Raw genomic sequence first — 57,671 nt, 5'->3', positions numbered from 1 at the left:
AGCTGCTACGATATTGTCGCCCGCATTAGCTACGTTCAAAATGGAATATGTAATCGCTGCGGAACCAGATGCGACTGCGATACCACCAGCACCACCTTCAAGTTGTGCCACACGAGCATCCAATACATCAGTAGTAGGATTGCCAAGGCGGGAATAAATGCCACCAGGATTAGTTAAGGCAAAACGACCTGCTGCTTCTTCTGCGTCTTTAAATACGAAAGATGTAGTTTGGTAAATAGGTACTGCACGCGCACCTGTTGGATCTATCGTTTGACCGGCATGTAATTGTAATGTTTCAAATCTGTATTGTTTACTCATTATGACAACTCCTTTATGTTAACTGTGAATTTAGTTCGTTGTTTATACCTAGTATAGTACTATGCTTTAAAAATTATGTCTACTATTTTTTATATGAACTTATCCATAACTTAAAACTATGGTGGGTTTTAAAAGTCACCAAGTAGTTTCAACCTACTCTAGCGAGCTAAGTAACTGTATAAATGAATGTACAGAAAAGCCCCTAGTAACTTCTAATTGAATAGTCCATATTAGAGATTATCAGAAGTAATTAGGGGCAATAGCTACATACGATAGTTTAGATATAGGCACCTAAATTTTTATCGCGTTCAAATTTCATTTTTTGAATTTGTTCAATGATGTACGGTGTTTCTTGGTAAACATAATAATTTAACCAATTTGTAAATAATAATGTACTTACTGAACGCCAGCGTACGATAGGACGTTGTTTTGGATCGTCGTTAGGAAAATAATTTTCAGGAACCGCAATATCCATACCTTTTTTGATATCCCGTTCATATTCACGATTGAGTGTGTCCCAATCGTATTCGGCATGACCAAAGACAAAGATATGTTTATTGTCTAAGCTACGAACAATAGCTGCACCTGTTGGGTCAGAACCCGCTAAGAGTTCCAAATCGCGATTTTCCTTAATTTGTTGCAAGGAAACTGTGGTATGGCGGGAGTGTGGCATCCAGAACTTTTCATCGAAGCCACGTAAGAGTAATGGTCGATCATTGTAGATATCATGTTCGTACACGCCAAATAATTTCTCATCCATAATGGATTTATTAATACCAAAATGATGATACAAACCAGCTTGAGCGCCCCAGCAGATATAGAACGTAGAGTATACATGCTCTTCGCCCCAATTCATAATTTCTACTAGCTCAGGCCAATAGTCTACCTCTTCGAAAGGCATTAACTCTACAGGAGCCCCTGTAATAATCATGCCGTCAAAGAACTCGTCTTTTACCTCCTCAAAGGTACGGTAAAAAGTTTCTAAATACTGCTCATCTGTATTTTTTGATTTTCGAGATGCAGTATGTATTAAGGTTAAATTAACTTGTAATGGGCTATTACTAAGAGCACGTAAAATTTGAGTCTCTGTAATCTCTTTAGTAGGCATCAAATTGATTAACAGAATATTCAAAGGTCGGATTTGTTGATTTTCCGCCCGTTCTGTATCCATTACGAAAATATTCTCTTGAGCTAATTTCGTTATGGCCGGTAAATTTTTTATTACTTTAATAGGCATATTATCACCTCTACACACTTAACAATTTGATAACCTAATCTAAATAATCTAACTAATCTAAATAATCTAACTAATCTGATTAAAAGCCTCTAGCCTCGTAGGCACGGCGCCAAGCTTCAAGACCTTCTTCCAATGTTTTACGAGGACACGCTACATTGATACGTTCAAAGTCTTCCCCATCAACGCCAAACATGGAACCAGTATCAAGCCACAATTTAGCTTCATTGATAATCCATTCATCACGCTCTTTTGGGGTTAATGGCAACTTGGAGCAATCTAGCCACATGAGATACGTCCCTTCTGGACGATATACATGAATTTTCGGCATATAGTTTGCTACATAGTCGATGGTGAATTGAATATTATCTTGAATATATTCTTTTAACTCATCGAGCCAAGGGGCACCCACTTTGTAGGCCCCTTCACAACCAACGATGCCCATTGTATTTAGCTGGCTATAACCAGCACGGTCGATTTCTTTAATAAAACGACGACGTAAGGAATCATTAGGAATGAAAATATTACTTACTTGTAAGCCGGCGATGTTGAAAGTCTTGCTCGGTGCAGTACATACGATGCAATGCTCTGCATAGCTTTCACCAAGGTCGGCAAAAACCTTATGAGTATGCCCTTTCCAAACAAAGTCAGCGTGGATTTCATCGCTTACGATGAGTACATTATGTTTAATACAAATATCGCCAAGTCGTTTTAACTCGTCCTCAGTCCACACGCGGCCTACTGGATTATGAGGATTACACAAGAGGAATAATGTTACATTTTCCTCAACGATAGCGCGTTCAATACCTTCAAAATCTATAGTATACGTCTCTTCGCCTTTGATTAATGGCACATTGATGAGACGACGGTCATTATCATCGATAACCATACTAAATGGGTAGTACACCGGTTGATTGATGAGTACCCCTTCCCCCTCCTTGGTGAAAGCGCGAACAGCCATAGCCAAAGCAAAGACGATACCTGGAGTTTTAACGAGCCATTTTCGGTCTGGCGTCCAGTTAAAGCGCGTAGTAAACCAATTTTGTAGCACTTCAAAGTATTCATCATCGGATTCGGTATAACCAAATACGCCATGGTTCACGCGGTCCAATAAGATTTGTTTCAACTCAGGCGGAATTTCAAAGTCCATATCCGCTACCCAGAACGGCAACACATCTGCTGGTTTACCGCGCTTTACAGCAAAATCGTATTTCAACGATTTTGTGTGGGTTCTATCTAAAATTTGATCAAAATTATATTGTCCCATAGGAACTCCTTTATTTATTGAAAGCTTGTTCCAAGTCTGCAATCAAATCATCTGTGTCTTCAATACCTACAGATAGACGCAATAAGCGACGTGTAATACCTTTACGTTCTGCATCTTCTGGCTTTAAATCTGGATGGGTTTGTGTTACAGGATAAGTCAATAAAGACTCTGTACCACCAAGACTTTCAGCAAATTGAATCAATTCAATGCCTTCCAATACTGTTTTAGCCGTTTCTTCGCTATCTACTTCGAAGGATAACATGCCACCAAAGCCAGTCGTTTGAGCTTTATTGATTTCATAGCCTGGATGTTCAGGAAGGCCTGGGAACAATACTTTTGTTACCTTAGGTTGTGTTTTGAGCCATTCAGCAAGGGCAATGGCATTCTTTTGGTGTTGCTCCATACGAAGGGCCAATGTTTTAACGCCGCGAATTACGAGCCAGCTATCCATTGCAGATAAGCAAGCACCTACGGTTTTGTAAATTAGACGCAATTTAGCAGCCAATTCATCGTCTTTCACAATAGTGAAACCAGAAATTACATCGTGATGACCACCGATGAATTTCGTACCGCTATGAACGACAATATCTGCACCCAACGTTAAAGGTTTTTGGAAATATGGGCTCAAGAATGTATTGTCGATGATTACAAGCGCATTACGCTCATGGGCTAACGCGCAGAGAGCGCGAATATCAGTAATCTCCATCATAGGATTTGTTGGCGTTTCAATATAAACAGCCTTTGTATTCGGTTTAAAAGCTGCTTTCACCGCATCAAGATCAGATGTACCTACATATGTAAATTCTATGCCGTTTTTCTCATAAATATTGGTGAACATACGGATAGAACCACCATATAAGTCATCACCTAAAATGATGTGGTCTCCAGGGGAGAATAAATGGAATACGGCGTCCACTGCGGCCATACCAGAAGAGAATGCCAACGCATCTAAACCTTCTTCAAGGCCTGCTATTAACTGTTCCAATCGGTCGCGCGTCGGATTAGACTCACGCGTATATTGGTAACCTGTTGTATCACCCAATTGTGGATGAGAAAATGTACTAGACATATAAATTGCAGGGGAAATTGCACCAGTATTATCTGGCTTGCCACTGCCGTGAACACATTTTGTATTAAATTTCATTCCAATCAACTCCTCATATTTGTATACAATATGTTAATTATAAAAGTAGACAATGATTAAGGTCAACAAAAATGGGCACTCATACAGCCTGAGTGCCCCTAAAAAGTCATATCTATTTTGAATGGGTTGTCATAACTCTAAGTTAAGTTAGACTAATTTTTAGTACGTTTTGTAATAAGTAGAGCCAAAATAATGCCCAAAGAGGATGTCACTAATTGTGGCCAACTAGATACAAATAACATAGTGTTTACAATCTTTGGTGGGAATTGAAACAATGAAAAGAACAAAGAATAACCACCAAAAAGAACGCCTGCTTTTACCAAGGCAGCAACAATAATAAGTAAAGCCTTTGGTTTATGTTGTAACCAGTGGGCTACGAATACATAGGCTGTCGTGCCAAGGGCGGTAATCAAAATAAACGGCGGCAACGGCAACATGCCTTGTAAATGTGCTACTACTGGTGCAATCCAAGCAATAACAAGACCATTTTTCCAACCATAGCGCCATGTGGCGAGTACAAACGTAGCAGACGTAATGGAACCGATGAGAAACATGCTCACCTGATTAGGAATAAATGGGAAAATGAGACGCAAGCTTTGCGCCAATAAGGCTACGGCCAACAATAGACCTGTGCCCGTAATAGACTTTGTGGACATAAGAACCTCCTACTATACGATATAGATTTTACAAGAGGTACCTACCTCATATTTCAAATTAAGCCTCTACAAAATATAGACGCGCCCGATCATATACCCAATTATACACATACGTATAACCTAAGATAACCAATGTCATCGTTATATCCGTCATAAAAGCCATCCAAAAGGTCATCTGCATCATGTACATAATAATTGGCACCGTTGCAATCATAAATAAGCCTTCAAATAACACAGCATGAACCGTACGAATGATTGGGCCTCGCGCTAATCGATCACCTGGTACTAGTTTATCAAAAATCCAATTAAACACAAAATTCCAAACCATCGCCAGCAAGGAAAAAATAACCATTAATACAAAAGGCTGTCCCTCATGCGGAACAAAGTGCATTACCAAACAACCAATTAAAATACAACCAAGCTCATATAAAATCGACTGCACCACACGCTCCGAAGTAGACATAATAATAAACACCTCCAGTAAAAACCCCAGACAAGTAATTTACCATCACACCACTATTATATTGATTTTTATAGATTTGTCGAATTTTGTGGAGTATTGCCATTTTAAGATAGAAAAAGCTGCCATATGTCTATCCAGCGACTTGCCCTCTTGAAGTGAGTTTTGCCATTTTAAGATAGAAGAAGCCGCCATATGTCTATCCAGCGACTTGCCCTCCCGAAGTGAGCTATGCCATTTTAGGATAAAAAGAAGCCGCATTGTATCTACTAAGCGACTTGCCCTCTTGAAGTGAGTTTTGCCATTTTAAGATAGAAGAAGCCGCCATATGTCTATCCAGCGACTTGCAGCAAATGGAGCGCAGAGAGACATATGGCGGCGGAAAGCCTATCCTAAAAGTGGCATTACGAACTGAATCCATGGAATCCCCACCACGATAAAGATAGCGAGGTAGATAATCCCAAAGATAGCACCTAATTTCCAGAATTCAGGACCTTTGTTATAGCCACTAGCAAACCAAATTGGGCTGTGACCAGTACCATATGGTGTAAGGATACCCATAATACCCATCGGTACTAACAGAATCAACATGACTTGCGCTGGATCAACGCCAGGAATTTGAAGAATTAAAGTAGCAAATAAACCTACCATAGCTGTTACATAAGCAGTACCAGATGCAAAGAAGTAACGAAGCAAGCAGAATGCTAATAGCAAACCAAGAACTGCCATTGTAGGATCTAAAGAAACCAAAGAACCACCAGCAGATTTAGCAAGCCAGTCTAAGAAGCCTACATTTTTAAGGCCCGAAGCCATAGGTACGAGTGTAGCAAACCAAGTCAAAACATTCCATGCTGGTTTGTTAGCAAGGAAGTCTTGCCATGTCATAATCTTAGTGAAAATCATCAAAATAATAACAATTAAAGCTGTTGTTGTAGGGTTTACTTTGAATGTAGAAGCACCAATCCACAACACAAGAGCCAATACAGAAATTAAGGCCATGAAGATTTCACTGCGTGTCATGGAGCCTAGTTTCTTATACTCATCCTTTGCCCAGGCTGCAATTTCAGGAGAACCTTTCACCTCTGGCTTGCAGAATACATAGGTCAACAATGGAGTGATGATGAACAAGATAAGGCCTACTGGCAAGAATGCGAGGAACCATGTGCCCCAGTTCGCCGCTACGATACCAGATTTAGCAGACAATTCTAGAGCCAATGGATTTGGCGCTGCACCAGTCAAGAAGATAGAGCTAGACACACATGTAGTTGCCAACGCGACCCAGTTCAAATAGGAACCAATTTTACGAGGGTTCTTATCTGGATAGGAATCAAACATCGGACAAATACTAGATACGATTGGATAAATCGTACCACCAGAACGAGCCGCATTACTTGGAATAAATGGAGCCAACACAAGGTCCGTAATAGCAATGGCATAACCAAGACCTAAGGAAGACTTACCAAGCTTTGCTACAAGGAACAAAGCAATACGACGACCAAGGCCAGAGTTTTCATAACCAATACCAATCATGAAAGCGGCAAAGATCAACCATACGATGGCATTAGAGAAACCACTAAGGCCCCAGCTGATAGCTTGCGCATCAGTAATCGCCTTAGCGACACCGGTTGCTTTATCTACCACAGGGGCAGGACCAACCTTAAACAACATAGACACGGTAACAGCAATGATACCGATGAAAGCTGGTGGCATTGGTTCTAAAATCAACCCTACCACGAGGCCAGCGAAAATACTTACATAAATCCAAGAATTTGCGCTAAGACCTTCAGGAGCACCGATGAGCCATACAATAATAGCTACTACAAGCGGTGCGAATAATTTCCAATTCAACTTCATTAGAAACTCTCCTTACTACTTCAAAACAAAAATTACAAAAAAATGCTTATTTAGTATATCAAAAATTTTAATAAGATGATATAAACTTAATCATAACACTTATTAATTGATAATAAACTTTTAGTAATAAATTTCATCCTACTAGATAATTTTAATTTTATGCAATATAATATAAATATCAAAAATTATTGATTTATCAAAAGGATTCACATGAAACCATTTATGCATTATATAAAACCCTTATGGTTTCCTGCTGCCATAGTATCGCTTCTTTCCTTACTCACCGTGGCAGGCACATTATATATACCAACATTAACGGCAACCATCATCAATGATGGTGTACTTCGTGGCGATTTAGACATGATCACGAACTCTAGCATGAACATGCTTGTTGTGGCACTACTAACCGTCCTATCCGCTATTCTAGGCGTTGCTATGAGTGCGCATATCTCAGCATCTTTAGGCAAGGTATTGCGTGACGATCTAGTAAAAGCATTACAATGCTTTTCACTCCGCGACTTTACCCACTTTGGTACCGGCACCATATTGATGCGCACAAGCAGGGACGTAGAAAAAATTCAATCTGTTCTCGGGGAAGGTTTAAATATGATCCTCCCTATGCCACTCATGATTTGCGTCGGTCTAGGACTTACCTTCTATAAGAGCTGGCAACTAGGTCTCGTCATCCTTGCCGTTATGGCTTGCATGATACTTACCATTATCTTTATTGAAAGTCGCGCCTTGCCAATTATCAAAGCTATACAATTAAAGCTAGATGATATCACCGATATGGTTCGAGATCATATCGTAGGTATGCCTGTTATCAGAGCTTTCAACAGGAGAACCTACGAAAACGACAAGGAAATTGTTATTTTCACAGAGTCCGCCCGACTGAACAAAAAACTGCGCCAAACCTTTGCTATCGGTTTACCGACCATACTCATTCTATTTAATATGAGTACCGTAGCTATTCTCTGGTTCGGCGGCTACAATGTCAGCATGGGCTCCCTACAAGTTGGTGATATCATGGCCGTTATCGAGTATGCAAACCTCATCCTATTGAGCATGCTCATGGCCATATTCGTAATCATCGACATCCCGGAAGCTATCGTGTGTTACGCTCGCATTCGTGAGTTGTTAGAACACGAAAATACAGATACATTCCCAGAACCATATGCTAGTAGTATTACAAATTCAATGTCTCAATCTACTAAGCATTCTACTAATCAAGGAAGCTACCAAACCTCTACAGGTACAGAAACCGTAACCGCAACGGCAACGGCAACTGCAACGGCAACGGCAACGGCAACGGCAACGGCAACGGCAACGGCAAACGATAATACACCACTTTTGGAATTCCGCAACGTTACCTTCCGTTACGATAATGCTGAGTCCCCTGCACTTGAAAATATCTCCTTTACGGTACATCACGGCAAAACCTTGGCGATTATGGGCGATATCGGTTCTGGTAAAAGTACAATCACTAACCTCATCCCCCGCCTCTTCGCCATCGAGTCTGGAGATATTCTCTTTAAAGGTAAATCCATCTATGAGTGGAATGTAGATGACTTGCGCGCTCATATTGGCTATGTACCACAAAAGGCTTATTTGTTTACCGGAACTATCGATATGAACGTTCGATATGGAGCCGCATCAGGACAAGTACTGTCAGTAGAAGATGTAGAAAATGCATGCCACTTGGCTAAGGCAGATGAGTTTATCAATCGTCTTGAAGGTAGTTACCAGTATATGGTTTCCCAAGGTGGTACCAATCTATCTGGTGGTCAACGACAGCGCCTCGCCATGGCTAGAGCCTTAGTGCGTAAACCTGATTTATTCATATTCGACGATAGCTTTTCCGCCCTAGACGGCACTACAGAGCGTGCTGTTCGTACAGCACTACATGAGGAGTTACAAAAGGACAATCGACCAGCCCTCATTTCTGTGGAGCAAAAGGTAAGCGCCGCAAAAAAAGCAGACCATATTCTAATCATTAACAGAGGTCAAGTTGCAGGATATGGCACACATGATGAGCTAGCGACTACCTCTACTGTATATCAACAGATTTTAGCATCTCAGGAGGTGACAGCATGAGCCCATTACGTCGTTTCCTAGTCGAATCTAAAAGCCAATGGGGCTGGCTTGCTCTCCTCATCTTAGCACTTATTACTGCAGCTATATTTGAGGTCTCCGCTCCAGTGTTACTTGGTAAAGTGGTAGATGCTATTGTTAGTGGATTACAAACAGATCAAGATATTAATACTATCTTTGCCTCTATTGATACAATCATCCTCTGGCTCATTGCCATCTATAGTGGGCATGCCTTATTCACCTACTTTGGGGAATACATGATGGCTTCTATCGGTTCAAAGACAGTACTCGCTTTACGTACACGCATGAGTACTCATTTATACTCATTGCCTATCGAGTACTTTCACGATCACCAGCGGGGCGATTTACTAAGCCGCCTTACGTCTGATTTAGATACTGTAGCAGAAACAATCGGTGAAGGTGTACCAGGCCTTGTCTCTGCCATTATCGGCATTATTGGTGCTACTGCTATGATGCTTTGGATTAGCCCTATATTAGGGGCCTCCATTATCGGTATTATACTAGTCGGCATCGTATGTTTAACGTGGCTATCTAAACGAGCACGCCGCGTGTACCTTAGAAATCAGAATGCCTTAGGCGCTTTCAATAGTGGCATTGAAGAAATTGTTGTAGGAAAACCAATCATTCAAACCTTTGGTCTGGAAGATACTACGACGAATCAAGTACAGGTGCTGAATGAAAATCTATTTAAAAGTATGCGAAGCGCTGCTTTTACGAGTCAGCTCGTAGAACCTCTTGTAAAATTTCTAAATCAATTCACCTATTGCCTCGTCGCTATTCAAGGGGGCCTCATGGTGTTGCGTGGTGCTATTTCTATTGGTGATATCCAGGCCTTCTTCCTCTATGTAGGCCAAGTATCGGATCCACTCTCTCGTAGTTCCTACATTATGACAAAATTTCAAGAAACTGCCGCCGCTTTAGGCCGTATTTATGAGATCATAGATACACCTTCTGAAATCGATAATGGAAAACTTGTGTTATCTAATAGTAAATCCCCTATTAACACAGATACGATTGGCTCAGATCCCTCTATAATGACTAATACCTCGAATCCTATAACGCATACAGGCACTATCGACTTTGAACATGTTGATTTTGGCTATACCCCCTCTAATGTATTTATGAAGGATATCAACATTCATATTCCTGGTGGATCCATGGTAGCCATTGTAGGCCCTACGGGAGCTGGTAAATCAACCTTAGTGAACCTCATCATGCGCTTTTACGATATTATGAAAGGCCGTATCACCATTGATGGCGTCGACATTCGTGACGTATCTCGTGAAAGCTTACATAATACGGTAGGCATGGTATTGCAAGATGCATGGATTTTCACAGGCACTATTGCTGATAACATCGGCTACGGTAAGCCAAATGCTAGTCGTCAGGAAATCGAATATGTAGCAAAGCTTGCCATGGCAGATCACTTTATCCGCACCTTGCCAAATGGTTATGATACAGTGCTCAAACAAGGTGGTGATGACCTATCTCAAGGTCAACGCCAATTAATTACCATCGCTCGTGCCTTCTTGGCAGACCCTAGCATTCTTATCCTCGACGAAGCAACGGCTAACGTAGATACCCGAACCGAGCTGGAGGTTCAAAAAGCCATGAACACCCTTCTCAAAGGTCGAACTAGTATCGTTATCGCCCATCGCTTATCAACAATAAAAAATGCCGATTTCCTACTAGTTGTAGAAAACGGCACCATCGTAGAACAAGGGACACACCACGAACTCATCAAACGCGGTGGTCACTATAAAGAACTATACGAAAACTATGCTGCGGGCATGAGCGTATAAATTATATCAATACGATCTTGAACCAACATACTTCAAGCTTGTTGACCTACAATAGTAAAACAAGAAAATACCCACTGCCTCATCTATAGGTAGTGGGTATTTTAATTAACTCTTTATATAGCAATCACTTTTTAATCAATTCTTAATTATTAATTAGATTATATTTAATTTTATTTTATTTTTATGTTATAATTTACTTGTAATTGTTTTGTATAACAAGGAGAGTATATTATGATAGTGAAGAACCTTGTGTTGGCGAGTATTGCTTGCACCCTCTTAGCCCCTCTTTGTCTAGCAAATGCTAGCACACCGAAAAATGCTGAATCTCATAAAAAAGAAATTCATGCAGTAGTAGAGATGGGAGCTGGAAAATCAAAAGTTACATATTATGATACGTTAGAAGAAGCTACGGTAGTTCGTGAAAAAGAGTTAGATGAGCAAAATAAAAGAACCATAGAAAATCGTAAAAAACGGGGCATTCAAAGAAAAGAACAAATTATAAGTTCTATGAAAAAGGAATCCCCTCGTCCACCAGTGGAGAAAACAGCAGAAATACAATCTGCCATGTATAGTAGTTTTCTAGGAACTACTTTTGATTTACATATGGTTGAAGTATATACTGCAGACTACGATACGATAAAATCCGGCCAACCTTATGTATATGCAGAGTATGTAGATACAAACTACGCACATATAGCTGCAGGAAAAGAAAAAGAACTAGTAATTTTTGCTCCTGCGGTTATTACTACATTTAGAAAGGATGAAAATAAATCCTTTGGTTTAGATGCCTATCTTTACTTTATTAACGAAGAAACTAAAGAGATATCACTTGCTAGGTCTGCTGATATGGTAGGCGTAAAAGATGTATCCGGTTTTGATAAAGATCGAACAAAACTATTTGAATTACCATCTCATAAATTAGAAATCTCTGATGATAACTATAAGATGGGTAAAATACTCTATGAAAAACTAACAAAAAAGAAATTATAATACAAAGAACCTCAGCAAAAATGTTGAGGTTCTTTTCGTATCTATATACTTTTATTTAAGATTAAAACAGGTCCTTTACATCAAACCCATCATCTATATCGATTAAACAAGAACAATGATCCTAATATGATTGGTGCCCCAATATAAAGCCCCATGTTTGGAAATTCTCCCAATAAGAATGCCGCTACTATAGCTGCCACGATTGGTGAAATATACATAAAGTTGGTTACATCAGATACCTTTTCAGCATGTTCAAAAGCATAACTCCAGAATACAAATCCTAAAGCACTGGAAAAGAAAGCCAAATACACCATGGCTAGTTGTGCACTAAGTGGTGCCTGTACAATCATTTCAATAGCATGATCTGCAAAAGGTAATGCCATAATGGCACCTGTAAACATTGACCACATAGCTATGGTAATGGAGTTATAACCTTTCAGGCTAAGGCCACGATTGAGGATATTATAAATCGCAAACAATATCATACCTAATAAAGTCCACAATGCACCCATAGGAATTGTAAGAGTAGAATTCCAAAGAATAATAATAGCTACACCTATAAATGCAGTGATAGTAAAGATCCATCCGACAGGACGTATTCTATCTTTATAGACCACTAATGCTAAAAGTGCTGTCGTCATAGGCGTCAAAGCCATAATAATACTTGAAGTAGCCGCTGGGATTGTGCGAAGTCCTTCATTAAAAACGATTTGATAAACGAAATTCCCTGTAGCACCTAATAAAATATATATGCCCCACTCGCGCCAAGATGTAGGGATGTGTAATCCTTTGAATACACCAATAATTAGCATGAGTATAGCACCACCTACCACTCTTGCTACAGAGAGTGTCAATGCATCTACTGACTGTAATGCCAGTTTACCAAACGGAAATGCTGTAGCCCATACGGCAATCGTGGCAGATGCACCCAAAATAGCTTTCATTCGATTTGTCATTAGCATCCACCTTTCACAGTATCTATATAGGATCTTTAAAGTTACATTACGCTAAATACACGTATTCACAAGTGATTGAGAACTAACTCATCCTATCTAAACTAAGTCCATCAAAACGCAGTATATATTACATAACATATTTTAATATTACCATAATACATTACTAATATTATAAAAATTTAGTTCCCTTATATCGAACTCTTTCTATTTATTGATATAAATTTTCATTATCTAACAATAATAGAGTTTCCCAAACGCCTAAGTATACATCGTTCAAACATTACAATCTGTTCCTATAGTTACAGACTTTATAAAGAACACAAACTACTGAATTTAAATATAAATAAATACTATACTTACGAAAACTGCATAGCATGTATTGAAAATCCATATCATTTAAAATTTGTTAAATCATGACAAACATTGTACACTATAGGCATAGAAATCTATAGTTATATCCTTTTATGGAGGTGCAAAATGCAACATACTGCATGGAAAGATTTTAACACAGGTGTGTGGGATAAAGCCGTTGACGTACGCGACTTTATTCAAAGAAACTATATCCCCTATGAAGGGGACGATTCCTTCCTTGCTGGTCCTACAGAAAGAACGACAAAATTATGGGACCAAGTAATGAAGCTTTATGAAGAAGAACGTGAAAAAGGCGGCATGATTGATGCCGATACTTCCGTGGCCACACACATTACTGCCCATGCGCCAGGATATATCGACAAAGACCTTGAAACGATCGTTGGTTTGCAAACTGACAAACCATTAAAACGCGCTATGTTCCCTTATGGTGGCTTGCGTACTGCGAAATCCGCTATTGAAGAATACGGCTTCAAAATGGATCCGCAAACAGAAGACTTCTTCAAAAAGCACCGTAAAACTCACAATAATGGCGTATTTGATGTATATACACCTGAAATGCGTGCCGCTCGTACGGCGCATATCGTAACTGGTTTACCAGATGCTTATAGCCGTGGCCGTATCATCGGTGACTATCGCCGTATCGCTTTGTATGGTGTAGATTATCTCATTGAAGAGAAAAAAGAACAATTCAGCATCACTATGGGCGATATGCTGGAAGAAGTAATTCGTGACCGCGAAGAAATTCAAGATCAAATCCGATCCTTAAAAGAATTGAAAGAAATGGCTGCGTCCTACGGTTACGATATTTCTGAACCAGCTAAAGACGTTAAAGAAGCTATGCAATGGATTTACTTCGGCTATCTTGGCGCTATTAAAGAGCAAAACGGTGCTGCTATGTCCATCGGCCGCAACTCTACATTCCTAGACATCTACGCAGAACGCGACCTTCGCAATGGTACATACACAGAAGAACAAATCCAAGAGTTCGTAGATCATTTCATCATGAAATTACGTATGGTTCGCTTCGCACGTATTCACGAATACAACAACTTGTTCACAGGCGATCCTGTGTGGACTACTGAGTCCATCGGTGGTATGGGCACTGACGGTCGTACATTGGTTTCAAAAATGTCCTTCCGTTACCTACATACATTAACTAACCTTGGTCCTGCTCCAGAACCAAACCTCACTGTATTGTGGTCCCCTCGCATGCCAATCGGCTTCCGACGCTTCTGTGCAAAACTATCTATTGAAACATCTTCCATCCAATACGAAAACGACGACTTAATGCGTCCTAATTCTGGTGATGACTACGCTATTGCATGCTGTGTATCTCCAATGCGTATTGGTAAAGAAATGCAATTCTTCGGCGCTCGTTCCAACTTGGCAAAATGCTTGCTTTATGCAATCAATGGCGGCGTTGACGAAAAATTGAAGAAACAAATTGGCCCTAAATACCGCCCTATTACTTCTGAATACTTAGAGTTCGACGAAGTATGGGAAAAATTCGACGACATGATGGAATGGTTAGCAGGTGTATATGTAAACGCATTGAACATCATTCACTACATGCACGACAAATATGCTTATGAAAAACTAGAAATGGCATTGCATGACCGCAAGGTAACTCGTTGGTTTGCAACTGGTATTGCTGGTTTATCCGTAGTAGCTGACTCCTTGTCTGCTATTAAATACGCTAAAGTAAAACCTATTCGCGACGAAAACGGCATCGCTGTTGATTTCGAAATCGAAGGTGACTTCCCTAAATATGGTAACGATGACGATCGTGTAGATAGCTTGGCAGCAAAAGTTGTTTCCACATTTATGAACAAGATTCGTAAACATCCTACATATCGTCAATCCGTTCCTACTATGAGCTTGTTAACAATTACTTCCAACGTAGTATATGGTACTGCAACAGGTTCCACACCAGATGGTCGTAAAGCTGGTGAAGCTTTCGCTCCTGGTGCTAACCCAATGCATGGTCGTGATACTCACGGTGCTATTTCTTCGTTGGCATCCGTAGCAAAAATGCCATGGCGTGATAGCTCCGATGGTATTTCCAATACCTTCTCTATCATTCCTGACGCATTAGGTAAATCTGGTGAAACATTTGTGTCCCTCAGCGATTTTGATATCGAGTTAGATCCATCTCAATTGCCTAACTCCAATACAAACTTCGCATGTAGTGAACCGAATGTTACTATAAAGGAAGATAAATAACGTCTTCCATAGTATCGGACTGCTTTCACCGGCACCGATACGAGTGTTAGTCTTGGTTGAAAGGAGGTAATACCCATGAGCAACCAACAACAAATTGATAACTTGGTAGAGTTATTGGATGGCTACTCCCAAAAAGGCGGTCATCATTTGAACGTTAACGTGTTCACTCGCGAAACATTGTTAGACGCTCAAAAGCATCCTGAGTTGTACCCTCAATTGACTGTTCGTGTGTCTGGTTACGCAGTGCACTTCAGCAAATTGACTAAAGCACAACAGGACGAAGTTATTTCCCGTACATTCCATCAACAAATCTAATCGAGGTTTTCTATGACAGGACGTATTCATTCGGTCGAAACAATGGGTACGGTTGATGGTCCAGGCATGCGCATGGTGGTTTTTCTCCAAGGATGCCCCATGCGTTGTGCTTATTGCCACAATCCTGACACATGGAATGAAATTAGTGATGATGCTAAATTCATGACTGTTGAGGAGTTGTGGGACCAGTACGAACGTAACCGCCAATTTTATACTAATGGTGGTATCACCGTCACAGGTGGGGAAGCTCTGATGCAAATCGACTTTGTTACTGAGCTTTTCACATATTTCCGTGAAAGAAACGTCCATACCTGTTTAGATACAAGTGGAATTTGTTTTGATCCCCACCAAGAGGTGGCCTACCGTAAGCTACTCAATGTCACTAGTCTCGTCATCCTAGACCTTAAAGAAATCGATCCTGATAAACATCTGTGGTTAACTGGCAAATCGTTAGAGCCTATTCTCGGCTTTGCTCGATTAACAGCAGACGTAGAAGTTCCCATTTGGGTTCGTCACGTTGTAGTTCCTACAGTTACAGATAATGCAGATCATCACTATCGTCTAGGCTTTTTCCTAGGATCCCTGAAAAACTTACAAGCCGTTGATTGCTTACCATATCACGTTATGGGTACTGCTAAATATAAGGAGTTAGGAATTACCTATCGCCTAGAGGGCATACCGGCCGCAACAAAAGATTTAGCAGCCAAAGCGACAAGAACCGTGGTAGAAGGCATCAAGGCCTATCGACGCCATTGGTGGAGTCCCATCAAAACACAACATCAATCATAATCAAGTTTGAGGATAACTACCTCCCTTGATATATATACATATATATACCAAGACTTGATCTATGATAGCCCTAAAAACAATAGAGCCGCCCCCACACAACCGGGGACGGCTCTTATTGCGTTTAAATAAACTTTCTATCATACAAACGGGCTGCAATGAGGACAACCAAACAGGACCCCACATTATGAACTAACGCACCAGTAGTAGGTGTCAAAACCTCAAGTAATGAGAGAATAATAGCGATACAGTTAATAGCCATTGATAAAGCAATACTAAATTTAATAGTTCTAATCATAGCATCTGATAGTCGCTTAATATAAGGAATTTTGCTAAGATCTTCACTCATCAACGCAATATCAGCTGTTTCTATGGCAATATCACTACCGATACTCCCCATTGCAATACTCACATCAGCAGTCTTCATAGCTGGTGCATCATTAATTCCATCACCAACCATACAAACCTTGTGGTGTTTTCCTTGCAACTCTTCAATAATTCTCATTTTTTCGCCAGGTAAAAGCTCCGCATGTATTTCAGAAATACCTGCTTTTTTGCCAATATATGTAGCCGTTTCTTTACTATCCCCCGTAAGAAGTACTGTTTTCATAGCTAGGCTAGAGACTGCAGACAACATATCTGCCGTATCTCGTCGCATTGTATCAGATAAAGCAATAATACCTATAATATGATCTTTATCTGCAATAATGATGGATACCTTTCCTTCACTTCGATATGTATTAACGTTTTGTTGAACCCTTTCATCAACAATAATATTATTTTCCTCAAGAAAACGTTCATGACCACAATATAATGTAACACCGTTTATTACGGCAATAATGCCCCTTCCTACGGACATTGTAAACGAAGTAGTAGTAAGTATTTGTAAATCTTGTTGTATGGCATGAGAAACGATAGCCTTGCCAATAGGATGCTCGCTCTTAGCCTCTGCAGATGCAGCTAATTGAAGAATATCGGCCTCACTATAATCTGTATCAACGACCAAAATAGATTGAACCGATAACTGACCACGTGTTAATGTGCCGGTTTTATCAAATGCCATGGTATCTACTTTTCCCATAGTTTCAAGAATTTCACCAGATTTAATAATAACGCCATGTTTAGTAGCTTGACCAATAGCGGCCATAACCGCAGTAGGTGTAGCAAGCACCAATGCACAAGGACAAAATACTACCAACACAGTAACACCGACGATGATATTTCCAGTTACTAGATAGCCTATACATGCAATCATCAATGCAATAGGAACCAATCGACTAGCAACAGTATCAGCTATGCGCTGAATCGGAGCCTGTTTCTGTTCCGCATTTCTAATAAGCTGAATCATTTTTTGAATAGAACTATCTTCGCCCACTTTAGTAGCTATAATATCTATGGCACCAAAACAGTTAATAGTTCCACCAAATACATCATCATCAATTGTTTTATCAACAGGTATAGATTCTCCTGTCATAATGGATTGATCTACTGTTGTTTCACCGTTAATGATTCGCCCATCTACAGGTATTGTTTCGCCCGGAAGGATTCGCAAGTAATCACCACTTTGTATAGACTCTACGGAAATCATTATTTCTTTGTTGTCTTGTATTTTACGACCCTTAACAGGTACTAACGAAATTAACTTTTTTAACCCCTTTTTTGCTCGCTCGGTAGTTGATTCTTCAAGGAGAGCGCCTAAAGCCATAATAAACGCTACCTCACCAGCCGCAAATATATCTCCGATGGCAATGGCTGCAAACATAGCCATGGAAATCAATAGAGCTGATGAGATTTTACTAATTCCCTTATTATATACAATCCTTCGAATAGATAAATACACAAGAGGAAAACCACAAATAATAACTGTAACCCAAGAAGGCTCAAAAGGGAATATATTTTGAAACGGACTCTGTCCACCAAACTCCTCTATCAAATGCGGAATTCCATCAAGCAGTAAAAATAGCCCCGCTAAAATCGTCATATATAAACCAGATAATATATCATGTATACGATGTACCATACAGCAATCCCCTTATAAAACTTTCACTATCAATATGAATTGAATTATGACTACACTTACAGTACAATAATTACGATAGCGAACACTTTGTTCACTTTAATTGTATCAACCTATGGTTTTAATACAATATATAAAACATCATATATGTTCATTACGGAACATATATGATGTTTTGTACTAAATGTATAACAGGAGTTAATATGGATCGTAGACAGAAAAGAACTCGCAAAGCCATATTTATAGCTTTTAACGAATTATTATCTAAAAAGGCGTATGACAAAATCACCGTTCAAGAAATCATTAGTGCCGCAGATATTGGCCGCACCACATTTTATGCTCATTTCGACACAAAAGAGGCATTGCTAGAAGCCCTCTGCGAAGACTTATTTTTACATATAAAAGATAGTATTAATCATTTACCTCATGCTCATGGGCTTTATCAACAAAGTATTTACCCAGTCTCAGTATTTGGTCATTTATTACAACATTTACAGCAAAATGAAAATAAAATCCTCGAACTACTAGCTAGTGATAATAACGAAATCTTTTTGCGGTATTTTAGAGATCATCTAAATGAGTTGGTGCAAGGATATTTCATCAATCAAGACCGTAAAGCAAATACAAATCTACCGGATGACTTTATCATCAATCATATTTCAGGTAGTTTTGTCGAAATGGTGTTATGGTGGGTAAAAAACGGCATGAAAGAATCGCCTACAAAATTAGACCATTACTTCCATGCCGTTATAGAACCTATTATATAATTATTTAAATTCTATCAAGATACAACATTAATTGGTTCCCCCTTAAAAAAGGCTTGTACATTGTCACGAATAATGCCTACCAAGCGTTGACGTGTTTCAAGACCTTTCCAGCCCATATGAGGTGTGATAATAACATTATCCAGTGTATATAGAGGGCTATCCTCTGCTGGAGGTTCTACCTCTTGTACATCAAGGCCTGCACCTGCAATGCGTTTAGCCGCTAATGCTTCACAAAGATCTGCTTCATTAATGAGAGGACCACGGCCAGTATTTACGATGACTGCACTAGGTTTCATTTTGCCGATGGCTTCTTTATTAATGATGTACTTAGTTTGGTCATTCAATGGGCAATGCAATGTAATATAATCACTATTTTCTAGTAATTCATCAAGACTTACATAACGGATACCGTCACCATCAGCCTTTGGTGTGCGCGTATGAACCAAGATATTCATACCGAGTGCCTTTGCTACTTTGATCACCTCCATACCAATGTGACCAGCACCGACAACACCTAATGTTTTACCATTCACTTCTGTGTGGCTCACTTGTAAATGTTTTGTAAAATTACTGCGATCACCTTTAGCAAGCATGCCAATTTGTTTCTGCATTGTAGACGCAAAATTGAGGATCATCATGATTACCGTATGTGCTACGCGCTCTGTACTATATGCGGGGATATTACACACAGTGATGCCTCTTTCCTTAGCAGCGTTGAGGTCAATATTATTATAACCTGTCCCCGCTTCTACGATGAGCTTTACTGTATCTGGGAATTGTGAAAGCAAATCAGCCCCTACTGGTAATTCTTTTGTAACTACAACGCGAGCCCCTTGAATACGTTCTATAAGCTCTTCATTTGTACTATCATCATAAACCTGTACATCACTAGATAATACAGAAAAATCTAATGCTTGGTCGTAATTCATTTTACTTGCATTTACCACTACTACACGTTCGCTCATGATAACCTCCTACATAGCTATTAAAATTTATAGAGTATACATAATGTCTAAATTTAGGGGTGCATACACCTATTAAGGAAAATACTCCTATATAAATTATACTATTATTTATATGATTTTATACTATTAATATCATAGAGAACTATATTAATTAGTATACTTTCACGTTTATTGTATATAATATATGTATAAAAATCATAAAAACAGAATTTCTGTATAAAACTTTCACAAAAGTATTGTGTAATTCCCCAAAAGTTATAAAATAAAAGTAATGTTATATAGAATTGAGGAATACCATGAGACCCACCTATTTGACCATAAATACAAGTCTCGTTCGTGAGAACTTGCGCAAAATTAAAGATAGTTTACCGGAATGGAGCACATCTACCGCTGTTATCAAGGCCAATGGCTATGGTCATGGCAGTGTTATGATGGGCCGTATTGCCGTAGAGGAAGGTTACGAATCCTTAGCGGTTGCCATTCCCGAGGAGTCCGTACCTCTTCGCAACGCAGGTATTATGGTGCCAATTTATTTATTAGGCCTCACCAGACCTCAGTCCTTTGAGCTCGTAGCAGATACGAATTCCATCCCTGCCGTCTGCGAGTCTACCGATTTAGATGCTCTCGATAAAGTGGCGGACAACCATGATATGATCATTCGCGTTGCCGTGGCTGTCGATACGGGCATGCATCGTATTGGTATCAAACCTGAGGATGCTGTAGAGTTTATCAAACGTGTTGAGTCCTACGAAAATCTTGAAGTAGACGGTTTCTTCTCTCATATGAGTAATGCGGACGCGGCAGATCAAACGCACGCTCATAGCCAAGCTATGAAATTTCATCGCATGGTAGATGAAATCAAGGCATTCCGACCAGATGCAGATTACCGCTTCTCTCTCGCCAATAGTGCGGGATTATTATCTGTAAAAGATAGCTTGTTTACCGACGCTCGCCCTGGTATCATTCAATACGGTATTATGCCGTCTTTAGATGTGCCAAATCGCTTAGGCCTAAAACCGGTTCTATCCTTCCATAGCGAAGTCGTTCACGTCCAACAAGTTCCGGCAGGCGAAGGCATAGGCTATGGTTCTACCTATGTTACGCCTGAGCCTATGACAATTGCTACAATTCCTGTAGGCTATGCTGACGGATATCCTCGTAGCTTATCTAATCGAGGCACCGTGTTGATCCATGGTACACGTTGCCCTGTAGTAGGCCGCATCTGTATGGACCAATTCATGGTAGCCGTTCCAGATACGATTACGGTAAAACCTGGTGACAAGGTTGTTCTCTTAGGTTCTCAAGGCCATGAAAGCATTTCAGCACTTGAGATTGCCGCCCTTGCGTCTACGATTCCTTACGAGATTTTCTGTGGCTTCTCTAAGCGCGTACCTCGCCAATATATATAAAATACTGAGTATAAATACTAAATTTAAAGACTCCATATAAGCAAAAGCGCAGATATACATTATAATATCTGCGCTTTTTGCATTTTCAACACTTGTGAAACTTACATCATATGTAGTTATATTAAGTTATATCGAAAAAAGCCCGTAACACATGCAGCGGTCTACATGTATTACGGGCTTTTCTGCTCCCCTATACCTAGCGTACTGTAAAGCAGTTACGTTCTTATTGTGAGAGAGAGTATTATATACCAAGTATATAATCTTATGATTGGGAGGGAACCACAATTCATAAGGGGCCCTCTGAACGACAGACGGCATAGGAGAGAGTCAATGTTTGTCTATCCAATCCAGAGGGCTGCGTGTGTGTAATTGTTTATTGTGTGTGTATTGTGTATGTGTGTGTAAGTGTATTTATGTTTTGTGTGTATAGTTTTGTGTGTATAGTTTTGGGTGTTTAGTGTTCGTGTTAAAAGGGTTTGCTTTACAGTGGTATAGGAATAACGTTTTACTTATTTTACTGCCATACCTGTTTTTGCATCTAATACGATGGATACAGCTTTATTTTGTGCATCATGGAACTCTACGTTGTATACAGGTGTACCATTTTGATTAGCTACAGACCAAGAGTTAATACCCGTTGCTACGTTGCCAGTCTGTGCGAAGGCTGCATTGATCGCCACATGTGGAGGTAACACAGTACCAGCATCAATAGCACTAGTTTCCATAGATGCATCATACGCTTTAGGAGTACCTTCAGTTACATTGCCAGTCGCTACATCAAGAGTCATAGAATGAGCGCCGTTGGCATTGAAACCAGCTACTTCATAGATAGCAGTTTTATCTGCTGCTTTGAAGGATACATTCGTAATCTTAGAGTCACCAAATTTAGTTTCAAATTGGTCAATTAGATAATTAGCACCAATTACGAAAATACTATTTTGATCGACTACGCCTGTGGGCTGACTTGTTGTGCTAGGTTGTGATTTTCTACTTTTAGAGTTTTTTTTTCCTCTTTTGTAGTTTCTTTTTTATCAGCCTTTTTCTCTTCTTTTACAGCTTTTGCTTTAGGAGCTTTGTCTGCATGTGCTTTTTTATTGTTTTTTACTTCTTTTTTAGCTTTTGCAGAAGGCTCTGTTTTTTTATCTCCAACGCGTACTACTTTAGTTTCACTAGGAGCTTTTGCTACAGCTGCTGTTTCAATAGTAGGAACTGCTGCTGCAGGATTTGCTTCGCTAGGAACTACAGTTGCTTGAGCTACTGGAGTTTTAATATCTTGAGTAGCAGTTGGAACCGGAGTAGTGTCTGGAGCTACTTCAATTGTAGGAACTGCTTGATCTGCAACAGGCTGTGCTACAGGAGCTGCTGTTACGGCTACGTCTTGTGCTACAGGTACTGGAGTTACTTGTTCAGCCGCTGTTACTGCTACAGTAGCACCGAATACGCCAGCTACAGCTAAAGCAATACTGCTTTTAAGAATAGATTTTTTCATAATATCCTCCTTGATAATTCATATATATGTAGTATTTCACATATATATTTTTAACCAACTCGGTGTTATCGATATAGTTCCAAAACATATATCTAGCGTGGACTGTAGATATATAGTCTGGAAAATCCGATATATTTGAGTTTCGTCCTTGGACTGGTACACATACTATCGATAATCTATGAACTCAAAATGTAGAACCATGCTAAAAACCTCGTTTTGGAGTGAGTCTAAAATGAATTTACATATATTTAAAATGAAAATCTATAGCTTTCAATTTTCATTTAAATATTCTATGAATACCATAACAAAAGCCGTCCATCCCATGTATAAAGGACGAACGGCATATAATTATAAATCTCATTATCTTTAGATTTGCATTCATGAGTAAACTTTCACAAAAAACGCCCCAATACTAGCAATTTTCTATGAAAAAACTAGTATTGAGGCATTTAATTATTATATTCAAAATTAATTAACTAGGAATTATTAAGCTATAATTACTAGTCAATCATACATTAGTCATCAAACTTAACAGATAGTAATGTACCATTTATAGCATCTATGCGTACATCAACCTCTTTGTCCCCTTCGGTACCAAAGGTAACTTTATAAATAATCTTACCTTTTTCATGATGTACAGACCATTCATTAAGGCTCGTAGCTTTGTCTTGTGTTTGAGCATAAGCAAAATTAACTACTGCTGCTGGAGGTAAAATCTCACGAGGATCAAAAGATTTTTTCTTCAAGGATTTATGATAATCACCTTCACGTTTTTCAAAGATTTGATTCGTTGCATAGATATAAGTTAACTCATACTTGCCGCTTTCATCAACGCCTTCAACATCATACTTAATTTGACCACCGTCAGCATCAAAGGAAATTTCAGTAATAACCGCATTAGGATGGTTTTGAATGAATGCATTTAATAAACCATTAGCACCGACAATCGCTGCATGGTTGCCATCAACAACGGCAACAGTTGGCTCTACGGCTACTAAAGGGGCGGCACTCGCGTTAGGCATGCCAAACACTGCTGCTAACGCCAATACAAGGCTACCTTTTATAAGTAATGATTTCATAGGCTCCTCCATCTCTCAAACAGGACCATATCGTATATATACAATTATACACTAAATCAATAAGCTTTATGAATCTTTATTTATAATATTAGTGCATGGACCTACGCCCTATGATACAATGCACGTAGAATAATTTTTGTAACTACAAGTGAGCTGACTATGATTTCAATTTATCCGACAATATATCACGAATTTCAGTGCAAAGCTGATCGCTGTGAAAATACATGCTGCCAGCTTTGGACCATCGATATCGATAAACCGACGGCTGAGCATTATCACACTATGACGGGGCCTCTTGGTGAAAGCTTGCGCCAAGCGATTACCATTGATGAGGAAGGCAGCCATTTCGTATTTTCCAAAGAACAACCTATGTGTCCTTTACTCAATGAAAAAGGGCTTTGCAAAGTAGTGCTTGAATTGGGAGAAGAAGGCCTTTGCGACACCTGTCATATGCACCCTCGATTTTATAAATACATTGAAGACCTAGAACTATGTGGTGTTGGTTTATCCTGTGAAGCTTCCGTGGAACTACTAGCAAAAGATAATAATAATAGAGAATTAGTGTTTACCATTGAAGATGACCATAATGAATTTAGCCCCGATGAGCGTCTAAAGCTAGAAAATGTATTTCAACTATTAGCCTTTGATTTAGAGCCTGCTCTATTCCAATATACACCAAGCCCTAGCGAAGAGTATTATAAACAGCTATTAGATCTCTACAAGACTACGGAACCTATAGATGAGGCCTGGACTACACAAGTCAATGCATTGTCTAAGGATATAGACCGGGTCGTTACCTCTGTTAAAAGTTATGTACATCAACAAGATATGAGCATTTTTAATAAGGTCTACCAATATATCTTGTATCGCCAAATCGATATGCTTGCAGACTATTCCTTAGAAGCTATCATCGCCTATGCAAAGGATAGCACTGAGTACATGCTCATGACGAGCGCCATCGAAGGAAACCCTTTAAAACAAATTGCTCGATGGTCACAACAAATTGAGTACGATGAAGACAATGTAGACCTATTACTACAACATTACGAAGCTCAACTTAAGGCATAATAAAAAACCTCCTAGCCATTACTAGGAGGTTTTGTTATTTACGCAAAGAGTATACGCATAATCCAGTTATATAAAAGGTTGATAATAAATAAGACCACATAAACGGCCCCTACTGTAAGAGGCTCTACGTTCATAAGACGAGATAAAAGCATAACGGCAACGTAAATAACAGCCCCCACGTAAGCTAACCCTAATGGAACTAAAAGGACCATCAAAATAGGAGCAAGGTAAATACAAATAATAGATACTAAGATTAATGCTAAGCCCAATACCCCTGTATATCCCTCGATATAAGCTGTTCCCATTAATACTTGTTTGAAGTCAAACTCTCGATCAAGTAGTACACTCAGTAGTTTCCACAAAATAAAACTACCTACAAACCAATATATACCAAGACCAATGACCTCACGTAAGATGGAAAATATACCATATACAGCAGGTATAAAGCCTAATAAAAAGCCTCCAAAAGCGGCGACCAAAGGTAATAATACAATACCTAAGGCAAAGCCTAACATATGGGTAGCGCACCAACCGGCGAGCCCTGCTTTGATACCCTTCTCTAAAGTACCAAACCAGAAAATTTCATCTATCCCCTTCTTTGGTGAACGCACCAATAAGGATAGCTCTCGTAAAAATGTCGTATCCATAACTAACTCCGCTCTCAACTACACTCTAAAGTTAATTATATCATAAATTCCAAGATTTAAATTATATATAATTAATTTTAATATAAATTAAAACATAGAAAAACCGCAAGACTTTCATCTTACGGTTATATAGAGCTATATTAAACCTGTTTACTTGACCAAAGTATGGAAAAACCGAATCCATTGAGGTAAAACGGATACGGACAGTAAGGATACAATGAACATTACAATATAGGTCTTAACAATGCCAAGACCTACATAGCGTCGCATAAGTTGAGCACAGATAAATACAGCATAATACTGACTAAACATAGTAACTAAATACGCTATATCCGCTACGTATTTTTGCTGTGATATGGCAAATAAAACAAGACCAATAATATGAACAAACACCATTACAACTGTACGAAGTGCATTCGTATAGGCTAATCCATATATATAATTGCACATAACCCCTCTATATGTACCACTACCACCTAATAAAATAAGTAAGCGCCATATAACAAAGGCTCCTATGAGAATCTGAAAAATTAAAAAAGATGCATTAGCAACAGCACTGATCAGATCAAAATGTGCAAAGCCTGTCATACGCTTTATGCCAAGCACAGGCGCTATTGCTTTCACCAGCAATGGCAAGGCATAGGTCATTCCATATAATACAATAGTAGAGACTACTAAATTAGTCACTGCCCTCGCTATAGTGCCGTATGCAAGAATATTTTGAAAAGATTGCTCACTCAACCTTGTAAACAAGTGCAAAATATCCTTATACCAGTTCATAGATACTCCTTATATTTAACCTATACTTTAGGGAATTCGTAATAATTAATACTGAGTGGGCCGACGTTATATATGGCTAATAGCAGCACAATAGAAAAGTAGAAATCATCAAGCCATACAAAAAGGACGAGGCGTACCTCGTCCTAACTATAGTATATGTATTTTATCGAGTCAACATATAAAGACCTTCACACAAAAGTGATACAAGAATAGCCACGAGCATAACGCTCAAACCTTCATAGGTAGTTCCGCTAATGCAAGCCCCTGTAATACGTCCCATCGTTTGTAACAGTAACCCTGTACTTAAAATACATAAGACAATCATACAGAATCCGATAACGGCCTGTAGTAATAATGGTACAGTTGTAAGAATCAACATGATACCTGCTGTAAATGTATACAAAGCAACTACCAGTTGAGTAAAGGCCATCATATGCAACACACCTGTCGCTATAGCACGTACGTAAAACTTACGCTTTTGTATCATTGCATAACCAACAATGATTCCAGCCATAAGAATGCCTTTTACAATTACCCACGTAAAGCGTCCTGCATTCCAAAACTCTCGCGGCTTTCCTAGCTGATCAAAGAAAACCTGTATTTCATGTTGACCAACTGGAAAGGAAAATAATTGCCACTTCACTAATAAAGAAGAATTGCGTATAAACGCACGTATAGCATCTATATATACACCTTCACCAACGATGGTAAATTGATAGCATATGAGTGACAATAACAGCATTCCTATTAATTGCCCATAAGCAACATCAAAGTGATACATGCGTGGACTTTTTTCTTCAATGGGGTTTAATAAGCGATACACAAACTCTACTAAACCAACCATCATATCGCTCACCACCTTTTACACAATAAGAATAAGCACCACCCAAATTTGGATGATGCGGCACACAACACAACGATCACGAATTTAAATAATGAGTTTATTATTAATTCATTTTCTGTTCATTATTATAGCACAAAAGCAAGGTATATTCATACCTTGCTTTCATTATTTTCATAACTATTTAATTACATACGAGCAGCAAGAATAACTATACCTACCAAGATACCAATAGCTAGGACGGGAATTAACGCAGATATAAGGGTAATTACAAATGTAGCCAAACGATTCTTTTCAATTTGACGCGCCATAAGTGATAAACTAACCCACCAAAACCATATAAAAGTACCTAGATTGATAAGTTGGAAAAAGTAGTTAAATATGGTTAATCCAATCGTTGATGATGCCTCATAAAAGCCTAAGCCCTTTGCTATGATAATCAGCATAATCTCAAGAAGTCCTATCATTATTGATAAAAATTGAGTATATGCACTTTGATACCAACAAATCTTTAAAACAGATTCATAATTAGTTTTGGCCCCAAACTTATTAGCTACCTGACTTAAAATAATAGAATAAATTGCTAAAGCAAAAAACATAGCTATCAAGCCAAAAGTTAATGACATAAGACCTAGACCAGCAAATTGGCCCATAACACTACCCAATTTATCTATGTGAATATCAAACACATAATCTAATACCAACTCTGTAATAGCAGAAAATACTAAAGTTATCGCAATCATTGCTACCGTTGCAGCAAAGCCTCGCTGAATTGTACCAAACTCTACAATATCTGGAATACCACGTTTAAAGGGAGATGTAACTAATAACCATAGATCTAAATACCATTTTCTTTCCATAAAACCTCCAAAACTATAACTCTACATCACATACAATCTAAGTATGGCTATTTAAAATAACCCACTAGAATATCTCATGTTCATTACTGTAAAAACTATGAACGCCATAATAGCACTTATGATAACAAATGGAATGAGACCTGCTAATAGGCTAATACCAAATGTTGAGAGTTTAGGTTTATTAATTTGTTGGCTTAACAAATTTAGACTTACCCACCAAGTCCACATAGAAATCCCCATCAGAATAAAGAAAGAGATAAGTACATATAAAATAATCGACAAAGGCAAGTCGAGTGGATCTTGTAAGGGCCCGAAATTATCAATATTAATAAAGAAATAGATGCTAGCAGGCATTATCAAAAGCCCACCAATAAGCGCCAGTAATTGTCCATATGCATAGGAATACCAATTCACCTTTAGCACTTCCTCAGGAGTCGTCTGAGCATCAAATTTATTAGCCACCCAAGAAACTAAATAGGCATTAAGAGATAGACCTAAAAAGGTAAGAAATAGATTAAAGGCTAATTGCATAGCAACGCCACCATTGGCACTCATTACAAAAATACGACCATAGAATGTATGATGCAACTGCATCATCGATATAATAAGAGCCGGTATAAACGTGGTCAGCAGCGAGCCTACAACACTAACTGCTGCAGCCCCGTAAAAGCCCTTCATACAGGATCCATACGCTACGATTTGGGGGATTCCCGTCTTAAAGGGAGATATACACAACTCCTTAAAATCTGAATACCATTTTGTTTCCATAAGCCCTCCTACAAACGCAAACAACGCACATATATGTTTTTCATTGTATCACAAGACACTTTTAAAATAAATATAAATTTATTTTAAATTGATTAGCGACCATAATTAGTAAATAAAAAAGTTGATAGATACCTAAACGATATCTATCAACATCTTATATTATATACTCACTTAAATTATTCCGGAGAATGCTAGTTGTATTATACCGATAACAAAACTAATAAAGTAATAAACAATACCTGTTAACCAAGGGCTTAGGTTAAATTGCTTGGCCATCAACAGTGCCATAATAACAACATCAATCCATTCCAAGTAGTTTAGTCCATAGGATCCAGATTGGACTGATACATTTAAAAGAACAGTGGTAGGAATAATTATTAACGCAAAGGCCAAGTGTATCCAGCTATTTATGCAGTTCGTAAGTAGCATATCTGCTACTAACTGTTTAAATGTTCCTGTCCCTTTAAAAACTTTAAAAATGACATACAACAAACCAGACATTAACAAAACCATAGTAATGCTACCGACTAAAAAGCCGATAATATCACCTATTGTAAAGTCAATAGGACCAATAACCTGCCATAGAGTACTTTCATAAAAAGAGCTTTTAGGAAATATTACCTTTAGCAAATGTAAACCTAAATCCGTTATAATAACCGATCCAATAGCTAGTAATAACATATTTTTAATGGTCACAAAATGCATCCATTTTTCTATATAAGGACCAAACAAACCATTCATAATACTCTACCTTATAACTCCTCACTCTTAAACAATTGATATCCTTCAAAATAATAACTATGATCAAGTTCCTATTCAGCAACACCTAATTTATTAGTGATAACCATATTGGGCCTCCTTTTTATTTTATCTCGTAATATATATTATACTATATTCGTTAAACTTTAGTTGAAACTACCATACCATACCAAATAAAAAAGCAGCCCATTTAGGGCTGCTTTTCGATTATCTTATTTCAAAGATTCTGCAATTTTTGCAAGGTTTTCGTCCATACGTTGTAGGTATGTTTTGTCGTCTTCTTTGCTTTCAATAGTGTAAATAGTTTCTACCTTAGCACCCACTTCTTTTGCCAAAGTTTTAGATACTTCTGGGCTAGCCATTTCTTCTGCAAAGATAGTAGTGATGTTATTTTCTTTAACGTATTCGATGAGTTTAGCTAATTGCGCTGCGTTTGGTTCGCCTTCAGCAAATACATCTTCTACGCTGTTTTGTTCCAACCCAAAGTCACGGCTTAAGTAAGCGAATGCAGCATGGCCTGTAACAAAGTTTTTATGAGGAGCTTTAGCGAATTGCTCTTCATACTTTTTAATCATTGCATCTAGTTTACCAACATATTCAGTGTAGTTCTTTTCGTAGTAGTCCTTATTAGCTGGGTCAGCTTTTACAAGAGCATCTTTGATGTTTTTCACTTCAATTTTAGCGTCTTTTAAAGATAACCATGCGTGAGGATCTTCTGCACCATGTTCCTTAATTTCTTCAGGATCAGTATTTTTAATAGCTTCTACGCCTTTAGTAGCTACAACAGTTACGAGCTTATCATTTTTAGCCGCTTCGATAGCTTGTTGTGCCCAAGGCTCCATACCAAAACCGTTATAAACGAATACTTGAGCTGTCGCCAATTGTTTCATATTTTCTGGTTTTAACTCGAAATCATGTGGCTCTACGCCATCTGGAATAATAGTAGATACCTCTACCTTGTCACCGCCAATAGCCTTTGTGAATTCAGCCATCGCATTAAAACTTGTTACCACTTGGATCTTTTTACTTGCTTGTTCCTTCGGTGCATCATTACCACAGCCTGCAAATAGAGCAGCCATCATAATGCCTACAACTAACAAAACCAGTTTCTTGACCATCGTAGTCCTCCTTTTGTTAATCCTGAACGCTATGCCTTCATAGAATACTGCTTATTCTTTTGTTGCAGTTGCGACTCAGTTGCATTTGTAATATAGTTATAGTATAAACTTACTCAGAATTTTGTCAATTAGAAATGTGGTTTTTTATATGTTATCCATAGAACATCTTTATTTTTCCTATCAAGGTCAGCCACCTTACGTGTTAAACGACCTAAATCTACATATTCACAGCGGTGACTATATATCCATCGTCGGGGACAATGGGTCTGGTAAAAGTACCCTGCTACGCCTTATTTTAGGTTTTCTTACCCCTGTGAAAGGCTCAATCAAACTAGATAGCAACAACATTCGCTATGTATCACAGAAAAATGATTTCTCCCATGCAGGCTTTCCTATTACGGTAACAGAAATCCTCGATTCCTACCGCAAGCTTTTAAAATTAAAAGATAAAAACGAAGTTAATCGCGTATTAGAGCTCACTCATATGACGGAATTTAAAGACCGCCTCATCAGTAAGCTTTCTGGTGGTCAGGCACAGCGAGTATCTATCGCCCGAGCCCTCATCGGCAGCCCTGACCTCATCATCCTTGATGAACCATCCACAGGCATCGACAGAAAAAGCCAAGAAGGCATCTACGCACTTCTTCGCGATTTAAACAAAAAGCATCATATTACGATAATCTCTGTTGAACATAACTTGGAAATGGCAATCGCTAATTCTACCAATATCTACCATATCTCAAATGGCCACGGCCACCTTTGCTCACCTGAGCAATACGCTTGCGAAATCATGCATAATACAGGTCGTAACCCTGTAGATCACGAAAATTGTTCTTGCTTCACAGATGTGACAACTCAGGCTCAGGCTCAGGCTCAGGCTCAGGCTCAGGCTCAGGCTCAGGCTCAGGCTCAGGCTGATGATACTACAACTGAGGAGGTGCGCCATGTTTAGTTATGACTTTATGCAAAATGCCTTCTTCGTAGCCATCTGCATATCACTATTATGTCCATGTATCGGTATTTTCATGGTATTACGCCGGTCTAGTATGATTGGCGATACCATGAGTCACGCCTCCTTGGCAGGTATCACCCTAGGCTTATTAACAAGTACAAATCCTATCTTAGGGGCTTTCATCTTTACCGCCATCTGTGGTGCCCTCATCGAGTTTTTGCGGAAATATTTCTCCCACCACCTCGATTTGATTCTTACCATCATCTTATCCCTTAGTATCGGTACTGCCATTACCCTCATTAGTTCAGGTAAACTAAAAGCTAATGCCAATGTATTTTTCTTCGGTAGCATTTTAACAGTAAATACAGCAGATATGATTAGTATTGCGGTGCTTACAATTTTGTCAGTATTAACTCTATACTTCTTATATAACTCCTTACTCTACATCGCTTACGATGAAGAAGCAGCTCGCGTAGCCGGTGTTAAGGTAGATTTTATTAACTATATCTTTGCCATCCTAATGGCTGCGGCCGTGTCTATTTCCATTAAAATCGTTGGCGTCCTCGTATTAAGTGCTATGATTGCCTTGCCTGTAGCATCAGCACTACAACTAGAAAAAGGATTTAGAACGACTTTACTATGCTCCATTGGATTTAGTTTACTCGCTATGATTATTGGCCTATTCGGATCTTACTATCTCAACGTAGCTCCTGGTGGCTTTGTATCTCTAACATCGGTAGGAATCTTGCTAGTAGTGTTAGTCATTAAAAATATTCGGGCGGTCATAAGACGAATACAATTTAGCAAATAACAAAATAATAGTTAATATATTTAAACAGCTACATTATATTCATAGTAAGGCATCTAATTATTAGCCATATAAGACATCTAATTATTAGCCGTATAAGACATCTAGTCATTAGCCATATAAGACATCTAGCTATGCAAGTGTTATAGCACGTATAGTATTTAAATAGAATCGAAAGAGAATTATGAACACAACAACTTGGCCAGAAGGCATAAAAAAGACCAAACAGCGCGAAGCCATTTGGTCTGTATTAACAACAGCGGATAAACCTATGACAGCTATTGAGATTGCTGAAAAATTAGGCGATAGCGATACTACGTGGATGTCTACTATCTACCGCACCCTAGAATTACTAGAAACAAAGGGAGTCGTTACCCGTACAACACTCATGGGTAGCGATATGGCCTACTATGAAATTACGCCACATACACACCGTCACTATGCGGTATGTACTAACTGTGGCACTATGGTTCCACTCCATACTTGCCCTGTTGTAGAGATGCCCAAAGAGCTCTCCGATGCAGGTTTTACCGTCACAGAACATCATCTAGAAATTGCAGGTCTCTGTAAGAAATGTAATAGCAAAAACAAATAATACATAAGCAAACCAAAAGGACGTAACCTTTTAAAGTTACGTCCTTTTATAATGTTAATATATTTCGTATACGCCTTGTTTAGCTTTTACCAATTACAGCATCAATGGAGCTACTACGAAGCCAAGTGCTACTGCGATAGCAATGGATAGTACGCCAGGGATAAAGAACGGATGGTTAAATACGAGTTTACCGATTCGTGTAGAGCCGGTATCATCCATTTGTACAGCCCCCAAGAGTGTTGGATATGTAGGCAATACAAAGAGTGCAGATACAGCTGCGAAGGATGCGATAATAATATATACGGATCCTGGGTTCTCTGGAGTAATACCGAGAGCTATGATTACAGCAGGTACTAACGCTTGTGTAGTTGCCGCTTGGCTATACAACAATGTACTGGCAAAGAAGAATGCTACGGCTAACAAGAACGGATATGCCGTTACCATGCTAGAAGCAAGAGCTTTGATTTCAGGAATATGACCTTTTACGAAAGTATCACCCAACCATGCTACACCAAGTACGCAGACACATGCGGATAAACCGGATTTGAATGTGCTAGTATTAACAAGTTGTGCTGTATCAATTTTACAGAAGTAAGTGATTGCTGCTGCAATAATCATCATGAAGCCGATGATAGCATCATTTCGACCAAAGATAACTGGTTTAACAAGACCAATATTTTTGGAGATTGCAGTTGCATAGAATACGATACAAATAATACCAATTAAGAAAATCAATACAGAAGTTTTCGCACCTGGTTTCAAAGCGAAATCTGTATTTTTTTCACGAGGCGGTGCCACATGACCTGCTGCCAAACGTTCTTGGTAAACTGGATCAGAAGACAAGTCATTATTCGCAAAGGTAGACATGATAAACGCTGTAATCATAACCGCTACGAATGTTGTAGAAATACAGATAGCAAGCAATGTAGGGTAGTTTACGCCATATGGCTCAAGGAAACCACTCATTGCAACAACTGCTGCGGATACTGGACTCGCTGTAATACCGATTTGACTCGCTACAACGGCGATGGATAATGGTACAGATGGCTTAATGTTTTCACTTTTCGCCACCTCTACGATTACCGGAATCATAGAGAATGCGGTATGACCAGTACCTGCTAATAGAGTTAAGAAATACGTTACTGTTGGTGCTAAATAGTTGATGTGTTTAGGGTTTTTGCGCAAAATATTTTCCGCAATACGCACCAAATAATCAAGACCGCCGGCTAACTGTAAGGCACAGATGGCAGCGATAGCAGACATGATGATGAGAATTACATCCCAAGGAATCTGACCTGGGAACATACCCATACCAAGGCTTAATAACACTACACCAAGGCCGCCAGCGTAACCGATGCCCATACCACCGAGGCGAACACCAAGGAAGATGGCACCAAATAAAATAAGAACTTGCATAATTACATAAATGTCCATACGATGACCTCCTTTATACATATATAGTATCATAGATATGCTAATTAATCATCGAATTTTGAGAATGTATAGAATATATTTTAAAAATTTCATGAAAATATCGATTTTTTCATATAAAAAAGCTACACCTAACGGCCTTTACACACGCGTAAAGAAGCAATAGGTGTAGCTATTTTCATTACATATGCTTAATAGATGGATAGAATAAACTCTATACCTTACATTTCAATAGTAAGGTGCGCCTTATCATTTACAAAATAATTGGACGTAAATCTTCCAGCAAGCCTTCTTCTTCGGTAGCGCGTTGGATACTTTCACCAACGATACGAACCATATCCTCTAATTGTTCTACAGTGGATGCCAATGGAGGCATGAGAATAACTACGTCACCGATAGGACGGCAGATGAGACCTTGTTCACGAGCAAGGATGGCCACCTTAGCACCAACCGCATCATTTGGACGATATGCTTCGTGCGTAGCCACGTCTTTTTCAAGCTCAATACCTACGATGAGGCCCCGTTGACGAACCTCTTTAACATGCTTCAAGGACTTAATAGGCTCTAAAGCCTTTGTGAAAGCTTCCACTTTCGCAGGTAATTGATCGATAACCCTCTCATCGCGGAAAACTTTCAAGGAAGCCAATGCAACGGCACACGCCAATGCGTTCCCTGTATAGGAGTGACCATGATAGAAGGTTTTCTTTTCTTCAAAGGTACCAAGGAATGCATCAAACACGCGTTTTGTAGTCAAAGTCGCCGCCAACGGCATATAACCGCCAGTAATACCTTTAGACAAGGTCATGAAGTCTGGAGATACGCCTTCATGTTCACAAGCAAAGAATTTACCAGTCCGACCAAAGCCTGTCGCTACTTCGTCGACGATAAGGAATACATCATGCTCTTCTGTCAACTCACGAACTCGTTTCAAATAGCCGTGAGGCATTACAAGCATGCCTGCTGCAGCTTGTACTAATGGTTCCATAACGAGAGCTGTAATTTCATCGCCTTCTTCATTAAGGATACGCTCTAGTTCAGCCAAGGATTCTTCAAAGGCTTTATCTCGATCGGCTACATCTGCATATACGCCAGGGCTTGGCAAAGTTAATGGTTTGAATAATAGATTATGGAATACTTGATGGAACAACTGAATCCCACCTACCGATACGGTACCTAATGTGTCCCCATGATAGCCTGCATTGAGTGCGATAAACTTAGTCTTTTTCGTTTGTCCTACTTGTTGACGGTATTGATACGCCATTTTAATAGCTACCTCGATAGCCGTACTACCATCATCAGATAGGAATACTTTATCTAAGCCTTCTGGAGCAAGTTCTACAAGTTCTTTACACAATTGTGCAGATGGAGGACTCACTAACCCCAATAAAGTACTATGAGCAATCTTATCGATTTGATCTTTCAACGCTTGGTTTAACACAGGATGATTATGACCGTGAATATTAACCCACAAGGAGGAAACGCCATCGTAATACTTTTTACCGTTCTCATCGATGAGGAATACCCCCTCACCGCGTTCGATTACTACCGGCTCTTGTGCTAGCCAATCTTGCATTTGTGTAAATGGATGCCATACAAACTCGTGGTCCCATTGTGCTGCTTGTGAAAGCTGTTTCTCTGCCATTTTGTCACCTCATACTTAACAAGTTAGACCTAAAACTGTATTCCATAACTTTTTAGAATCAATAAATGAGCGAGCCCAACCAAGTTGAACCTTTTGAATATCTGGCCCTTGGTATGGCGGTACAACAGCTAGGACAGGAATCCCTGTATAACGTTCCATGTCAGCTACATTTGTTTTCAACAAGAATGGATCTACTGCTGTCGTATCATTTACGATGATAGCTTTCACCTCGATACCATGCATCTTTGCATATTCACAAGTCAAAATAGCACGGTTAATAGAGCCAAGTCGACCATCTGCTACGACAATAGTTGGTAATTTTATATCCTTCATAAAATCGGTGAAAGTTTTATCGCCATACAGAGGAGTCGTGATACCACCTGCCCCCTCTACAAAGGTTAGATCATAGCGGTTCACCACATCTAAAGTATGCTGTAAAACACTATCATAATCAATTTCTATGCCTGCTAGTTCCGCTGCAAGACGAGGAGAAAAATCTCCAGCAATCGCATAAGGATTTACTTCATGACGACGGGACTCAGGAATACCTACAGCACGCATTAAATGCGTAGCATCCTTACTTTCAAGGCCTACATTATAATTATCCTCATCCATCGTTACGCACTCAGGGAAAGGTACCGCACTAGAAGATACGGGTTTCACCATACCAACGGCAAAACCATCATCTACAGCCATAGCCCCCAACAAGCCTGTTACAAACGTCTTGCCTACATCCGTATCCGTACCAATTATAGAAATACCTAACTGCTTCATACATGGCTCCTCTCAAGCGAATACTCACCGCTGCATAGGTTAACTAACTTATGTGATTAAGTTTACAATCTAACTACAATATACAGCGAAAGGGAATATATAGTCAACCTATTATTACGCTTAAGGTTTACCGTAATAGGACTATATGGGGCCCCGACACATTAGTGAGAGCCTTGTTAAAAATCACAGAACCTAGCTCATCGCTCCAAAGCGAGCTAAGTCGCTCTTTACTAGGTTCTGTGATTTTTATGGCTTTACTTATGTAACAGTCCCATATAGTCCTATCTACAACCTTAAATGCGAGAATAATAGGTTGGCTATATAGAGAAATGGGAAAGGAGGATGGCTAAGCCATCCTCCTTTTCTCCCCTCTCGATACGGCGAAATTACGCTAACTCGTTAATGGCATTCAGATTTGATAGGACTAATTCATAGGTACAGTAGGAAAAAGGACGCGAACTTTTTTGCCCCTTACTTATTTGATACAGTGAATTTCGTTTTATTGATTTATGAAGAGACTCGATGGGACTAGTTCATAAATACAGTTATAAAAAGAGTGATGACTAACCGATTAGCGACTTAGCTCGCTTTGGAGCGTAGAGGTTAGTCATCACTCTTTTTTACCTAAATGTAGTTATGTAGAGGGGCCCCATCGAGGCCACCACTAAATCTCAATATAACGGAATTCGCCTGTATCAGGATCCATCATGCCTCCATAGAATCCCATTCCTTTTGGGAATAGTGGATGGTGGCGCAAAAAGTTAACTGTATAGATTACATTATCTTCAGAGATATGGAACCGGTCCATCCAGTCGATAAGGCCTGGTTCGATCATGCGAATTGCATCTTCGCTGATACCTTTGGCTTTCATAGATTCCATAAATGTTGTAGCAGAAAAATCTATCATGCCGCAGTTTTCATGACCGATGATTAGTACGTCTTCAATTTCCATCCCATAGGTGGCTACGAGTAGACTTTGTACGATATTGTCGATAGGTTGTGTTACGCTGTTACCTGCAGTTTTAATAACGATGATTTCACCGCGATCAAAACCTAATGCGTCTTCCAACATACATACTAAACGTGTGTCCATACATGTTACGATGCCAAGCTTCTTAGTAGGGTGGCTTGTTAACCCAGCCTTAGGTAGTTCAGGGTGTTGTTTCACATATTCTTTATTAGTTTCTATTATTTTTGCAATGTCAATCATAAGGTACCTCACTATATGTATTCTATTTCCACTTGAAATAGATTCTACTCATTATATACACCGTATTCATCACAAAACAAGTTGAATTTATCATTTATAAATAATTATTATAACTTGTCAAACTCATAAAAAGACCATTAATTACATAATAATACTATATTCATCATTAATATTCATACTAATATCCACCAACATCAATATATTCACAAAGATGAATATATTGTATATTTCTTACATAAATAGTAGATTAAAAAACCACTCTTGTGATACTATTAATACTATAGAAAACAAACGCCATATGATACCGCATATGACGTAAACTGTATGTACAGTAAGGAGGTTTTATAATGGGTATCAATCAAAAAACGTTGCCAGGCATTTTGCTCTGTGCCGTTCTCGCTATTCCTTGTTGGCTACTAGGACAGCAGTTTCATCTAGTAGGTAGTCCAATCTTTGCCATCATTTTAGGTATAATTATTGGCACTATCTTCACCTCTTGGAAACGAGAAAAAACAGGTGCTGGCATTGGATTTACATCCAAAAAGATTTTACAATGGGCTGTTATCTTATTAGGCTTTGGGCTTAACATTACACAGATTTTACATGTAGGTTGGATTTCTTTACCTGTCATTATCTCTACCATCGCTACATCCTTAATCGTGACTTATGTTATCTATCGCCTAACCCACATCGATTCCAATACGGCCGTTCTTATCGGTGTAGGTTCTTCCATCTGCGGTGGCTCCGCTATCGCTGCGGCAGCACCAGTTATTAAGGCAGAAGATCAAGATATTGCGCAAGCGATTTCTGTTGTATTCTTCTTCAATGTAGTAGCCGCTTTCGTATTCCCTCAATTTGGCGATGCTATCGGTCTTTCCAACATGGGTTTTGGCTTATTCGCAGGTACTGCTGTAAACGATACATCCTCTGTAACTGCAACTGCTGCTGTATGGGATAGTATGAAAGGCACTGGTACACAAGTACTAGAATATGCAACAATCGTTAAATTAACTCGTACCCTTGCTATTATTCCTATTTGTTTAGGTCTTGCTAGTTACCAAGTATACAAAGCAAAACAAAATGCAGCTCAAACAGATGGCTCTAGCGTAAGCGTTGCGAAAATCTTCCCTAAATTCGTTCTCTACTTTGTAATTTGCTCCCTTATTACAACAGCATTATCCTACGCTAATGTTGATATCGGATTCTTAAGTATCTTCAAAACAATTTCCAAATACTTTATTACAATGGCCATGGTGGCGATTGGCCTTAATACTAATATTGTGAAATTGTTGAAATCTGGTGGCTCTGCCCTTGCATTAGGTGCTTGTTGCTGGATTGCTATCACGGCCGTAAGCCTTGTAGTACAACATATGATTGGTTTATGGTAAAAATGTACATACTTTATATAGTATGATATAATTGTATATAGTTAGAATAGTAATAACCCCTCCAGTGATGGAGGGGTTTCGTGCTACTATTCACCTTATTAGTACTTTATCATACCATAGTCAGGAGGGTTAATATGTACTTCTTACAAGGACTTCTTGTCGGGCTCGCTACGTTTGCCCCTGTTGGCATGCAAAACCTTTTTATTATTAATACAGCTTTAGTTCAGCCTGTACGGCGTATTATATTGACGCTAGCTATTCTAGCACTCTTTGATATGAGCCTTAGTGCTGCCGCTTTTTACGGGATAGGTGCCGTATTAGAAATGTGGCCAATCATGAAGCTCATTGTTATCCTATTTGGCAGCTTGCTCATCATATATATGGGTTCCAATATATTTAGAACAGAGCCCGACGTGCGCAATCTAAATACACACATTCCTATTCGTAAACTCATCATGTCTGCCATTGCCGTGTCTTGGGGGAATCCTCAAGCCGTTCTTGATGCAACTATGCTACTTGGAGCGTTCCAAGCGAACATTCCTAAAGAGGAAGTTTATTATTTCTTCGGTGGTTTCCTTGCGATGACACCAATTTGGTTTGGTTCTCTAGCCACAGTTATGCATCTATTAGCTAAGAAAATCAAAATTAGCCATATGGTATGGATTAATCGCTTCTGTGGTACGGTCCTTACTATTTATGGTATTAAATTATTCATCGATGGTGTTACGATGTTACTAGAGTTCTTCTAATATAAAAGCCGTTAGCAATGCTAACGGCTTTCTTATTTGGTTTTAGAATTCATATTTTAATTCGCATTTAGAATTCATCTAATACTTGTATAAACATATCCTTAAAAGCCTCTACATAGGTATTATCCTGATTCCTATGAGATACGAAATAATAATGACGTTCCATAGTCTTACCATGGTTTGTAAGAACCTTTCGCTCAATTCCTGGCAGCGCATCTGTTAGGTATTTAAAGCGATCTAACAATAGCAACCCTTGTTGTCCAGCCACTAAATAACGAGCCTCTTCTAACGTTCGGGCATACGCAAAGGCACCACTATAGCCCATGGCCTTTCGATAATGGTCTTCTTCCGTCAGAGTATATTTACCGCGACACACTAAAATCAGCGGCAAATCATCAATCGTCTTCAGCTCCACACTACCGGCATCCGTGTAGCCTTGTGGAACCTCGATGATAGTAGTGGCTTTATCGATCAATTGGCTTTCATAATCATCAGATAAAACTTGCCATTGATCATTAAATGCTACATCTACACGACGATCTTGTAACATACCATATAATTCTTCATGACTGCCGCTATACATGCGAATATCTAGATTCTTATAGCGCTTTGCCATACGAATTACAGTCTGTTGCATCGCAATACCACTATACCGATTCAAATACCCAATGCGCAAGCTCACTCGAGCATCAGTACCAATGCGTGTCGTTTCTACCTTAACATCATGAAACCGTTCTAGTAACTTTTTACCAGATCGATATAAATATTGCCCTGCAGGTGTTAGGTGAAAGCTGCGTTTCTCCCTTACCATCAATTCAACACCAAGACTATTTTCAAGCGCTTTAATTTGTTGTGAAATTGCAGACTGAGACACATACTGCTCAGTTGCCGCTAGGGTAAAACTATTATTGTCTACTACACACACAAAATACTCTAACTGTTTTAATAGCATAACTATACACTCTCATCTCTCAACATCGTACGGACCACCACCGTACAACCACAACCCAAACCAACCCCTCTCATTGGCTTCTGTTTCTTATATTACTAATTATATTTAATTGTATGTAATTGTGAAAGTCCCAGACTACGCCCCATTGCTTTCACTAAGAATCACTTAATGCGATGCATCACTTTCACTAGGAATCACTAAATTACGATAAATAAATAGCGCCGCTAAAAAGAATATGGCTGCTGTAGTCCAGAATACAGCACCATAACCAAACGTACGAGCAATCACACCACTAATAACAGGGCCCAACACATTACCCATCATAGATACACTCGATATAGCACCAAATACAACACCTCGCCGCTCAACAGGAACCGCCTTAGATATGAGCGTATTAGCAATCGGAGTAATGAACCCCATGAAGAAGCCTGCAATAGTACGGAATATTCCAAGGCCCCATATACTAGGCATCATATATTGAAGTATAAACAAAGTCCCCACGGCCCACGTAGCAGTAAATACTATACGAGGCATAGTCACACATCTAGTTACCTTACTAATTGAAATCGATGCTAAGGCACTGAATAAGCCAGCACCAAAGATAATAATACCAACAATAGTCGCCACAAACTCGTCGCTCATATGCATATAGTGCTTAATATATAACGGTAAAATAGGACCTATACCAGTAATACCAAAATTACATAAAAATAGCATTCCTACTAGGAGTCGTACACGAGGTATAGATAAAAAATATTTAATCAGCGAAATTTCTGATACACTTTCATCCACCTTATGTTTGAACTGTAAATTGGGCATTAAAAAGTAAATCCCTAACATACAAATCCCAGTCAATGCAGAAAACACCAAAAATGGCGCACGATAACCTAAGAAGTCAGCCACAAGGCCACCCATAAGCGGACCAAAGACGAGGCCCATAACCATAGACGCTTGGTATAAGCCCATCGCCCAAGGAACTTTCTTCTCAGGTGTTATAAGGACAATAATGGCTAATCCTATGGGCACATAACCACCCACAATACCTTGCAAAATACGCAGAATCAATAATTGCATTGGCGTCTGTGTAAAAGCACAAGCTCCAACAGTAATCATCAAAATAAATAATATGAGAATCATCACCTTACGAGGTCCCCATTGATTTGCCTTACGAGACCAATAAGGTGCACTAAGTGCTACCATTAAAGGTGTAACCCCAGATACAATCCCTGCCCACATAGCCGCCTGTCCTTGATCATGAAGTCCTAGTTCAGCCAAAAACAAAGGAATAAACGAAACCACCCCTATAATGGTTATACCGCCACCAACCTGTATGGTACAGATTAGGTATATAATTCGTTTCCAAGAAGAATCCATAATGCCCTTCTTTCTTATTTGAGATTACCTAGAAAGGTAATATATACATACTAATAATGTCTAAAATACGCTAAAACATAATAAATGTTTATAATACTAATTTTACTCTAAGCTTCACAATAACAAACAGCATATACTTACATAAATCCGTAGAATATATACTTATAGTCCTATTGTATCGTAAAGAACAAAAAAAGACCATCTCTTCCTATAAAAGGTTTAGAGATGGTCTTTTCACCCTATAATTATCCCCATTTCAGAAGATCAAAGATAACGTTTACGTCCTATTATTTTTGTTTAAACATCCAATAGATGTAGTAAATAACAAGTGCATACGTCACTACATCAAATACAGGCAAGAATGGTACCATTTTAGACAAACGTCCAAAACCATGAACATGAATATTTGCTGCAATGATAGCAATAAGATTCAAACGATGAATCCAGATTGCTTTTTTACGAGATACAGATTTTGCCATATTGCCTACCCAAGGCGTTAAGTACAATACGGCAAAGATAAGAGCAATAAACATGGCTCCAAGAGAGATATAACCACCCCAGAATCCTAAGAAGGACTTCAATGCTTTCAAGAAGTATACATACCAATGTGCACATACAAGAACAACACTAACGATACCTACGATGCGATGAACTTCAAACATTTCTTTTGGATTATATCGTTTGATAAACCATTTTGGTCTTGTTGCAATATATGTTAATACAAGCCATGCAACATACGGAATAAGACCTAAGTGAACCTTCCAGTTACCAAATGATTTACCTCCTGTTACATAACCATATTCTACCATTCCCATAAATATTAGGGATAAAACCGCAATCCATATTAAAATATGGTATTTACTCTTAAACTGTTTTTTTACTACTTCTGCCATATAAACCTCACTATTTCTTATACAAACTACCAGTATATATCTAGATGGCCTAATGTAGCATGCTAACAATTTCAATCCACATAGCATTCTACTTAGAACTTAAAACTAATTAGTTATTAAATCCAGATCCATCCTAAAATTAGAACTAGAATTTGAAGTTGAGGTCTGCACGGTAGTAATCATTTACACGATTACCGTCTTGTGTTTTCGTATGGAAGCCATAGTATGCATTAATACCAATATTTTTCTCTGGTGCGTAAGATGCACCTAATAGCCATGCTTTATAACCTTCATATCGTGTTTTCTTCAATAAATCATTAGATTCATATTTTTGCGTTTTAAATACTGGAGCATTTTTAGCTTGATCAAAGTAATCTAAACGTACAGCCCAAGAGTTCTTCTTGTTAATTTTATAATCGCCCCATTTAGCGCCTACATTCCAAACATCGGAATCACTCAAGCCAGATGCTTTTACCCACTCGCCATCAATACCGAATTTACCAACATTATATTTAGCATTAAAGCCATATACATTATCGAATTCGTTATTTGTCTTGCCATTACCCATACGTACATTTGTTGTACCTACACGAGCAAACATACCGCCAAAGCTAAAGCGATCATTAACAGCTACATTGGCATTAATAAGACCTACATCACCATTATCAGCTTTACTAGTCTTAGCAAACCGGCCTGCTGTCATATAACCATATGCACCATTTAATGTAACCTTTTTACCTAGCTTCGCTGTAGCGCCTACACCATCAAAGTTAGAGCTATAAATCAAGCCACCACCAAATTTTTGAGTGTAACGACCTGCATCTACTACAAAATTTTTACCAAATTTATGCTCTACATAAACTAGATCCCAATTAGGCTCTACCGCTTTAGCACTATCGCCTAACTCAATAGAACCTGTCGTAATACGGGCTTTCACGGAGGTGTTTTTATTAACCTTCGCATCGATACCTAAACGCACACGAGCAGTGATTTTGTCTTCGTAATCGTAACCATCGATACCCTCCTTACCGATGTAATTGATACGAGCATCACCAGTAACTTTCACATTACCTACACGATCTTCTAATTTTGCAACACGTACACCAAGAGTATTCAACTCATTAGAAAATTCCTCTGCCAAACGATTCAACAATGCTTGTTGTTCAGCATTTGCACGATCTTGATTAGCCATGCCTTTTGCAATCATTTGAGCCATTTCGTAACGAGTAATGTTATTTTGACCTTTGAAAGTACCATCTGGATAACCATTGATAATACCAGCTGTAGCCAATTGATCTACAGCTTGGTAAGCCCAGCTATCGGACGGAACATCGGAAAACGGGTTAACAGCAAAGGCTGTAGCTACACCCATCACAGCTGCTACTGCAAAAGCACTAGTCATTTTACGTTTCATCATAATAAACCTCACACACTAAAAATAATAAAAAATAAAATGAGTAGATAATGAATATATGAATTTAATTATCATTATCATATATAACACGAAAATAATAACAACTTTTATTAATTGAGTAAAGAGAAAATGTATATCAATCTCACAATTATATATACCTTTAACTAATAATATGGCCTATTTAATTTCCTAAATAATAAAAATATAACGAAAAAATCCCTTCTGTATAATACAGAAGGGATTTGTATGTATCTTATTATTTCTTTTTAAACATCAAATAGATGCAGTAGATAACAAGACCATATGTGATGATATCAAACACAGGAAGGAATGGTACCATTTTGGAGATACGTTTAAAGCCATGAATATGAACGGAGGCAGCTACCAATGCAACTAAGTTGAAACGATGCAGCCAAATACCAACATTACGGCTAGATGCAGTTACTTTTCTAAGTTTTGGAGTTAAAAATGCAAGGCCCGAGATTGTACCAATACTGAAGGAAGTAAGGGCTACATAGCCACCCCACCAACCGAGAACGGATTTAGCAGCTTTACCAAAATAGAGATATAAATGGAACGCAATAACAGCTACAGAAGCAATACCTAATGCACGGTGAATCTTGAACATTTCACCTAAGTTATAACGACTAGTAAACCATTTAGGGCGCGTTGCCAAATAAGTCATCACAATCCACGCGCACCAAGGTACAAGGCCTGTATATACTTTATAGTTACCAAAGGCACGACCACTCTCAATGTACCCCCATTCCAACAAACCGATCATAATTAAAGAAAATACTGCAATCCATATAAAGATATGGTAAATACTCTTATACTGTTTCGTTTCCACTTGATTCATCTTAAACCTCTCTAACATAATTCCTGAAACGCCAAATTTACTTAATATATTTTATCATTTAAATCGAAATTTGTAGACTACTTTTATTAGATAGGTAGCATTCATTATAAGAATAATTCTAATTTAGTCTTTTATTCTAACTATATAAACAATTGCAAAGTATTTTGTAAAAATAGGTATTTCAATCAGAAATAATATTATAGTATATAAACTACGCTAACCAAAATTAGCAAATAAAAGCCCCTTGTATTGCTTAGCATAAACTAATATCAATACAAGGGGCTAAGATTAATTTGTCATATTATAAAGGACGTACAAATCAATCATCATCCTAATTATTTTTCATCTCGTTTACGATAAACGATGAACGGACGTGTTAAGTAGTTGAGTGGAGCACTCAAACAGTGTACCAAACGGCTGAATGGGAAGATGATTGCCACTGCCATCCACGCGAACATGTGGAATTTAAACATAAATGGTACACCTTCCATCAAGGATGGATCCGGCATAAACGCTAATAGGCTGCGGAACCAAGGGCCGATGGATACGCGGTAATCAAAGAAACCAGATGCATTAAGCAATGTTCCAGCCATACCACTGAAAATGGCTAATGTTAAGAACAAGTATAACCATTTATCAAGGCGAGATGTGTTAACTTTTAACTCAGCTACTGTGAAGCGGCGTTTCATCAAGAGCAAGAAGCCTACGATAAAGATAAGCCCCGCTACAGCACCCATATATAACGCACCTTGATGGTACATATGGTCATTAATACCAATAGCAGCAGTCCAAGTTTTAGGGATTAATACACCTACTACGTGACCACCGATAACGCATAGCAAACCAAAGTGGAACAATGGATTAGCGATGCGCAATTGTTTTTTCTCTAAAAATTGACTCGATTTTGTAGTCCAGTTTCTTTCAAAATAGAAGAAACGAACCAAGGTACCTACGATTAAGAAGGTGAATGCGATGTAAGGCAATGCGCCCCAAAGAAATAGATTCATCGTGCACCGTCCTCCAATCCATTTGCAACAGACAAGATAATATCAAACAAGAATGCATAAGGCAGTTTAGCCTCAATGAAGCGTTCTCTAATGTATTCCAATTTTGGCTTACAATAGTCGTAAATTTCTTTTGATTTTTCCTCTTCGATAACAGCACATAATTCAAGAAGAGCTGGAATATAATCCGGCATTTCTTTTGGCAAATCATAGCCGTTTTCAAGGAAGAAAGCTTTAAATTTAACGAGTTCTTCTGCTTGTTCCCCAGTACCTTGTAATTCATAAGTCGACAAATACATAGTTGTATTTTGACTAAAATCAAAGGTACGAACATATTGGTCTTCAAATTCTTTTTTATTAGCATCCTCTACATAGTCGAAGAATTCTAATAAACCTTGGCGAAGTTGAGGATGCCCAACGGATTGGGCGTCCTCTCTCCATTCAGGTAGTTCGTTATACCATTGTTCATCAGGATAGCGCAGAAGAAATGACGCAATAAGAGCGATTTTCTGAGCATCCTTCATTATTGACATCCCCCTGTAGGGCAAGCAAAGCCGCGATTATGTTGCATTTCAAGGCGACCTTCGCGAGATACTTTTACATCAGATGGAATAACAAAGCGATCATTGTATTTAGACAATGCCAACAATTTGTACATAGCGTACATTTGGTCTTCTGTTAAATCAACTTTGTGATCGATAGGACCGTCACCGGTTTCACGACGACGCATGTATTCACGCATGTCGAGAACACGTTGCAATGTACGAGCTAAGATTTCTGTATTACCTGCTGTAAACAAGTTAGCAAGGTATTGTACAGGTACGCGCATTTCATGTGCATCTGGCAAGTATACATCAGATGTTACACGTTGCAAGATTGGGCTGAGTGGTGGTACATACCAAACCATTGGCAATGTGCGATACTCAGGATGCAATGGCAATGCCACGCCCCATTCTTTTACAAGTTTGTATACAGGAGATTTTTGAGCTGCTTTAATCCATGCTTCAGAGATGCCTTCTTCGCGAGCAGCTTTAATAACCTCAGGATCATGAGGATCCAAGATTAACTCAACTGTATTTTCGTAAATGTCTTGTTCATTTTTTGTAGCTGCCATTTCTTCTACTTTGTCCATGTCGTAGAATACAACGCCAACATAGCGCATACGACCTACACAAGTTTCAGCACAGATTTGAGGCAAGCCATTTTCCAAGCGTGGGTAACAGAATACGCATTTTTCAGCTTTATTAGTTTCCCAGTTATAGAAGATTTTTTTGTATGGACAAGATGGAACACAATGTCTCCAACCGCGGCATACATCTTGAGATACGAGAACTACACCATCTTCGTCGCGTTTGTAGATCGCGCCAGACGGACATGCAGCTACGCACGCAGGATTCAAGCAGTGGTTACAAAGACGTGGTAAGTAACGCATGAATACTTCTTCGTAGTCAAATACGATATCTTGCCCCATCTTAGTTAAGTTCACATCAGAGCGAGCATGTTGACCGCCAGCCAAATCGTCATCCCAGTTAGGGCCCCAAGTCACTTCCATTTTTTGTTTCGTTACAAGGGAACGAGGGCGAGCTACTGGTTGGTTATTTTTACGACCACCATGAATCAATGTTTCATAGTCATATGTCCAAGGTTCGAAATAATCCTTCAATTCTGGTTGTTCAGGATGGAAGAATAACTTCATCAAACGATTTGTTTTAGAACCTGTAGAAAGAGCTAAATTACCAGAATTATCTAGCGTCCAGCCACCCTTCCATTTTTCTTGGTCTTCCCAATTTCGCGGATAACCTACACCTGGGCGAGTTTCCACGTTATTAAAGTACATATATTCCGCGCCTTCGCGGTTCGTCCATGTATTTTTACAAGTGATAGAGCATGTATGACAGCCTAAGCACTTATCCAAATTTAGGACCATGGATACTTGAGCTTTAATCTTCAAGCCAATCCACCTCCTTCAATTTACGAGCCACAATTGTCATATCACGTTGGTTACCAGTTGGGCCATAATAGTTAAATCCATAGCTCAATTGACCATAACCGCCGATCATGTGTGTCGGTTTCAGGTGAATATGAGTTGGTGCATTATGTGTACCACCGCGACGATCTTTCTTAACTTGCGTGCCAGGAACGTTGATGTGACGATCTTGGGAATGGTGCATGTAAGAAATACCACGAGGAATACGAGGGGATACTACTGCACGAGCTGCTACAACACCATTTTTATTGAAAGCTTCTACCCAGTCATTATCTTTAACACCGATTTCTGCTGCATCATCTTCGTTGAGCCAAATTGTTTGACCACCACGGAACAATGTCAACATTTGTTGGCTATCGAAGTACATACTATGTGTAGACCACTTATTATGTGGTGTTAAGTATTTCAATGTGATTTCTGGAATGCCTTCTTGTTTGTAATCACCTTGTACTGGTTTGTAGGACAATACAGGTTTATACAATGCCATAGCTTCACCGTAATCGCGCATCATTTCATGGTCACAATAGAAGGATTGACGACCTGTTACAGTACGGAATGGTACTTTATCCTCTGTAGATGTAGTAAATGGAGAATAACGACGGTTTTTATCGTTCTTACCAGTACTTGTTACAGAGCTAATGATAAAGCGCGGTTGGCGAACCATATCATCGAAGGTAATCTTTTCTTGTTCGCGGCCTTTTGCATTCTTTTCAAGACCAGAAAGACCTGTTTTTTCTTCCATCGCTTTCCAAGAGCGAACAGCCAATTTACCATTTGTACAAGAAGATAATGTTAATACAACATTACAAGCTTCCTTACATTCGTAAATGCTTGGACGGCCATGAGAAATAAATTCTGGATTATCGATTGTACCATTTTGTGCATACAATGTTTGGTATTCATCAGATACATCCCACGCCAAGCCATGAGCCCCCATTTTGTTTTCGATGTTAGGTCCCAAAGCGATAAACTTTTCAAAGATTTGGCTATAGTTGCGTTTTACATGAACGAGGTTAGGCATTGTTTTACCAGGAATTGGTTCACATTCGCCTTTGCTCCAGTCGAGAACCTTACCTTCTGGTTGAGCCACTTCACCTGGGCTGTCATGACCAAGAGGCAATGCTACGATATCTTCGTATTCTGTGAAGCCAGACTCTTTTGCTACGCGAGATACTGTTTCTGCAAGGGTACGGAATGTATCCCAGTCAGATTTAGTTTCCCATGCGCAATCAACAGCTGCTTGGAATACGTGAACATATGGATGCATGTCTGTAGAGGACAAGTCTTCTTTTTCATACCATGTAGCCGCTGGGAATACGATATCAGAATATAAGCCTGTAGATGCCATACGGAAATCGATATCGATGAGAAGGTCAAGTTTACCTGCTGCATCAGCTTCACGCCATTTAATTTCTTCTGGACGTGTAGGCGCATCATCATCTTCCAATACCGCATTTTTAGTGCCCAATAAATGTTTCAAGAAGTATTCGTGACCTTTAGAAGAGGAGCCGATGAGGTTCGCACGCCATACAAACAAGTTGCGTGGGTGGTTTTCTTTAGCCGCAGGATCTTCTACGCAGAATTGTAAATCTTTATTTTTCAACGCTTGCGCCACATATTGGTTAATTTCTGCTTCTGTACCAGCACCAGCTGCACGAGCATCATTAATCAATTCTTGGCTGCCTTTATTGAAAGTAGGGTAAGATGGCAACCAACCTAAACGAGCCGCCAATACGTTATAGTCACCAGGGTGACGGTAACGAGGTTTAGCTAATTTAGATGTGCGGTCTGCCAAGTCGATGCAATCAGAACGGTATTGTTCTGTAGCAAAGTAGAACCAAGATGTACCATTTTGCAAACGAGGAGCTTTACTCCAGTCGTTAGCTGTCATGATACCACCCCAGCCTTCAACAGGACGAAGTTTTTCTTGACCTACGTAGTGAGCCCAGCCACCACCGTTAACACCTTCTGTACCACAGAACATGATAAGGTTCAAGATTGTACGGTAAATGATATCTGCATGGTACCAGTGGTTAATACCACCACCCATGATAATCATGGAACGACCTTTAGTTTTTTCTGCATTATCTGCAAATTCACGAGCTGTAGCAATAGCAATATCTGCTTTTACGCCAGTGATTTTTTCTTGCCATGTAGGTGTGTAAGGAGTGTCATCAGTATAAGATTTAGCCACTTCACCGCCGATACCACGGTCGATACCATAGTTAGCAAGAATGAGGTCATATACTGTAGTTACTTTTACAGGACCATCAACAGTTTGTACAGTAATCGTTGGAATAGCACGTTCAATAACACCTTCGTGCTCTTCATCGCCAAAGTATGGCAACTTAACAACAGTCACATCTTCACGTTGATCAAATACGGATAAGCGAGGATCGATTTTAGCCCCTGTATCACGGTTTTCAAGACGCAAATTCCATTTTTGTGGATTTGTGTGACGTTCGCCCATTGTACCATTAGGGATAACGATTTCATTTGTAATTTCATCGATCAATACCATATGGAAGTCAGCGCCTTCCTCTTGGCGACCCAAGTCCTTCGCGTTTAAGAAACGACCTGGTTGAACTGCACCATTAATGTCCTCAACGCGCACAAGGAATGGCATATCTGTAAACTCTTTTGCATACTCTTTGAAGTATGGAGTTTCCTTGTCGATGTAGTATTCTTTTAGGATAACATGCCCCATAGACATAGCAAGAGCCGCATCAGTACCGGCTTTTACATTGAGCCAAGCATCGGAAGAAGTAGTAGATTCCGCATAGTCAGGAGATACGGATACTACTTTAGTACCTTTGTAACGAACCTCTGTTAAGAAGTGAGCATCTGGCGTACGAGTCAATGGTACGTTAGAACCCCAAGTCATGATGTAACCAGCATTGTACCAGTCACCAGATTCAGGAGTATCAGTTTGTTCACCCCAAACTTGAGGGCTAGAAGGTGGTAAATCGGCATACCAGTCATAGAAGGACAATGGTGAACCACCCATTAAGTTAAGGAAACGAGCACCTGCTGCATAGGACAACATGGACATCGCTGGGATTACAGAGAAGCCAGCGTTGCGGTCAGGGCCGTATGTTTTTGCAGTATATAATAAGGATGCGGCAGTAATTTCTGTTGCTTCATCCCATGTGGAGCGCACAAAGCCGCCCATACCACGGGCAGATTTGTATTTTTTTGCTTTTTCTGGATCTTCTACGATAGATTTCCAAGCTTCGATTGGGTTCTTAGCATTCTTTTTCGCTTCTCTCCAAAGCTCAGCCAATTCACCGCGTACATATGGATATTTTACGCGCAATGGGCTATAGAGATACCAAGAGAAAGTCGCACCACGAGGGCACCCACGCGGTTCGTAATCCGGCATATCATCAGGTGTTTCAGGGTAATCAATCGCTTGGTTTTCCCATGCAACAACACCATTTTTAACGTAAATATTCCAGCTACAAGAACCTGTACAGTTTACGCCATGCGTTGTGCGGACAACTTTATCGTAAGACCAACGGTCACGATAAAAATTTTCCCACTCGCGACCGCCATCTTCAGTTATTTGATGGCCGCTTGGAGATACGTCCTTCTTGCGAAGAAACTTAAACTTTTGAGACAACAAGCTCATCTCGTGTCCTCCTTCAAAACTACAAAAAATCCCTTGTGCTAGCTGAACTAACACAAGGGAGATAATCCTTTTATTCGATATTACTAATATTAGGGTCAATCATATCAACCTCTAAATCAAGCAACCCGATTAAAGCATCAAAATCACAGATTACTAGATGGTGTTTATCATAGGCTACATAGCCCAACTTACGCAACTCACTTAGCATGCGATTCAAACTTTCTCTTGATGTGGCAGCAAATTCAGCTAGCTCTTGATTTGTTAAAGCGATATCAATAAAGATACCATCTTCGCGCTTTACACCATAACTATTGGCCAAGCGCAACAAGGTAGAGTAAAATGCTCCCTTCTTGCCGTATAACAGCAAGTCTCGGTATTTTGCCTGTTGTCGTCGCATATGCAGAGTATAGATTTTCATCATCGCAATAGACAACGAATGGTCTTTTGCAATGGCTGCTTCTAACAAATCATAGCGAATGCAATAAACAGAGCAGTCCTCCCGAGCAATAGCGTTGAACACATATGTTTTTGTGTTCTCCTCATATAAAGGAACTTCACCTATAACATTATTCGGTCCCACTAGGCGCACCGCAAAAATGTGTCCGCTAGCTTCGAACTTCTTAATGCTCATTCTACCTTTCACTACTACGTAAAAGTATTCTGCCTTGTCCCCCTCATGGAAGAGAAATTCACCTTTTTTAAGATGTAGTTCCTCCCCCGGCAAAGCAAGCAATTGATTAATTAACTTTTGATCCATACAATCACCGCTCCATGTTACTTTTAACACAAAATCCATTAGTTATACTAATCTATTTATAGTAAAAGTACATGTTTTATATACTTTATCGTATACGTAAGATTATTATAACTTATTAATTTCAAAATATGTGTGTTTTATGTCACATTCACAAAAATTTTTACACTATATAATATAATTGTGATATAAGACATTGAAAATTTACACGATACAATAATTATAACGCAGTTCCATAAATAAATTGAGTATTTTTTATAAACTCCGTATAATGAATTTAATTTATATATATATGGGGCCCAAATTGTATCTATTATGTCTTCATTGCATGTATAGTTTTTCAGTAAGGAGAAGTTCAAAATGAGCGAACTAAAAATGCCTCAAGTAGGGGCAAGCCGTAGCGAAATTGTGGCTAATTGGCAACCAGAAAATCCAGAGTTTTGGGAAAAGTTTGGTAAAAAAATTGCTAAACAAAATTTGGTTATATCCACGATTGCATTAACACTTTCATTCTGCGTATGGTACTTGTGGGCTACCATTGCAGCGCAACTCAACGGCGCAGGCTTTAATTTCACTACCGATCAATTATTTACATTGGCGGCCTTGCCAGGTCTTGTTGGTGCTACATTACGTTTTGTATATACCTACATGCCAGCATTAATCGGTGGTAAAAACTGGACATTTATTTCCACAATTATCTTATTAGTTCCTGTTGTATGGCTCGGCTTTGCTGTACAAGATACAACGACTTCTTATACGACATTCATGATCTTAACGGCCCTTATCGGTTTAGCGGGTGCTAACTTCTCGTCCTCCATGGCGTACATTGGCAACTTCTTCCCTAAATCCGAAAAAGGTACAGCCCTTGGTATCAACGGTGGTGTTGGTAACCTTGGTATCTCCGTAATCTACTTCTTAGCTCCATTTGCTATGGGCTCTGCTGCACTAGGTAGCGTATTTGGTGTAACACCAGCTATCATTAAAGGTAATGCAGTATACCTTGCCAATGCAGCTTTCATGTGGATTGTACCACTCGTTGTTATCCTTGCATTGATGACGCGTTTCATGGATAACTTACCACTAGAAAAACCAAATCCTAAAAACCTTGTTCAAATCTTTGGCAACAAACACACGTGGGCACTTACATTGTTATATACATGTTCTTTCGGTGCTTTCTCTGGTTATGCTGCAGCACTTGGCCTATTAGTAGGTAAAGAATTCCCTGAAGTTCCATTTGCTTCTATCGCATTTGTTGGTCCTCTTGTAGCAGGTGCGCTTCGCCCTGTAGGCGGTTGGTTAGCCGATAAAATTAACAGCGGCACAAAGGTTACTTTCATCAGCCTTATTACTTTATGTGTTACTACTACATTGATTCCAGTTGGTGTCAACATGCACAACTTCCCATTCTTCTTTGCGATGTCCGTATTGACCTTCGTATGCTGTGGTTTCGCAACAGGTGCTACATTCCGTATGATTCCACACGTATTTGGCAATCCGTTGTTATCCTCTTTGATCACAGGCTTCGTTGCTGCCGTGGCTGCATACGGTGCCTTCATTACACCTAAAATCTTCGGTTTCACATATACTACATTCGGTAGTATCTACCCAGCTTTCGTTGCATTACTTGTGTTCAACCTTCTAACAGTAGTAGTGTGCTACTGGTTCTATGTGCGTAAAGCAGCCAATATGAACGTATAATTTTCTGGAAACAGAAAATTTACGTTCACTGGACGGTACAACAAAATATAATTCACTTTTCTAAACTAAGTGATAAAAGAAACCCCGCATCTCTCCTCCATACGTATCAGGTCTGCGGCCTAGGGCCTTGACCTCGTAAGTCGGATCGATGCGGGGTTCTCTTTTATAAAAATATAGTTGTAAATAAGATGCTCAGATATAGTGAATTATATTTTACGCAGTACAAGTTCAATACGAACAGCAAATTTTCTATAAAAAATTATAGCCTTCATTTTGGAGGGAAGAAAAAATGGACTGCCAAGCAGTCCATTCATTCTAATTTGACGATATATATCTTTATCTCTATAATATAAATAGATAGTCAGACGAGTAGGAACGTCAGGCGCATCTCAAAAACAAAACATATAGGAAATGGCCTTTCTGTTTAGCTAATTACGCATGGTAACGGAGGGCTATTTGCTTTTTAGAAACCCAACCTCGCTGACTACCTTAATAGTATTATAATCTGAACAAATATACGATACAATAAGCAGTTATTTATCTATATATATGAATTAAATAATAAAAGAGCCTGCTGCAGCAGGCTCTTTTATTATCCAAAGATTTCTTCTAATAGTGCATCGTCGATGATGGTACCAACGTAGAAGTCGCTGAAGATGCCATATCTTGCGCTGGCTTCTTCGAAGCGCATATCGTATACGATTTTTTTGAATTGGATATCGTCGTTACTGAAGATGGTAATACCCCATTCCCAGTCATCTAGACCACAGCCACCTGTAGTGAATTCTGATAGAACATCTAAATATGTTTTACCAAGTTCACCGTGAGATTTCATCAACATACCGCGTTCTTGAGGTGGCAACATGAACCAGTTATCATCACCTTCACGTTTTTTAGACATATTGTAGAAACAGATGTATTTGTCGCGTGGTACATGAGGGTAAAGTTTTTGGTTAACTTCTTCTGTATCGAGTTTAGCCTTAACATAAGCACTTACTTCTGTTACAGATGTATAAGAGTACGTTTGTACCAATACGCTAGCAATTGCAAGGCGACGGAACTTGCGTTCTACTTGTGCTAAGTATTCAAGGGATGGCCCAAGGATCCATAGGATTAAATCCCCTTTTGCACCATTACAATCATAGAATGCATAGCTACCTTCTTTAGCTTGATGTGTAGCTTCAAGGTCTGCTAAGAATGCTTTTAATTCGTTGCGCGCTGCTGCTTTTTCATCAGCTGTAAAACAGTTCCATGCGCTAAAATCCATGGTAAATACCATGTGTTGGCTATGCCAACCTTCTACTGTAGGGATTGCTTTTCCCATTATGATCACTCCTATCTATGGTGATTCTATTAAAATGATATAGTTTTATTGCAATAGGAATCGAAAAGACTCCATATACTATTATAGCATATGGAGTCTTTTCAAGTTAGTTTTCGATTTCACTTCTCATTTACAAGGGTTTGCACTAATTCTTTTGCTTGTTTTACGCCGTCAGGAATACCGATGCCATCAAATGGCGTACCTATGAGGTGTAAATTTGGATAATTTTCAGCTACATGTTCACGTACAGCCTTGATACCTGCACGATGCCCTACATTATATTGCGGCATGCAGTGAATGAGGCGATTGATGCGCACCCATTCAGGCTTAGCAGAGAAACGCATAATGTGTTGAATTTCTTCGACTGCTAATTCTGAAAGTTCTTCATCACTATATTGTTCTACCACATCATTGCCTGGCTTACCGATAAAGACGCGCAATACCACTTTATCATCAGGCGTTGTTTGCGGCCATTTTTGATTTAGAATGGTACACGCTGTAAGCGGTGTGTCTGTCTTACGAGTAATCAACAGTCCAGAGCCCTTTAAGTCGCCATCAAAGGTACTTTTATTAAAGGCCATAATAGCAATAGCACAGCTTGATTGCTCCATAGAACGCAAGAAATCAAAACCCGAATCATCCTTAAACCATTGCGTATATGTGGCAGGCGGTGTCGCGATAATCACATGATCCGCCATAGCAGGAGCTTTATCAAGAAGTACCTCTATAGCTGAATCTGTAGTAGAATCACTAGCTTCTACCCTGTTCTCAGCATTAATAGAGTCAGTTTTAATGGAATTAGAATTAGATTGACAGCCACAAGTATCGTTTCCAGAGTTCACCACATCAATAGCATACATACCTTCAATATATCGAATATTAGAAACCAACGTACCTGTATACAAGTGCACATTACTAGGCATAGCATCAACAATAGCGGTAATCACGCTTTCAAGACCACCTGTTAACTGGCGGAACATACCAGATTGAGCAGCAGTCCCCTTACGGCTCGCCATATCCGCTTGAGCCTTAGTGGACTTTGCTTCATGGCTTTCAAATTGACGGTCTGTCATGATACCTTTACCAGCCCGTGGCACATCGCCTTCTGCTACGGCACCTTTGGCAGCCTTAGAGACGCCCGCCTTTGAGTGTCCCATCTTAGCCGCCATCATCCCT

The 57,671-nt window shown here is 39.2% G+C and carries 50 protein-coding genes and 1 pseudogene (2 of these 51 cut by a window edge); 15 read left to right on the top strand and 36 right to left on the bottom strand.

The window, feature by feature from the left end:
* The 7 genes from KH364_RS03990 to KH364_RS03960 form a co-directional block, all read right to left on the bottom strand.
* Window positions 1-318 carry the 5' portion of an O-acetylhomoserine aminocarboxypropyltransferase/cysteine synthase family protein gene (locus tag KH364_RS03990; protein WP_273298698.1) on the bottom strand. Its footprint begins 954 nt before the window's first position, so only the first 318 of its 1,272 coding nucleotides appear in the window; the start codon lies at window positions 316-318; the stop codon falls past the left edge of the window.
* A gap of 277 nt (window positions 319-595) precedes the next feature.
* On the bottom strand, window positions 596-1,555 hold the full coding sequence (gene metA / locus KH364_RS03985; protein ID WP_195186631.1) for a homoserine O-succinyltransferase: 960 nt from the start codon (window positions 1,553-1,555) through the stop codon (window positions 596-598).
* Between the two features lie 79 nt (window positions 1,556-1,634).
* On the bottom strand, window positions 1,635-2,819 hold the full coding sequence (locus KH364_RS03980) for a MalY/PatB family protein (protein ID WP_273298697.1): 1,185 nt from the start codon (window positions 2,817-2,819) through the stop codon (window positions 1,635-1,637).
* 10 nt (window positions 2,820-2,829) lie between these two features.
* On the bottom strand, window positions 2,830-3,963 hold the full coding sequence (locus tag KH364_RS03975) for a PLP-dependent aspartate aminotransferase family protein (RefSeq protein ID WP_273298696.1): 1,134 nt from the start codon (window positions 3,961-3,963) through the stop codon (window positions 2,830-2,832).
* Window positions 3,964-4,115: 152 nt separating this feature from the next.
* Window positions 4,116-4,619 (bottom strand): hypothetical protein, encoded by a 504-nt coding sequence (locus KH364_RS03970; RefSeq protein ID WP_021147700.1) that lies wholly within the window; start codon window positions 4,617-4,619, stop codon window positions 4,116-4,118.
* A 58-nt stretch (window positions 4,620-4,677) separates the two neighbouring features.
* Complete coding sequence (locus KH364_RS03965) at window positions 4,678-5,082, bottom strand: PACE efflux transporter (protein ID WP_273298695.1); 405 nt, start codon at window positions 5,080-5,082, stop codon at window positions 4,678-4,680.
* Between the two features lie 384 nt (window positions 5,083-5,466).
* On the bottom strand, window positions 5,467-6,933 hold the full coding sequence (locus KH364_RS03960) for a DASS family sodium-coupled anion symporter (protein ID WP_009351845.1): 1,467 nt from the start codon (window positions 6,931-6,933) through the stop codon (window positions 5,467-5,469).
* 210 nt (window positions 6,934-7,143) lie between these two features.
* On the opposite strand from KH364_RS03960, the gene KH364_RS03955 reads away from it, so the two are divergent.
* From KH364_RS03955 to KH364_RS03945, 3 genes are all read left to right on the top strand, one after another.
* Window positions 7,144-9,027 carry an ABC transporter ATP-binding protein gene (locus KH364_RS03955; RefSeq protein ID WP_273298694.1) on the top strand — a complete coding sequence of 628 codons (1,884 nt, stop codon included), beginning with the start codon at window positions 7,144-7,146 and terminating at the stop codon, window positions 9,025-9,027.
* Window positions 9,024-10,847, top strand: coding sequence for an ABC transporter ATP-binding protein (locus KH364_RS03950; protein WP_273298693.1), 1,824 nt, complete (start codon window positions 9,024-9,026; stop codon window positions 10,845-10,847). Before KH364_RS03955 ends, KH364_RS03950 begins: the two co-directional genes overlap by 4 nt.
* Before the next feature lie 231 nt (window positions 10,848-11,078).
* Window positions 11,079-11,837, top strand: a complete 759-nt coding sequence (locus KH364_RS03945; protein ID WP_273298692.1) for a hypothetical protein — start codon at window positions 11,079-11,081, stop codon at window positions 11,835-11,837.
* A gap of 89 nt (window positions 11,838-11,926) precedes the next feature.
* Here KH364_RS03945 and KH364_RS03940 read toward each other — a convergent pair whose 3' ends face one another.
* Window positions 11,927-12,793 carry a DMT family transporter gene (locus tag KH364_RS03940; protein ID WP_273298691.1) on the bottom strand — a complete coding sequence of 289 codons (867 nt, stop codon included), beginning with the start codon at window positions 12,791-12,793 and terminating at the stop codon, window positions 11,927-11,929.
* 477 nt (window positions 12,794-13,270) lie between these two features.
* Between KH364_RS03940 and pflB the strand changes: the two genes are divergently transcribed.
* From pflB to pflA, 3 genes and pseudogenes are all read left to right on the top strand, one after another.
* Complete coding sequence (gene pflB, locus KH364_RS03935) at window positions 13,271-15,388, top strand: formate C-acetyltransferase (RefSeq protein WP_273298690.1); 2,118 nt, start codon at window positions 13,271-13,273, stop codon at window positions 15,386-15,388.
* A gap of 132 nt (window positions 15,389-15,520) precedes the next feature.
* Window positions 15,521-15,703, top strand: a pseudogene (locus tag KH364_RS03930) (autonomous glycyl radical cofactor GrcA); the annotation flags it as partial.
* A gap of 12 nt (window positions 15,704-15,715) precedes the next feature.
* Window positions 15,716-16,492 carry a pyruvate formate-lyase-activating protein gene (gene pflA / locus KH364_RS03925; protein WP_273298689.1) on the top strand — a complete coding sequence of 259 codons (777 nt, stop codon included), beginning with the start codon at window positions 15,716-15,718 and terminating at the stop codon, window positions 16,490-16,492.
* A 121-nt stretch (window positions 16,493-16,613) separates the two neighbouring features.
* On the opposite strand, the gene KH364_RS03920 is transcribed toward pflA, so the two are convergent.
* Complete coding sequence (locus tag KH364_RS03920; RefSeq protein WP_273298688.1) at window positions 16,614-18,509, bottom strand: cation-translocating P-type ATPase; 1,896 nt, start codon at window positions 18,507-18,509, stop codon at window positions 16,614-16,616.
* A gap of 200 nt (window positions 18,510-18,709) precedes the next feature.
* Here KH364_RS03920 and KH364_RS03915 point away from each other — a divergent pair, with 200 nt between their 5' ends.
* Window positions 18,710-19,273: a TetR/AcrR family transcriptional regulator gene (locus KH364_RS03915; RefSeq protein WP_273298687.1), complete on the top strand. Its 564-nt coding sequence runs from the start codon at window positions 18,710-18,712 to the stop codon at window positions 19,271-19,273.
* Window positions 19,274-19,287: 14 nt separating this feature from the next.
* Here KH364_RS03915 and KH364_RS03910 read toward each other — a convergent pair whose 3' ends face one another.
* Window positions 19,288-20,238 (bottom strand): NAD(P)-dependent oxidoreductase, encoded by a 951-nt coding sequence (locus KH364_RS03910; protein WP_273298686.1) that lies wholly within the window; start codon window positions 20,236-20,238, stop codon window positions 19,288-19,290.
* Between the two features lie 296 nt (window positions 20,239-20,534).
* Here KH364_RS03910 and alr point away from each other — a divergent pair, with 296 nt between their 5' ends.
* Window positions 20,535-21,647, top strand: coding sequence for an alanine racemase (alr, locus tag KH364_RS03905; protein ID WP_273298685.1), 1,113 nt, complete (start codon window positions 20,535-20,537; stop codon window positions 21,645-21,647).
* Between the two features lie 509 nt (window positions 21,648-22,156).
* Here the strand turns inward: alr and KH364_RS03900 are convergent.
* The 3 genes from KH364_RS03900 to KH364_RS03890 form a co-directional block, all read right to left on the bottom strand.
* Window positions 22,157-22,435, bottom strand: a complete 279-nt coding sequence (locus tag KH364_RS03900) for a PepSY domain-containing protein (protein ID WP_273298684.1) — start codon at window positions 22,433-22,435, stop codon at window positions 22,157-22,159.
* A gap of 158 nt (window positions 22,436-22,593) precedes the next feature.
* The gene (locus tag KH364_RS03895) at window positions 22,594-23,136 is read right to left on the bottom strand and encodes a ribonuclease E (protein ID WP_273298683.1); all 543 of its coding nucleotides are present in this window, start codon (window positions 23,134-23,136) and stop codon (window positions 22,594-22,596) included.
* A gap of 515 nt (window positions 23,137-23,651) precedes the next feature.
* Complete coding sequence (locus KH364_RS03890) at window positions 23,652-24,215, bottom strand: peptidase (RefSeq protein WP_273298682.1); 564 nt, start codon at window positions 24,213-24,215, stop codon at window positions 23,652-23,654.
* Between the two features lie 159 nt (window positions 24,216-24,374).
* Here KH364_RS03890 and fliB point away from each other — a divergent pair, with 159 nt between their 5' ends.
* The gene (fliB, locus tag KH364_RS03885; RefSeq protein ID WP_273298681.1) at window positions 24,375-25,283 is read left to right on the top strand and encodes a flagellin lysine-N-methylase; all 909 of its coding nucleotides are present in this window, start codon (window positions 24,375-24,377) and stop codon (window positions 25,281-25,283) included.
* A 38-nt stretch (window positions 25,284-25,321) separates the two neighbouring features.
* Here fliB and KH364_RS03880 read toward each other — a convergent pair whose 3' ends face one another.
* The 7 genes from KH364_RS03880 to KH364_RS03850 all read right to left on the bottom strand — a co-directional run bounded on the left by KH364_RS03880 (window position 25,322) and on the right by KH364_RS03850 (window position 31,056).
* The gene (locus KH364_RS03880; RefSeq protein ID WP_273298680.1) at window positions 25,322-25,930 is read right to left on the bottom strand and encodes a hypothetical protein; all 609 of its coding nucleotides are present in this window, start codon (window positions 25,928-25,930) and stop codon (window positions 25,322-25,324) included.
* Between the two features lie 150 nt (window positions 25,931-26,080).
* Entirely contained in the window at window positions 26,081-26,710 is a 630-nt protein-coding gene (locus tag KH364_RS03875) for a hypothetical protein (protein ID WP_273298679.1), read from the bottom strand.
* A gap of 163 nt (window positions 26,711-26,873) precedes the next feature.
* Window positions 26,874-27,557 (bottom strand): hypothetical protein, encoded by a 684-nt coding sequence (locus KH364_RS03870; RefSeq protein ID WP_273298678.1) that lies wholly within the window; start codon window positions 27,555-27,557, stop codon window positions 26,874-26,876.
* A 182-nt stretch (window positions 27,558-27,739) separates the two neighbouring features.
* A complete protein-coding gene (locus KH364_RS03865) occupies window positions 27,740-28,411 on the bottom strand; it encodes a hypothetical protein (protein ID WP_273298677.1) in 672 nt (223 codons plus the stop codon).
* A gap of 51 nt (window positions 28,412-28,462) precedes the next feature.
* Window positions 28,463-29,179 (bottom strand): hypothetical protein, encoded by a 717-nt coding sequence (locus KH364_RS03860; protein ID WP_009351866.1) that lies wholly within the window; start codon window positions 29,177-29,179, stop codon window positions 28,463-28,465.
* 171 nt (window positions 29,180-29,350) lie between these two features.
* Complete coding sequence (locus tag KH364_RS03855; protein WP_273298676.1) at window positions 29,351-29,920, bottom strand: hypothetical protein; 570 nt, start codon at window positions 29,918-29,920, stop codon at window positions 29,351-29,353.
* Window positions 29,921-30,150: 230 nt separating this feature from the next.
* The gene (locus KH364_RS03850; protein WP_105081550.1) at window positions 30,151-31,056 is read right to left on the bottom strand and encodes a metal ABC transporter substrate-binding protein; all 906 of its coding nucleotides are present in this window, start codon (window positions 31,054-31,056) and stop codon (window positions 30,151-30,153) included.
* Between the two features lie 148 nt (window positions 31,057-31,204).
* Between KH364_RS03850 and KH364_RS03845 the strand changes: the two genes are divergently transcribed.
* The 3 genes from KH364_RS03845 to KH364_RS03835 all read left to right on the top strand — a co-directional run bounded on the left by KH364_RS03845 (window position 31,205) and on the right by KH364_RS03835 (window position 33,411).
* Window positions 31,205-32,008, top strand: a complete 804-nt coding sequence (locus tag KH364_RS03845; protein WP_273298675.1) for a metal ABC transporter ATP-binding protein — start codon at window positions 31,205-31,207, stop codon at window positions 32,006-32,008.
* The gene (locus KH364_RS03840; RefSeq protein WP_273298674.1) at window positions 32,001-32,819 is read left to right on the top strand and encodes a metal ABC transporter permease; all 819 of its coding nucleotides are present in this window, start codon (window positions 32,001-32,003) and stop codon (window positions 32,817-32,819) included. The genes KH364_RS03845 and KH364_RS03840 overlap by 8 nt, the downstream gene beginning before the upstream one ends.
* A gap of 181 nt (window positions 32,820-33,000) precedes the next feature.
* The gene (locus KH364_RS03835; RefSeq protein WP_273298673.1) at window positions 33,001-33,411 is read left to right on the top strand and encodes a Fur family transcriptional regulator; all 411 of its coding nucleotides are present in this window, start codon (window positions 33,001-33,003) and stop codon (window positions 33,409-33,411) included.
* Between the two features lie 93 nt (window positions 33,412-33,504).
* On the opposite strand, the gene KH364_RS03830 is transcribed toward KH364_RS03835, so the two are convergent.
* The 4 genes from KH364_RS03830 to KH364_RS03815 form a co-directional block, all read right to left on the bottom strand.
* A complete protein-coding gene (locus tag KH364_RS03830) occupies window positions 33,505-34,845 on the bottom strand; it encodes an anaerobic C4-dicarboxylate transporter (RefSeq protein WP_273298672.1) in 1,341 nt (446 codons plus the stop codon).
* Between the two features lie 250 nt (window positions 34,846-35,095).
* On the bottom strand, window positions 35,096-36,484 hold the full coding sequence (gene bioA / locus KH364_RS03825; RefSeq protein WP_273298671.1) for an adenosylmethionine--8-amino-7-oxononanoate transaminase: 1,389 nt from the start codon (window positions 36,482-36,484) through the stop codon (window positions 35,096-35,098).
* 15 nt (window positions 36,485-36,499) lie between these two features.
* Window positions 36,500-37,258, bottom strand: a complete 759-nt coding sequence (gene bioD, locus KH364_RS03820; RefSeq protein ID WP_273298670.1) for a dethiobiotin synthase — start codon at window positions 37,256-37,258, stop codon at window positions 36,500-36,502.
* Between the two features lie 664 nt (window positions 37,259-37,922).
* Complete coding sequence (locus KH364_RS03815) at window positions 37,923-38,468, bottom strand: carbonic anhydrase (RefSeq protein ID WP_273298669.1); 546 nt, start codon at window positions 38,466-38,468, stop codon at window positions 37,923-37,925.
* Between the two features lie 347 nt (window positions 38,469-38,815).
* On the opposite strand from KH364_RS03815, the gene KH364_RS03810 reads away from it, so the two are divergent.
* Together KH364_RS03810 and KH364_RS03805 are read left to right on the top strand one after the other, a co-directional pair.
* The gene (locus KH364_RS03810) at window positions 38,816-39,856 is read left to right on the top strand and encodes a YeiH family protein (RefSeq protein WP_273298668.1); all 1,041 of its coding nucleotides are present in this window, start codon (window positions 38,816-38,818) and stop codon (window positions 39,854-39,856) included.
* A 134-nt stretch (window positions 39,857-39,990) separates the two neighbouring features.
* On the top strand, window positions 39,991-40,605 hold the full coding sequence (locus tag KH364_RS03805; RefSeq protein WP_265138427.1) for a LysE family transporter: 615 nt from the start codon (window positions 39,991-39,993) through the stop codon (window positions 40,603-40,605).
* A 67-nt stretch (window positions 40,606-40,672) separates the two neighbouring features.
* Here the strand turns inward: KH364_RS03805 and KH364_RS03800 are convergent, their stop codons facing one another.
* The 10 genes from KH364_RS03800 to KH364_RS03755 form a co-directional block, all read right to left on the bottom strand.
* Window positions 40,673-41,557, bottom strand: a complete 885-nt coding sequence (locus KH364_RS03800) for a LysR family transcriptional regulator (protein ID WP_273298667.1) — start codon at window positions 41,555-41,557, stop codon at window positions 40,673-40,675.
* Between the two features lie 165 nt (window positions 41,558-41,722).
* Window positions 41,723-42,931: an MFS transporter gene (locus tag KH364_RS03795; RefSeq protein ID WP_273298666.1), complete on the bottom strand. Its 1,209-nt coding sequence runs from the start codon at window positions 42,929-42,931 to the stop codon at window positions 41,723-41,725.
* Window positions 42,932-43,218: 287 nt separating this feature from the next.
* Window positions 43,219-43,824, bottom strand: coding sequence for a hypothetical protein (locus KH364_RS03790; RefSeq protein ID WP_009351835.1), 606 nt, complete (start codon window positions 43,822-43,824; stop codon window positions 43,219-43,221).
* A 145-nt stretch (window positions 43,825-43,969) separates the two neighbouring features.
* Window positions 43,970-45,241, bottom strand: coding sequence for a putative porin (locus KH364_RS03785; protein WP_273298665.1), 1,272 nt, complete (start codon window positions 45,239-45,241; stop codon window positions 43,970-43,972).
* A gap of 253 nt (window positions 45,242-45,494) precedes the next feature.
* Window positions 45,495-46,097, bottom strand: a complete 603-nt coding sequence (locus tag KH364_RS03780) for a hypothetical protein (protein ID WP_105081541.1) — start codon at window positions 46,095-46,097, stop codon at window positions 45,495-45,497.
* Between the two features lie 335 nt (window positions 46,098-46,432).
* Window positions 46,433-47,104, bottom strand: a complete 672-nt coding sequence (gene narI / locus KH364_RS03775; protein ID WP_009352101.1) for a respiratory nitrate reductase subunit gamma — start codon at window positions 47,102-47,104, stop codon at window positions 46,433-46,435.
* Complete coding sequence (gene narJ, locus KH364_RS03770) at window positions 47,101-47,625, bottom strand: nitrate reductase molybdenum cofactor assembly chaperone (RefSeq protein ID WP_273298664.1); 525 nt, start codon at window positions 47,623-47,625, stop codon at window positions 47,101-47,103. Before narJ ends, narI begins: the two co-directional genes overlap by 4 nt.
* Complete coding sequence (narH, locus tag KH364_RS03765; RefSeq protein ID WP_273298663.1) at window positions 47,625-49,052, bottom strand: nitrate reductase subunit beta; 1,428 nt, start codon at window positions 49,050-49,052, stop codon at window positions 47,625-47,627. The genes narJ and narH overlap by 1 nt, the downstream gene beginning before the upstream one ends.
* Window positions 49,042-52,719 carry a nitrate reductase subunit alpha gene (locus tag KH364_RS03760; protein ID WP_273298662.1) on the bottom strand — a complete coding sequence of 1,226 codons (3,678 nt, stop codon included), beginning with the start codon at window positions 52,717-52,719 and terminating at the stop codon, window positions 49,042-49,044. The genes narH and KH364_RS03760 overlap by 11 nt, the downstream gene beginning before the upstream one ends.
* Before the next feature lie 70 nt (window positions 52,720-52,789).
* Window positions 52,790-53,476 carry a Crp/Fnr family transcriptional regulator gene (locus KH364_RS03755; RefSeq protein WP_273298661.1) on the bottom strand — a complete coding sequence of 229 codons (687 nt, stop codon included), beginning with the start codon at window positions 53,474-53,476 and terminating at the stop codon, window positions 52,790-52,792.
* Window positions 53,477-53,833: 357 nt separating this feature from the next.
* Between KH364_RS03755 and KH364_RS03750 the strand changes: the two genes are divergently transcribed.
* Window positions 53,834-55,171, top strand: coding sequence for an MFS transporter (locus KH364_RS03750; RefSeq protein ID WP_273298660.1), 1,338 nt, complete (start codon window positions 53,834-53,836; stop codon window positions 55,169-55,171).
* A 592-nt stretch (window positions 55,172-55,763) separates the two neighbouring features.
* Here KH364_RS03750 and hemQ read toward each other — a convergent pair.
* Window positions 55,764-56,495 carry a hydrogen peroxide-dependent heme synthase gene (gene hemQ / locus KH364_RS03745; protein WP_273298659.1) on the bottom strand — a complete coding sequence of 244 codons (732 nt, stop codon included), beginning with the start codon at window positions 56,493-56,495 and terminating at the stop codon, window positions 55,764-55,766.
* Window positions 56,496-56,614: 119 nt separating this feature from the next.
* Window positions 56,615-57,671: the 3' portion of a protoporphyrinogen oxidase gene (gene hemG / locus KH364_RS03740; RefSeq protein ID WP_273298658.1), read on the bottom strand. It continues 593 nt past the right edge of the window; the window shows 1,057 of its 1,650 coding nt (coding positions 594-1,650); its start codon lies off the right edge, out of view — the gene reads right to left on this strand; the stop codon is at window positions 56,615-56,617.

Origin of the sequence: Veillonella sp. oral taxon 158 (genome assembly GCF_018376515.1) — a bacterium.
In the GTDB taxonomy this organism is placed as follows: domain Bacteria; phylum Bacillota; class Negativicutes; order Veillonellales; family Veillonellaceae; genus Veillonella; species Veillonella rogosae.
This window is presented reverse-complemented; position numbering and strand designations above follow the sequence as displayed.

Bases quoted from the DNA above. Each gene is read 5' to 3' on its own strand.
- metA (WP_195186631.1), bottom strand. From the start codon at position 1,555: ATGCCTATTAAAGTAATAAAAAATTTACCGGCCATAACGAAATTAGCT.
- KH364_RS03980 (WP_273298697.1), bottom strand. From the start codon at position 2,819: ATGGGACAATATAATTTTGATCAAATTTTAGATAGAACCCACACAAAA.
- KH364_RS03975 (WP_273298696.1), bottom strand. From the start codon at position 3,963: ATGAAATTTAATACAAAATGTGTTCACGGCAGTGGCAAGCCAGATAAT.
- KH364_RS03970 (WP_021147700.1), bottom strand. From the start codon at position 4,619: ATGTCCACAAAGTCTATTACGGGCACAGGTCTATTGTTGGCCGTAGCC.
- KH364_RS03965 (WP_273298695.1), bottom strand. From the start codon at position 5,082: ATGTCTACTTCGGAGCGTGTGGTGCAGTCGATTTTATATGAGCTTGGT.
- KH364_RS03960 (WP_009351845.1), bottom strand. From the start codon at position 6,933: ATGAAGTTGAATTGGAAATTATTCGCACCGCTTGTAGTAGCTATTATT.
- KH364_RS03955 (WP_273298694.1), top strand. From the start codon at position 7,144: ATGAAACCATTTATGCATTATATAAAACCCTTATGGTTTCCTGCTGCC.
- KH364_RS03950 (WP_273298693.1), top strand. From the start codon at position 9,024: ATGAGCCCATTACGTCGTTTCCTAGTCGAATCTAAAAGCCAATGGGGC.
- KH364_RS03945 (WP_273298692.1), top strand. From the start codon at position 11,079: ATGATAGTGAAGAACCTTGTGTTGGCGAGTATTGCTTGCACCCTCTTA.
- KH364_RS03940 (WP_273298691.1), bottom strand. From the start codon at position 12,793: ATGACAAATCGAATGAAAGCTATTTTGGGTGCATCTGCCACGATTGCC.
- pflB (WP_273298690.1), top strand. From the start codon at position 13,271: ATGCAACATACTGCATGGAAAGATTTTAACACAGGTGTGTGGGATAAA.
- pflA (WP_273298689.1), top strand. From the start codon at position 15,716: ATGACAGGACGTATTCATTCGGTCGAAACAATGGGTACGGTTGATGGT.
- KH364_RS03920 (WP_273298688.1), bottom strand. From the start codon at position 18,509: ATGGTACATCGTATACATGATATATTATCTGGTTTATATATGACGATT.
- KH364_RS03915 (WP_273298687.1), top strand. From the start codon at position 18,710: ATGGATCGTAGACAGAAAAGAACTCGCAAAGCCATATTTATAGCTTTT.
- KH364_RS03910 (WP_273298686.1), bottom strand. From the start codon at position 20,238: ATGAGCGAACGTGTAGTAGTGGTAAATGCAAGTAAAATGAATTACGAC.
- alr (WP_273298685.1), top strand. From the start codon at position 20,535: ATGAGACCCACCTATTTGACCATAAATACAAGTCTCGTTCGTGAGAAC.
- KH364_RS03900 (WP_273298684.1), bottom strand. From the start codon at position 22,435: ATGACTCTTGATGTAGCGACTGGCAATGTAACTGAAGGTACTCCTAAA.
- KH364_RS03895 (WP_273298683.1), bottom strand. From the start codon at position 23,136: ATGAAAAAATCTATTCTTAAAAGCAGTATTGCTTTAGCTGTAGCTGGC.
- KH364_RS03890 (WP_273298682.1), bottom strand. From the start codon at position 24,215: ATGAAATCATTACTTATAAAAGGTAGCCTTGTATTGGCGTTAGCAGCA.
- fliB (WP_273298681.1), top strand. From the start codon at position 24,375: ATGATTTCAATTTATCCGACAATATATCACGAATTTCAGTGCAAAGCT.
- KH364_RS03880 (WP_273298680.1), bottom strand. From the start codon at position 25,930: ATGGATACGACATTTTTACGAGAGCTATCCTTATTGGTGCGTTCACCA.
- KH364_RS03875 (WP_273298679.1), bottom strand. From the start codon at position 26,710: ATGAACTGGTATAAGGATATTTTGCACTTGTTTACAAGGTTGAGTGAG.
- KH364_RS03870 (WP_273298678.1), bottom strand. From the start codon at position 27,557: ATGATGGTTGGTTTAGTAGAGTTTGTGTATCGCTTATTAAACCCCATT.
- KH364_RS03865 (WP_273298677.1), bottom strand. From the start codon at position 28,411: ATGGAAAGAAAATGGTATTTAGATCTATGGTTATTAGTTACATCTCCC.
- KH364_RS03860 (WP_009351866.1), bottom strand. From the start codon at position 29,179: ATGGAAACAAAATGGTATTCAGATTTTAAGGAGTTGTGTATATCTCCC.
- KH364_RS03855 (WP_273298676.1), bottom strand. From the start codon at position 29,920: ATGAATGGTTTGTTTGGTCCTTATATAGAAAAATGGATGCATTTTGTG.
- KH364_RS03850 (WP_105081550.1), bottom strand. From the start codon at position 31,056: ATGGTCAAGAAACTGGTTTTGTTAGTTGTAGGCATTATGATGGCTGCT.
- KH364_RS03845 (WP_273298675.1), top strand. From the start codon at position 31,205: ATGTTATCCATAGAACATCTTTATTTTTCCTATCAAGGTCAGCCACCT.
- KH364_RS03840 (WP_273298674.1), top strand. From the start codon at position 32,001: ATGTTTAGTTATGACTTTATGCAAAATGCCTTCTTCGTAGCCATCTGC.
- KH364_RS03835 (WP_273298673.1), top strand. From the start codon at position 33,001: ATGAACACAACAACTTGGCCAGAAGGCATAAAAAAGACCAAACAGCGC.
- KH364_RS03830 (WP_273298672.1), bottom strand. From the start codon at position 34,845: ATGGACATTTATGTAATTATGCAAGTTCTTATTTTATTTGGTGCCATC.
- bioA (WP_273298671.1), bottom strand. From the start codon at position 36,484: ATGGCAGAGAAACAGCTTTCACAAGCAGCACAATGGGACCACGAGTTT.
- bioD (WP_273298670.1), bottom strand. From the start codon at position 37,258: ATGAAGCAGTTAGGTATTTCTATAATTGGTACGGATACGGATGTAGGC.
- KH364_RS03815 (WP_273298669.1), bottom strand. From the start codon at position 38,468: ATGATTGACATTGCAAAAATAATAGAAACTAATAAAGAATATGTGAAA.
- KH364_RS03810 (WP_273298668.1), top strand. From the start codon at position 38,816: ATGGGTATCAATCAAAAAACGTTGCCAGGCATTTTGCTCTGTGCCGTT.
- KH364_RS03805 (WP_265138427.1), top strand. From the start codon at position 39,991: ATGTACTTCTTACAAGGACTTCTTGTCGGGCTCGCTACGTTTGCCCCT.
- KH364_RS03800 (WP_273298667.1), bottom strand. From the start codon at position 41,557: ATGCTATTAAAACAGTTAGAGTATTTTGTGTGTGTAGTAGACAATAAT.
- KH364_RS03795 (WP_273298666.1), bottom strand. From the start codon at position 42,931: ATGGATTCTTCTTGGAAACGAATTATATACCTAATCTGTACCATACAG.
- KH364_RS03790 (WP_009351835.1), bottom strand. From the start codon at position 43,824: ATGGCAGAAGTAGTAAAAAAACAGTTTAAGAGTAAATACCATATTTTA.
- KH364_RS03785 (WP_273298665.1), bottom strand. From the start codon at position 45,241: ATGATGAAACGTAAAATGACTAGTGCTTTTGCAGTAGCAGCTGTGATG.
- KH364_RS03780 (WP_105081541.1), bottom strand. From the start codon at position 46,097: ATGAATCAAGTGGAAACGAAACAGTATAAGAGTATTTACCATATCTTT.
- narI (WP_009352101.1), bottom strand. From the start codon at position 47,104: ATGAATCTATTTCTTTGGGGCGCATTGCCTTACATCGCATTCACCTTC.
- narJ (WP_273298664.1), bottom strand. From the start codon at position 47,625: ATGAAGGATGCTCAGAAAATCGCTCTTATTGCGTCATTTCTTCTGCGC.
- KH364_RS03760 (WP_273298662.1), bottom strand. From the start codon at position 52,719: ATGAGCTTGTTGTCTCAAAAGTTTAAGTTTCTTCGCAAGAAGGACGTA.
- KH364_RS03755 (WP_273298661.1), bottom strand. From the start codon at position 53,476: ATGGATCAAAAGTTAATTAATCAATTGCTTGCTTTGCCGGGGGAGGAA.
- KH364_RS03750 (WP_273298660.1), top strand. From the start codon at position 53,834: ATGAGCGAACTAAAAATGCCTCAAGTAGGGGCAAGCCGTAGCGAAATT.
- hemQ (WP_273298659.1), bottom strand. From the start codon at position 56,495: ATGGGAAAAGCAATCCCTACAGTAGAAGGTTGGCATAGCCAACACATG.